The organism is Kribbella pittospori (assembly GCF_004331465.1).
Taxonomy (GTDB): domain Bacteria; phylum Actinomycetota; class Actinomycetes; order Propionibacteriales; family Kribbellaceae; genus Kribbella; species Kribbella pittospori.
In genome coordinates this window covers 1-43,052 of the sequence record NZ_SJKB01000031.1, presented here as the reverse complement: position 1 = coordinate 43,052, position 43,052 = coordinate 1, and the positions used below count along the sequence as shown (strand labels likewise).

43 protein-coding genes, 3 tRNA genes and 1 riboswitch are annotated in these 43,052 nt (G+C 68.4%); of the genes, 18 read left to right on the top strand and 28 right to left on the bottom strand.

Going from position 1 to position 43,052, the window contains the following annotated elements; all coding sequences use genetic code 11:
* Nucleotides 1–386: 386 nt before the first annotated feature.
* The 6 genes from E0H73_RS43650 to E0H73_RS43625 are packed head-to-tail and all read right to left on the bottom strand — an operon-like array spanning nt 387 to nt 6,570.
* Nucleotides 387–1,739: a GH1 family beta-glucosidase gene (locus E0H73_RS43650; RefSeq protein WP_131366893.1), complete on the bottom strand. Its 1,353-nt coding sequence runs from the start codon at nt 1,737–1,739 to the stop codon at nt 387–389.
* Nucleotides 1,736–2,683 carry an aldo/keto reductase gene (locus tag E0H73_RS43645; protein ID WP_131366891.1) on the bottom strand — a complete coding sequence of 316 codons (948 nt, stop codon included), beginning with the start codon at nt 2,681–2,683 and terminating at the stop codon, nt 1,736–1,738. Before E0H73_RS43645 ends, E0H73_RS43650 begins: the two co-directional genes overlap by 4 nt.
* Nucleotides 2,680–3,456 carry a VOC family protein gene (locus E0H73_RS43640; protein ID WP_131366890.1) on the bottom strand — a complete coding sequence of 259 codons (777 nt, stop codon included), beginning with the start codon at nt 3,454–3,456 and terminating at the stop codon, nt 2,680–2,682. Before E0H73_RS43640 ends, E0H73_RS43645 begins: the two co-directional genes overlap by 4 nt.
* Nucleotides 3,457–3,474: 18 nt before the next feature.
* Entirely contained in the window at nt 3,475–4,314 is an 840-nt protein-coding gene (locus E0H73_RS43635) for a carbohydrate ABC transporter permease (RefSeq protein ID WP_131366888.1), read from the bottom strand.
* Nucleotides 4,311–5,264, bottom strand: coding sequence for a carbohydrate ABC transporter permease (locus tag E0H73_RS43630; RefSeq protein ID WP_131366886.1), 954 nt, complete (start codon nt 5,262–5,264; stop codon nt 4,311–4,313). The genes E0H73_RS43635 and E0H73_RS43630 overlap by 4 nt, the downstream gene beginning before the upstream one ends.
* A gap of 4 nt (nt 5,265–5,268) precedes the next feature.
* A complete protein-coding gene (locus E0H73_RS43625) occupies nt 5,269–6,570 on the bottom strand; it encodes an ABC transporter substrate-binding protein (protein WP_131366884.1) in 1,302 nt (433 codons plus the stop codon).
* Between the two features lie 152 nt (nt 6,571–6,722).
* On the opposite strand from E0H73_RS43625, the gene zapE reads away from it, so the two are divergent.
* Genes zapE through E0H73_RS43610 form a run of 3 tightly spaced genes read left to right on the top strand, consistent with a single transcriptional unit; the run spans nt 6,723 to nt 9,263 of the window.
* The gene (gene zapE / locus E0H73_RS43620; protein ID WP_131366882.1) at nt 6,723–7,733 is read left to right on the top strand and encodes a cell division protein ZapE; all 1,011 of its coding nucleotides are present in this window, start codon (nt 6,723–6,725) and stop codon (nt 7,731–7,733) included.
* Nucleotides 7,734–7,745: 12 nt separating this feature from the next.
* Entirely contained in the window at nt 7,746–8,354 is a 609-nt protein-coding gene (locus E0H73_RS43615; RefSeq protein ID WP_131366880.1) for a hypothetical protein, read from the top strand.
* A gap of 30 nt (nt 8,355–8,384) precedes the next feature.
* On the top strand, nt 8,385–9,263 hold the full coding sequence (locus E0H73_RS43610) for a polyphosphate kinase 2 family protein (RefSeq protein WP_131366878.1): 879 nt from the start codon (nt 8,385–8,387) through the stop codon (nt 9,261–9,263).
* A gap of 15 nt (nt 9,264–9,278) precedes the next feature.
* On the opposite strand, the gene E0H73_RS43605 is transcribed toward E0H73_RS43610, so the two are convergent.
* Both E0H73_RS43605 and E0H73_RS43600 read right to left on the bottom strand, forming a co-directional pair.
* Nucleotides 9,279–10,373, bottom strand: a complete 1,095-nt coding sequence (locus E0H73_RS43605) for a Clp protease N-terminal domain-containing protein (protein WP_131366876.1) — start codon at nt 10,371–10,373, stop codon at nt 9,279–9,281.
* Nucleotides 10,373–10,600, bottom strand: a complete 228-nt coding sequence (locus E0H73_RS43600) for a ribbon-helix-helix protein, CopG family (RefSeq protein WP_202867892.1) — start codon at nt 10,598–10,600, stop codon at nt 10,373–10,375. The genes E0H73_RS43605 and E0H73_RS43600 overlap by 1 nt, the downstream gene beginning before the upstream one ends.
* 58 nt (nt 10,601–10,658) lie before the next feature.
* Between E0H73_RS43600 and E0H73_RS43595 the strand changes: the two genes are divergently transcribed.
* Nucleotides 10,659–11,039, top strand: a complete 381-nt coding sequence (locus tag E0H73_RS43595; RefSeq protein ID WP_131366874.1) for a VOC family protein — start codon at nt 10,659–10,661, stop codon at nt 11,037–11,039.
* A 9-nt stretch (nt 11,040–11,048) separates the two neighbouring features.
* Nucleotides 11,049–12,191 carry an N-methyl-L-tryptophan oxidase gene (gene solA / locus E0H73_RS43590; protein ID WP_131366872.1) on the top strand — a complete coding sequence of 381 codons (1,143 nt, stop codon included), beginning with the start codon at nt 11,049–11,051 and terminating at the stop codon, nt 12,189–12,191.
* Between the two features lie 38 nt (nt 12,192–12,229).
* On the opposite strand, the gene E0H73_RS43585 is transcribed toward solA, so the two are convergent.
* The 6 genes from E0H73_RS43585 to E0H73_RS43565 form a co-directional block, all read right to left on the bottom strand.
* A complete protein-coding gene (locus E0H73_RS43585) occupies nt 12,230–13,027 on the bottom strand; it encodes a sirohydrochlorin chelatase (protein ID WP_131366870.1) in 798 nt (265 codons plus the stop codon).
* Nucleotides 13,024–14,328: a sulfate adenylyltransferase subunit 1 gene (locus tag E0H73_RS43580; protein ID WP_131366868.1), complete on the bottom strand. Its 1,305-nt coding sequence runs from the start codon at nt 14,326–14,328 to the stop codon at nt 13,024–13,026. Before E0H73_RS43580 ends, E0H73_RS43585 begins: the two co-directional genes overlap by 4 nt.
* Nucleotides 14,328–15,242: a sulfate adenylyltransferase subunit CysD gene (gene cysD / locus E0H73_RS43575; protein ID WP_238164660.1), complete on the bottom strand. Its 915-nt coding sequence runs from the start codon at nt 15,240–15,242 to the stop codon at nt 14,328–14,330. The genes E0H73_RS43580 and cysD overlap by 1 nt, the downstream gene beginning before the upstream one ends.
* 62 nt (nt 15,243–15,304) lie before the next feature.
* Entirely contained in the window at nt 15,305–15,991 is a 687-nt protein-coding gene (locus tag E0H73_RS43570) for a phosphoadenylyl-sulfate reductase (protein ID WP_131366866.1), read from the bottom strand.
* A complete protein-coding gene (locus E0H73_RS46355) occupies nt 15,988–16,137 on the bottom strand; it encodes a hypothetical protein (RefSeq protein WP_165553756.1) in 150 nt (49 codons plus the stop codon). The genes E0H73_RS43570 and E0H73_RS46355 overlap by 4 nt, the downstream gene beginning before the upstream one ends.
* Nucleotides 16,138–16,210: 73 nt before the next feature.
* Nucleotides 16,211–17,902 carry a nitrite/sulfite reductase gene (locus tag E0H73_RS43565; protein WP_131366864.1) on the bottom strand — a complete coding sequence of 564 codons (1,692 nt, stop codon included), beginning with the start codon at nt 17,900–17,902 and terminating at the stop codon, nt 16,211–16,213.
* A 409-nt stretch (nt 17,903–18,311) separates the two neighbouring features.
* On the opposite strand from E0H73_RS43565, the gene E0H73_RS43560 reads away from it, so the two are divergent.
* The 3 genes from E0H73_RS43560 to E0H73_RS43550 all read left to right on the top strand — a co-directional run bounded on the left by E0H73_RS43560 (nt 18,312) and on the right by E0H73_RS43550 (nt 22,043).
* On the top strand, nt 18,312–18,881 hold the full coding sequence (locus tag E0H73_RS43560; protein ID WP_131366862.1) for an ArsR/SmtB family transcription factor: 570 nt from the start codon (nt 18,312–18,314) through the stop codon (nt 18,879–18,881).
* A complete protein-coding gene (locus tag E0H73_RS43555) occupies nt 18,878–20,092 on the top strand; it encodes an MFS transporter (RefSeq protein WP_131366860.1) in 1,215 nt (404 codons plus the stop codon). Before E0H73_RS43560 ends, E0H73_RS43555 begins: the two co-directional genes overlap by 4 nt.
* A gap of 103 nt (nt 20,093–20,195) precedes the next feature.
* A complete protein-coding gene (locus tag E0H73_RS43550; protein WP_202867890.1) occupies nt 20,196–22,043 on the top strand; it encodes a glycoside hydrolase family 9 protein in 1,848 nt (615 codons plus the stop codon).
* Nucleotides 22,044–22,221: 178 nt separating this feature from the next.
* On the opposite strand, the gene E0H73_RS43545 is transcribed toward E0H73_RS43550, so the two are convergent.
* Nucleotides 22,222–22,851 carry a DedA family protein gene (locus E0H73_RS43545; protein ID WP_131366858.1) on the bottom strand — a complete coding sequence of 210 codons (630 nt, stop codon included), beginning with the start codon at nt 22,849–22,851 and terminating at the stop codon, nt 22,222–22,224.
* A complete protein-coding gene (locus E0H73_RS43540; protein WP_131366856.1) occupies nt 22,848–23,441 on the bottom strand; it encodes a phosphatase PAP2 family protein in 594 nt (197 codons plus the stop codon). Before E0H73_RS43540 ends, E0H73_RS43545 begins: the two co-directional genes overlap by 4 nt.
* An 85-nt stretch (nt 23,442–23,526) precedes the next feature.
* On the opposite strand from E0H73_RS43540, the gene E0H73_RS43535 reads away from it, so the two are divergent.
* Together E0H73_RS43535 and E0H73_RS43530 are read left to right on the top strand one after the other, a co-directional pair.
* The gene (locus E0H73_RS43535) at nt 23,527–23,922 is read left to right on the top strand and encodes a BlaI/MecI/CopY family transcriptional regulator (protein ID WP_131366854.1); all 396 of its coding nucleotides are present in this window, start codon (nt 23,527–23,529) and stop codon (nt 23,920–23,922) included.
* Nucleotides 23,919–24,854 (top strand): M56 family metallopeptidase, encoded by a 936-nt coding sequence (locus tag E0H73_RS43530; protein WP_131366852.1) that lies wholly within the window; start codon nt 23,919–23,921, stop codon nt 24,852–24,854. Before E0H73_RS43535 ends, E0H73_RS43530 begins: the two co-directional genes overlap by 4 nt.
* Nucleotides 24,855–24,874: 20 nt before the next feature.
* Here E0H73_RS43530 and E0H73_RS43525 read toward each other — a convergent pair whose 3' ends face one another.
* Entirely contained in the window at nt 24,875–26,065 is a 1,191-nt protein-coding gene (locus E0H73_RS43525) for an MFS transporter (RefSeq protein WP_238164659.1), read from the bottom strand.
* Complete coding sequence (locus E0H73_RS43520; protein WP_131366850.1) at nt 26,062–26,625, bottom strand: Chromate resistance protein ChrB; 564 nt, start codon at nt 26,623–26,625, stop codon at nt 26,062–26,064. The genes E0H73_RS43525 and E0H73_RS43520 overlap by 4 nt, the downstream gene beginning before the upstream one ends.
* A gap of 217 nt (nt 26,626–26,842) precedes the next feature.
* Here E0H73_RS43520 and E0H73_RS43515 point away from each other — a divergent pair, with 217 nt between their 5' ends.
* A complete protein-coding gene (locus E0H73_RS43515; protein ID WP_131366848.1) occupies nt 26,843–27,631 on the top strand; it encodes a class I SAM-dependent methyltransferase in 789 nt (262 codons plus the stop codon).
* Nucleotides 27,632–27,670: 39 nt separating this feature from the next.
* On the opposite strand, the gene E0H73_RS43510 is transcribed toward E0H73_RS43515, so the two are convergent.
* From E0H73_RS43510 to E0H73_RS43500, 3 genes are all read right to left on the bottom strand, one after another.
* Complete coding sequence (locus tag E0H73_RS43510) at nt 27,671–28,708, bottom strand: CU044_5270 family protein (RefSeq protein ID WP_131366846.1); 1,038 nt, start codon at nt 28,706–28,708, stop codon at nt 27,671–27,673.
* On the bottom strand, nt 28,705–29,295 hold the full coding sequence (locus tag E0H73_RS43505) for an RNA polymerase sigma factor (protein WP_131366844.1): 591 nt from the start codon (nt 29,293–29,295) through the stop codon (nt 28,705–28,707). The genes E0H73_RS43510 and E0H73_RS43505 overlap by 4 nt, the downstream gene beginning before the upstream one ends.
* A 140-nt stretch (nt 29,296–29,435) precedes the next feature.
* Nucleotides 29,436–29,915, bottom strand: a complete 480-nt coding sequence (locus E0H73_RS43500) for a GbsR/MarR family transcriptional regulator (RefSeq protein ID WP_131366842.1) — start codon at nt 29,913–29,915, stop codon at nt 29,436–29,438.
* A gap of 63 nt (nt 29,916–29,978) precedes the next feature.
* Between E0H73_RS43500 and E0H73_RS43495 the strand changes: the two genes are divergently transcribed.
* On the top strand, nt 29,979–31,532 hold the full coding sequence (locus tag E0H73_RS43495) for a DHA2 family efflux MFS transporter permease subunit (protein ID WP_202867888.1): 1,554 nt from the start codon (nt 29,979–29,981) through the stop codon (nt 31,530–31,532).
* Nucleotides 31,533–31,585: 53 nt separating this feature from the next.
* Here E0H73_RS43495 and E0H73_RS43490 read toward each other — a convergent pair whose 3' ends face one another.
* Both E0H73_RS43490 and E0H73_RS43485 read right to left on the bottom strand, forming a co-directional pair.
* Nucleotides 31,586–33,034: a glycine hydroxymethyltransferase gene (locus E0H73_RS43490; RefSeq protein WP_131366840.1), complete on the bottom strand. Its 1,449-nt coding sequence runs from the start codon at nt 33,032–33,034 to the stop codon at nt 31,586–31,588.
* A gap of 28 nt (nt 33,035–33,062) precedes the next feature.
* Nucleotides 33,063–33,144, bottom strand: a riboswitch (ZMP/ZTP riboswitch).
* A gap of 26 nt (nt 33,145–33,170) precedes the next feature.
* Nucleotides 33,171–34,796 (bottom strand): acyl-CoA dehydrogenase family protein, encoded by a 1,626-nt coding sequence (locus E0H73_RS43485; protein ID WP_131366838.1) that lies wholly within the window; start codon nt 34,794–34,796, stop codon nt 33,171–33,173.
* An 87-nt stretch (nt 34,797–34,883) separates the two neighbouring features.
* Here E0H73_RS43485 and E0H73_RS43480 point away from each other — a divergent pair, with 87 nt between their 5' ends.
* The 4 genes from E0H73_RS43480 (at nt 34,884) to E0H73_RS43465 (ending at nt 39,160) form a co-directional block, all read left to right on the top strand.
* Nucleotides 34,884–36,110: a YihY/virulence factor BrkB family protein gene (locus E0H73_RS43480; protein WP_238164658.1), complete on the top strand. Its 1,227-nt coding sequence runs from the start codon at nt 34,884–34,886 to the stop codon at nt 36,108–36,110.
* Nucleotides 36,111–36,257: 147 nt separating this feature from the next.
* Nucleotides 36,258–37,325 carry a ribosome small subunit-dependent GTPase A gene (gene rsgA / locus E0H73_RS43475; protein WP_131366835.1) on the top strand — a complete coding sequence of 356 codons (1,068 nt, stop codon included), beginning with the start codon at nt 36,258–36,260 and terminating at the stop codon, nt 37,323–37,325.
* 70 nt (nt 37,326–37,395) lie between these two features.
* On the top strand, nt 37,396–38,139 hold the full coding sequence (locus E0H73_RS43470) for an SDR family NAD(P)-dependent oxidoreductase (protein ID WP_131366829.1): 744 nt from the start codon (nt 37,396–37,398) through the stop codon (nt 38,137–38,139).
* Between the two features lie 175 nt (nt 38,140–38,314).
* A complete protein-coding gene (locus E0H73_RS43465; protein WP_131366827.1) occupies nt 38,315–39,160 on the top strand; it encodes an EamA family transporter in 846 nt (281 codons plus the stop codon).
* Nucleotides 39,161–39,706: 546 nt separating this feature from the next.
* Here E0H73_RS43465 and E0H73_RS43460 read toward each other — a convergent pair.
* The 4 genes from E0H73_RS43460 to E0H73_RS43445 all read right to left on the bottom strand — a co-directional run bounded on the left by E0H73_RS43460 (nt 39,707) and on the right by E0H73_RS43445 (nt 41,051).
* A tRNA-Val gene (locus tag E0H73_RS43460) sits at nt 39,707–39,778 on the bottom strand.
* Between the two features lie 36 nt (nt 39,779–39,814).
* A tRNA-Cys gene (locus E0H73_RS43455) sits at nt 39,815–39,885 on the bottom strand.
* Nucleotides 39,886–39,917: 32 nt separating this feature from the next.
* Nucleotides 39,918–39,990: transfer RNA gene (locus tag E0H73_RS43450), tRNA-Gly, on the bottom strand.
* A 191-nt stretch (nt 39,991–40,181) separates the two neighbouring features.
* Nucleotides 40,182–41,051 (bottom strand): sigma-70 family RNA polymerase sigma factor, encoded by an 870-nt coding sequence (locus tag E0H73_RS43445; protein ID WP_131366825.1) that lies wholly within the window; start codon nt 41,049–41,051, stop codon nt 40,182–40,184.
* Between the two features lie 91 nt (nt 41,052–41,142).
* Here E0H73_RS43445 and E0H73_RS43440 point away from each other — a divergent pair, with 91 nt between their 5' ends.
* The gene (locus E0H73_RS43440) at nt 41,143–41,586 is read left to right on the top strand and encodes a pyridoxamine 5'-phosphate oxidase family protein (protein ID WP_131366821.1); all 444 of its coding nucleotides are present in this window, start codon (nt 41,143–41,145) and stop codon (nt 41,584–41,586) included.
* A gap of 7 nt (nt 41,587–41,593) precedes the next feature.
* Here the strand turns inward: E0H73_RS43440 and E0H73_RS43435 are convergent, their stop codons facing one another.
* Nucleotides 41,594–42,286: a tetratricopeptide repeat protein gene (locus E0H73_RS43435; RefSeq protein ID WP_165556139.1), complete on the bottom strand. Its 693-nt coding sequence runs from the start codon at nt 42,284–42,286 to the stop codon at nt 41,594–41,596.
* A gap of 403 nt (nt 42,287–42,689) precedes the next feature.
* On the opposite strand from E0H73_RS43435, the gene E0H73_RS43430 reads away from it, so the two are divergent.
* Nucleotides 42,690–42,974, top strand: a complete 285-nt coding sequence (locus E0H73_RS43430; protein ID WP_131366817.1) for a hypothetical protein — start codon at nt 42,690–42,692, stop codon at nt 42,972–42,974.
* Nucleotides 42,975–43,052: the final 78 nt, after the last annotated feature.

Here is a 43,052-nt window from a genome sequence, read left to right as displayed (position 1 = left end):
CCACCGGCTGAACACCCGCCCACGACAGACCCTGGGATGGAAGACTCCAGCCCAAGCCCTCGACGAGGCGCTGCGTGCAACAACTGGTTGAAACCGCCCCCGCCGACCCGGTCGACCCGTGCACAAGGTCGAGACAACCCCCGACCTTGTGCACCAGCCAACCACCAACACCCCGCCGACCCGGTCGACCCGTGCCCAAGGTCGAGACAACCCCCGACCTTGTGCACCAGCCAACCACCACCGAGCCGCGGATGCGGTCGAACCGTGCACAAAGTCGGAGCCCCGCCCACCGGTCGTCCAGTGGACGCCTCTTGCGCCGCGACGGAGCGGGGGGCTGCGAGGTGGCTGTGGTCGGGCGGGGGAGGAGCGGGACGGGCGCCGGTCGGCTAGCTGGCGAGGAACTCCTTCAGCCAGCGGCCGCTCTTCTTCACGATCCGCTGCTGGGTCGCGTAGTCGACGTACACGATGCCGAAGCGGCGGCTGTAGCCCCAGGCCCACTCGAAGTTGTCCATCAGCGACCAGGCGAAGTACCCCTTGAGCGGGAAGCCCTCCGAGACCAGGTCCCGGCAGACCGCGATGTGCTGCTCGAGGTACTCCTGCCGCTCGTCGTCCTCGACGGTCCCGTCCGCGGTCACCTCATCGAGGTACGCCGCTCCGTTCTCGGTCACGTACAACGGGAGCTCGGGCGCGAGCTTGTTGATCGTGACCAGGATGTCGCGCAGCCCGGTCGCCTGGATCGGCCAGCCCATCTGCGTGCGCGGCAGACCGGTGTCAACGGCAACGACGTTCTCGCTGCCCGGCTGCGTGCTCGGCTGACCGGGAGAGGAGATCGGGCCCTCGGGCGCGGCCACGGTGGTCGGGCAGTAGTAGTTCACGCCGATGAAGTCCAGCGGCGCACCGATCAGCCGGAGGTCGGCCTCCTGCTCGGCGAACCAGTCGGTCAGCCCGGTGTCCTCGAGTACGTCGGCCGGGTACTTCGCGGCCAGCAACGGATCCAGGAACATCCGGTTCCGCAGCCCGTCGATCCGCCGCGCCGCGTCCAGGTCCGCCGCCGAGTCCGAGGCCGCGTGGATCGGCGCCGGGTTGAGCGCGATGCCGTACGTGCCCTCGTCCGACCGGATCGCGTCGAGCGCGAGCCCATGTCCGAGTAGCAGGTGGTGCACTGCCTTGAGCGCGTCGGTGCCCTCGGTGCGGCCCGGCGCGTGCTCGCCGTTCCCGTAGCCGAGGAAGGCCGAACACCACGGCTCGTTCAGTGTCATCCAGTGCTTGATCACGTCCGACAACCCGGCGTGCGTGATCGCCGCGTAGTCGCGGAAGCGCTCGGCCGTGTCCCGCACGAGCCAGCCGCCCGCGTCCTCGAGCGGCTGCGGCAGGTCCCAGTGATACAGCGTCGCGTACGGCGTGACGCCGTTCTCCAGGCAGGCCTCAGCAAGCCGGCGGTAGAACGCCAGGCCGGCGGGATTGGTCAGGCCCGAGCCGGCCGGGATGATCCGCGACCAGGAGATCGAGAACCGGTACGAGGTCAGACCGAGGCCGGCGAGCAGTCGGATGTCCTCGGCGAACAGGCGGTAGTGGTCGTCGGCGACGTCGCCGTTCGTGCCGTCGGCGATGCGGCCGGGCGTGTGCGCGAAGGTGTCCCAGATGCTCGGGCCGCGTCCGTTGGTGGCGACCGCGCCCTCGACCTGGTACGACGCTGTCGCCGCGCCCCAGGCGAAGCCGGGTGGGAAGCCGTTGGTCACGTTGTCTCCTTTGGGCCTTCGAGCCAGTACTGCGGGTTGGGCAGCAGGGTACCTAACCGGTTAAGTAGCTCGTCGGGCAGGTCGGTTTCGAGCGCGGCGACCAGCGCGTCGACGCGGGCCGGCTTGGTGATGCCGACCACGGTCCCGGAGATGTCCGGGTTGTCCACCGAGTGCCGCAGCGCCGCGGTGGCGAGGTCGGTGCCGTACTCCCGGCACGCCTTGTCCATCGCCGCGACAGCCTCGAGTACGGCGGCCGGTGCGTCGCGGTACCCGTACTTCGTGGCGCCCGCGGGGTTGGCGAGGATGCCACCGCCGTAGATGGCCGCGTTGATCACCGCGATGCCCTCGGCGAGTGCCCGTCGGAACAGGGCGCCGGCCGAGTGGTCGACCAGGCTCCAGCGGTTGTGCACGAGCAGCACCTCGAATCCGCCGAGGTCGAGGTAGCGCCCGAGCTCGGCGGTGTTGCCGCCGGCCAGCCCGACGTGCCCGATCTCGCCGTCCGCCTTGAGCTGCATCAACGTGTCGACGGCGTCGCGCATCGAGTCGAAGTCGTGGAACTCCGGGTCGTGCAGGTGCACCAGCGGGAGCTCGTCGAGGCCGAGCCGCTCCTTGCTCTCGGCAACACTCGCCCGGACCCGCGCGCCGGAGTAGTCCTTGCCCCGGGCATCGACCTTGGTCGCGACCAGGAAGCCTTCGGGCAGGCCGCCGTACTCCTTGATGGCCTGACCGATGCGCAGCTCGCTCTCGCCGTCGCTGTACCCGTTCGAGGTGTCGATCCAGGTGAGCGGGCCGTCGAAGACTCGGAGTACGAGGTCGACGGCCTCCTGGCGGGTCACGTCGTACCCGAACACCTCGGGCATGCCCCCGAGCCCACTGCCGCCGGCGCAGACGGCGGACACGGTCAGGCCGGTGGAACCGAGGGGACGCAGCCAGTTGTCTGTCATACCTCGGAGCCTACGGCGAACGCGAACCCGTCGCGATCGACGTACACCTTGGTTCCGTCCGGAGCGTTCTCCGCGGGGAGGTCCGGCGGGTCGCCCGCGAGCTCGGCGTACGCGAACCCGGCGACGTCGAGTTGAGGTACTCGGGAGCTCTTCTCGACGTCGTAGGTGAAGACCTCGAGGACCGTGTCCCCACCCTTCAGGTAGCCGATGTGGAAGCCGCGCTTGTCGTGCGGCTGCTCGATCGTGCCGATGAAGGAGAAGCCGTAGTTGTCGCGGTAGAACTCGCTGGTCTTGTCCCGGTCCTCGATGGTGACCGCGACGTGGTCGAACCGCGGCCGCTGCGGTACGCCGAGCGCCCGCTCCCGCGCCACTCCGTCGGCGTCGAGGACTGCGGCGTACTGCAGGTCGCCCTGGATCATCTCCAGCAGCGTGCCGTCCGGATCGTAGAAGAAGCAGATCCGGACCTTGCCCTCGGCGTCGAGCGGGTCGAGCTTGAACTCCACCCCGGCCGCCTTGAGTACGCCGGCCCGCTCGTCCAGCCGGTCGACCTTGAAGCCGATGTGCCGGAAGCCCTTCTGCAGATCGTCCGGTGACCAGGTGGTCTGATCCCGGCCGTTGCCCACGGCCCGCAGTTCGATCGTCGCCGTCACGGCGTCCAGGACGGCACGCTCCGCGGTCGGCTCGCCCACCACCGGCAGCTCAAGGAACTTCGTGTAGTACTCGACCGAGCGCTGTACGTCCGTGCAGTTGACCACGACGTTCTTGATCGGCATAAGGCCTCTTTCTGTCTGCTAGTTCTTGACGGCGCCGAGCATCATCCCGGCGACGAACTGCCGCTGCATCCGGACGTACACGACGATGACCGGTACGACGGACAGCGTGAGGCCGGCGGTGAGGGCCGGCCAGTTGGTGGAGTACTGGCCCATCAGGGTGAACAGCACCGGCTGCAGGGGGAGTGAGTCGGTGTTGCGCAGCACCGTGTTGGCGATCAGGAACTCGTTCCAGGTGGACAGGAACTGGAAGATCACCACAGTCGCGATCCCGGGCCGGGTGAGCGGCAGGATGACTCGGCGGAAGATGGTGAACTCGCTACCGCCGTCGACCCGGGCCGCCTCGATCAGCTCGTCCGGCAACGTCTGGAAGAACGCCCGCATCAGGAACATCGCGAACGGCGCCGAGCCGGAGATGTACAGCACCAGCAAGCCGACCTGCGAATCCAGCAGGCCGAGCGACTTCAGCTCCAGGTAGAGCGGGATGATCAGCGCCGTCGACGGCATCATCAGCGTGGTCAGCAGCAGCACGAACAGCGTGTTGCGGAACGGGAACTCGAGCTTGGCGAACGCATAGCCGCTCAGCGTGGCGAAGACGAGGACGCCGATCACGGTGACCGAGGTGATCCAGACGCTGTTCCAGAAGTGCAGCGGGAACTCGATCGAGGTCCAGGCCTCTTTGTACGCCGACCCCGTGAACGACCGCGGGATGATCGGCCCGTTGAAGATCGTGTTCTGCTCCCGCAGCGAGGTGAGCAGCATCCAGACGAACGGGAACGCCATCAGCACACAGAACGGCAGCAGGACGAAGGTGGCGAACGACTTGCCCAACCACGGCCTTCGCGCGTTGGAGGCGCTCATCGGTCCGCCCTCCGCGTCAGCCAGAGCTGGGCGATGACGGCCAGCGTGCAGAGCACCATCGTCACGACGCTGAAGGCGCTGGCGTAGCCGAGCTGCGGGATCGAGCCCGAGGTGGACCCGAACGCGAGCGAGTACAGGTAGGTGCCGAGCACCTCACTGGCATGGTTCGGACCACCGCCGGTCATCACGAAGATCACGTCGAACGCCTTGAAGCCGTTCAGCAGGCCGAGGCTGACGATCAGGCCGGTGACGACCCGCAGGCTCGGGACGGTGATGTGGCGGAACTGCTGGACGGTGTTGGCGCCGTCCATGGCCGCCGCCTCGTAGAGGTTCGGGTCGATGCTCTGCAGGCCGGCGTAGTAGATCAGCATGTTGAAGCCGATGCCGCCCCAGACCGTGACCACGATGATCGCCGGCAGCACGGTCTTCTGATCGGCCAGCCAGGCATGCTGCAGGCTGTCCAGGCCGATGGCCCCGAGCAACCGGTTCAGCGTGCCGATGTTCGGGTCGTAGATCAGCCGCCACAACACCGCCGACACCACGAACGAGACGATGCCGGGGATGAACAGGATCGTCCGGACCAGCACCCCGACCTTCGACCAGACCGCGTTGACCAGCACGGCCGTGACCAGGCCGATGAAGGTCAGCAGCACGGTCGTGACGGCGGTCAGCACCAGCGTGATGATCATCGCCCGGCGCGCGACCGGGTCCGACAGCATCCGGCTGTAGTTGTCGAAGTTCACGAACCGCGGCGCACCGAAGCCTCCCCACGAGGTGAGGCTCAGGTACGCCGTGTAGAGGATCGGCCAGAGCACGAAGCCCAGGAACAGCACGAACGTCGGCCCGATGAACACGTACCCCGCGACCCGCTGCGACCTGCGGAGCGGAGAACCGAACTTGTGCGAAGCGACCGTCGCGGTCCGGCTCGCCTTGTAGGTTGCCGTCGCCATCCGATCAGCCGCCCTTGGCGTTCAGCACGGCCTGCTGCATCTCCTTCGCGACCGCTGCCGGATCGCCGGAGCCGTCGAAGATCTTCGCGAGTGGATCGCCGGCCGCGACAGAACCCGGACCGAACGGGATGTGCGGGCAGCCGTCGCCGTCGAGCAGCCACGACGTCATCTGCTTCATGATCGGCAACTCGATCCGGGTCGCCGCGCTCTTGGTGGCCGGCATCGAGTTGGACTCGTTCATGGTGGGGGAGTACTCGTCCGCGGAGTACAGGAACTTGAGGAACTCCAGCGCGGCGTCCTTGTTCTTGCTGGTCTCCGAGACCGCCCAGCCGGCGCCGGCCTGGTTCGCCGTCCAGTGCCGCTTGCCGGCCGCGATCGCCGGCGTCTTCATCACCTTGTACTTCTTCACGAAGGCCGGCGGCGCGTCCGTGGTCAGGCCCTGTGGCGTCCAGGAGCCGTTGAACAGCATCGCGGACTTCCCGGTGTAGAAGATCACCGGTGCCTGCTCGCCGCTGGTGCCGGTGGTGCCGGGCTGGAAGACGCCGGCCTTGACGATCTTCTTGTTCAGCTCGATCGCCTGCACCACCTTCGGGTCCTCGTACGTCGCCCCGTCCTTCAATTGGTCGAGCTTGAGGTAGAAGGTCGGGTCGTCGGCGACCTGGGTGATGAGTGGCAGGAAGAAGTCCAGCGAACTCGTCGTCGGGTTGCAGCTGAGCGCGACCGGATGCTTGCCGATGGCCCGGATCTTGGCCGCCGCGGCGATCAGGTCGTCCCAGGTCTCGATCTCGTCCTCGCCGACACCGGCCTGCTTGAGCAGGTCCGGGTTGTAGAAGATCCCGAACGTCTGCGCCATCCAGCCGACCGCGTACTGCTTGCCGTCCAGGGTGTACTCCTGGTTGGCCGAGTCGAAGAAGTCCTTCAGGAAGTCGTCACCGAGATCCTTCTTCAGGTCGGCGGAGACGCCGCCGGTCCCGTAGGTGAGCGCCCGCGTGTGCGGCGCGAAGATCTCCGGGACGTCGCCGCCGGCCACTGCCGCCTGCAGGGCGGGCAGGTACTGGTCCGGGGTGCCGAAGATCCGGTTCTCGATCTTGATGTTGCTGTGTGCCGCCTCGAACTTCTCGATCAGCTTGGGGAACTGCTTCTCCTGGTCGTTGTACCAGGACCACATCCGCACGACCGCCTTGCCGCCGCTGGTCGTCCCGCCGCCGCTGTCACTGCCACCGCAGGCCGCGAGCGCGGACCCCAGTCCGAGTGCGCCCACCGCCCCCTTGAGTACTGTCCGCCGCCGTACGTGCCGTTCGCCCATCGCCGACTCCTAGTCGCTCACCTCACGAACCTCACATCAACTTCCTAACTGAAAGTAAGAAAGCGGTCAAGGTCGCAGCCAGGTTTCCGCCCTTTCCATCCGCAGGAGAACGGATGGTCATCCGCAGAACGGATAACCCCTAAGGTTGAGACATGGTGATCCGGCTGAGTGAGCGGTGGCCGGAGGTCAGTTCCGATCGGCTGCTGTCCGAGTGCGTGCCGCCGCCGCGTTTCGCCGAGGTCCGCTTCGCGACGTACCGGCCGGATCCGGACGAACCCTCACAAGCCGAAGCGCTGAGCGTGCTCACCGAGCGCGCCGTGCAGTTGGCCCAACCGCGGCAAGCGCCAAGCTTCTGGTCGCGTCTGCGCGGACGTGGTGCCACACCCATGGGCAAGCCGGGCGTCTACCTGGACGGCGGCTTCGGCGTCGGGAAGACGCACTTGCTCGCGTCGCTGTGGCACGAGGCGGCCGGGCCGAAGATGTACTGCACCTTCGTCGAGCTCACCAACTTGGTCGGCGCTCTCGGTCTGCGCGCTGCCGTCGACGCCCTGTCGTCGTATCGGCTGATCTGTATCGATGAGTTCGAGCTGGACGATCCTGGCGACACCATGCTGATCTCGCGTCTGCTGGGTCAGCTGGTGGCGGCGGGAGTCGAGCTGGCCGCGACCTCGAACACGTTGCCGGACAAGCTGGGCGAGGGCCGGTTCCAGGCGATCGACTTCCTCCGCGAGATCCAGGCTCTCGCCGCCCACTTCGACGTACGGCGGATCGACGGGCCGGACTACCGCCATCGTGGGCTGCCGGTCGCGCCGGAGCCGCGGCCGGATGAGCAGGTCGAGAAGATCGCGGCCGAGCGGCCGGGTGCGTCGTGCGACCACTTCGTCGACCTGCACCGCCACCTGGCCGAGCTGCACCCGAGCAAGTACGGCGCTCTGCTCGACGGCGTGGAGACCGTCGCGGTCACCGACATCCGGCCACTGACCGACGAGAACGTCGCGCTGCGGCTCGTGGTCCTGGCCGACCGCATGTACGACCGGGATCTGCCGCTGCTGGCCGGCGGCGTACCGCTCGATCAGCTGTTCTCCGCCGAGATGCTCAAGGGCGGCTACCGGAAGAAGTACCTGCGCGCCCTGTCGCGATTGATCGCACTGTCCCGGGCATGATTCCCTGAGTACATGAGCGGTCACGCACGGCGACGGATTGCGCCGCTGGCCTGCCTCCTCGCCGCCGTCGGTCTGTTGTTCGCCGGGCGGTTCGTCCAGTTCGACGACGTCTCCGGGTTCGGGAGCGAGCGCTGGATCTTCCCGCTCGGCATCCTCGCGCTGATCCTGGCAGTCGTTGCCGTCGTCATCGCCTGGGCGGACCCGCGGGCCCGGCTCTGGCTGGGGATCGCGCTCGCGATTCTGCTGGCTCTCCTGGTCTGGCAGCACGCCGCGAACGACGGATTCCGGTTCATCTGGACATCGGACGAGGGAGAGCTCGCAGAACTGGAGGTCGTTCTCGCCCTGGTTGCGGTTGTGCTGATGACGACGGCCGGTGCGGCTCTGGGCGGTGGCCGATGGCTTGTCCGCGTAGCGGCGTACCTGTGCGGGTCGGTCGCGCTGGTGTTCGTCGCCTTCCTGGCCGGCCTGACCTACTACGACGCGACCGCGTGCAAGAGCAGCGACGGGGACTGCCTCGCCCCGCTCGGCGGCATGGTCTGGGGGCTGGTCGCCATCCCCGTGTGCCTCGTCGCGATTGTGGTCATTGAGGTTGTGCTGTGGCGTCGTACCAAAAGCGGCTGAAGTCGGGGGTGGATGAGGCAGGATGGGCTGATGGCGAAGGAGAAGAAGAGCCAGAACGCTGAGAAGGCGGAAGCTGGGGGACTGGCCGCGCAACTGCGGGTACCGTCGGGTCCGGTCGACCTGTCGAAGTACGACACGCGCGCGACAACCGGGTTCGACGGCTCCAAGAAGGACGGCAAGCTCGCGCTGGAGGCCCTCGGAGCCGAAATCTCGGACTGGCAGGAGAAGCTGTTCGCCGAGGGGCGCAAGGACGGGCAGCGCAGCATTCTGCTGGTGCTGCAGGGGATGGACACGTCCGGCAAGGGCGGCGTGATCCGGCACGGTGCGGGCCTGATGGATCCGCAGGGCCTGAAGATCACCTCGTTCAAGGCGCCGACGCCGGCCGAGAAGCGGCGCGGCTTCCTGTGGCGGATCAAGCAGGCGCTGCCGGACCCCGGTCTGATCGGCATCTTCGACCGGTCGCACTACGAGGACGTGCTGATCGCCAGGGTCCGCAACCTGGTCACCCCGAACGTGTGGAACCGGCGCTACGAGCAGATCAACGACTTCGAGGCCGAGCTGGACGCGAACGGCGTGACGCTGCTGAAGTGCTACCTGCACATCTCCGCCGACGAGCAGAGGGAACGGCTGCAGGCGCGGCTGGACGACCCGACCAAGCACTGGAAGTACAACCCGGGCGACGTCGACGAGCGCAAGCTGTGGCCCGACTACATGGAGGCCTACCACGCGGCACTGGAGCGCTGTAACAGCGCCGAGGCGCCGTGGTACGTGATCCCCAGCGACCGCAAGTGGTACCGCAACTGGGCCGTCACCACGATCCTCCTGGAGACGTTGAAGTCGCTCGACCCGCAGTGGCCGCAGGCCGACTACGACGTGGCGGTCGAGAAGAAGCGCCTCGCCGCGACCTGAACCCTGTCGGCCGCCTCAGCTGTCGGGATCGATGTCGTGTTTGCGGAGCAGGTCGCGTAGCCGCGCGACCTGCTCGTGCAGGCGCTCGTTCTCGTCCAGTACGGCGTTGAGCTCGGCGATCAGGTGATGCCGTCGGCCGAAGGAGGCCCAGTTCGATGCCGTGTCGTCGGTGAGCATGTCGGTGACCACCGCCTCGGTCCGGTGGCGGCGGTCGATCCACTGCTCGATCCGCTCGCGGAGCTCGTCGAGCGTGCCGCCGAGCCTCGTCAGGACTTGCGCGGCGACGCCTTCGCCGTCGCGGATCAGGGCGAGCAGCAGGTGCTCCGGACCGAGCTGCTCGGCTCCCAGCCGGCGCGACTCCTTGTACGCCTGCTCGAGCGCGTGCTTGGCCCGGGGGGTGAACGGGATGTGTCCGCCCGCGGCCTTGTGCTCGCCGCGCCCGATGATCTCCAGCACCAGGTCGCGCACGGCCGGGGCCGCGATGCCCTTGTCCGACAGGATCTTCGCCACCCCACCCTGACTCGCCTCGATCAGTCCGAGGAGGAGGTGCTCCGTCCCGATGAAGGTGTGGTCGAATCTCCGCGCCTCCTCCTGCGCCTCCACCACGGCCCGCCGTGCCTCGGCGTCGAAGTGCTCGAACATGTGTTCTCCCATCCCTTGCCAGTCGGTGTGTAGTGCCGGGATCTCGTCCTCCAGCAGCAGATCGAGCCGGAGATGCTCGTGCAGTTCGGCGGCGGTCATCCCGAGGTGCTCGAGCCGGTCCTGGATGAAGCCGGCGACCTCGTGCCGGTTGGTCTCGTCGGCCGCGATCCGGTCCAGTAGGTCGTCAAGTTCGTCCACCGGCTCCAGCCGCAGATCGGCCTGGTTGAGCGTGACGAACTGCAGCACCACCGCGACAGTGACCGTCCGGTTCGCTCCGCTGAACGCACGCGCCCGGATCAGCCCAGACAGCAGGACACCGGCCGCCTCGGCCAGCCCACTGGTACGGCGTACGTCGGACAGCGCGCGTTCGACCGCGTCCAGGTCGGTCCGGCGTACGGCGTCCTCGGAGTCGCACCGGAGCACCCGGGCGGCCACCGCCAGGACGTCGTACACGCCGAGGTAGCGCATCAGTCGTCTCCGCGGAGCCGGCGTAGCGACTGCTCGTGCCGCGCGAGGTTCTCCTCCAGCAACTGGCTGAAGCGGCTGTCCTCGCGCCGCTGGTCGACCAGCGCGGCGATCGCTTCGCGCGCCACGTCGGACACCGACCGGCCCTCAACCGAGGCCACCGTCTGCAGCCGCTCCGCCAACTCCGGATCCAGCCGCAACAGGATGTTCTTCGTCGCATCCTTCGTCATAGCTATCAAGATATCACGCTATCTTCGGCCCGCAAGATCTCGTGAAAGGATCGGCGGCATGTTCAGGGCACCCCAGATCACGTTCTACTCCGAGCAGCTCCCGGTGCTGCGCGACTTCTACCTCGGCCTCGGCTTCGCGCAACGCTTCCAGCACCCGCCCGAGGGCGATCCGATCCATGTCGAGCTGGTCCTCGAGGGCTTCAACCTCGGGATCGCCGACGTCGCCTCCGCACGCAAGGACCACGGCCTCTCACCAGATCTGACCGGCCGGGCCGCCGAGCTCGTGCTCTGGTGCGAGGACACCGATGGCGAGTTCGCCCGCCTGACCGCGGCCGGCTGCGCGTCGCTGTCCGCGCCACACGACTGGCTCGCCAGCCTGCGGATCGCGTGGATCGCGGATCCGGACGGAAATCCGATTCAACTGGTGCAGAGCCGGTAACGGTCGAGCATGGAGAGTTTGCGGGCGGACGTCGTCGTTGTCGGGTTGGGTGCGTTCGGGTCGGCGGCGCTGTGGCGGCTGGCCGCGCGTGGAGTGAACGTCGTGGGGATCGAGCGGCAGGCGATCGGGCACGCGTTCGGCTCGTCGCACGGGACCACACGGTTGTTCCGGGTCGCGTGCCTGGAGCACCCGGCGCTGACCCCGATCGCGCGGAAGTCGCTGGAGCTGTGGACCGAATTGGGGGAGCGGACCGGGCAGGTGTACGTCCGCCAGACCGGCTCGCTTAACGTCGGTGGTCCCAACAGCAGTCCGGTCAGTGGCGCGCGCCGAGCCGCAACCGAGTCGGGCGCACAGGCCACGGAGCTCTCGCACGACGAGCTGCGCTCGCGCTTCCCGCAGTACGGCGGACTGGCTGCCGACGAGGTCGCGGTCTGGGACCCGGACGCGGGGATCTGCTACGCCGAGCCGACCGTCCGCGCGCAGGTCGCCGAGGCGCAGCGACTGGGCGCGACGGTGTATCCGCACACGATGGTGACGGCGATCGAGCCCGGATCCGACGGCGTGGTGGTCCGGACGCCGACGGTCGAGTTCAGGGCGGAGCAGGTCGTCGTCTGCACTGGCGCCTGGCTGGGCAAGCTCGTGCCGGCGCTGCCGCTGTCACCGCGACGTACGCCGCTGTTCTGGTTCCGGCCGCAAGACCCCGAGTCGGAGGCGTTCCGGCTCGAGGCGTTCCCGTCGTTCATCTGGGAGTTCGCCGACGGGCGCGGACTGTGGGGTCACGGGTCCGACGAGGACTTCGGTGTGAAGGTCGGCCTGCATGGCGGTCGTGAGCGGGAGAACGGGTTCGACGCGGACGAGCTCGATCGCTACATCCATCCTCTCGACGACATCGCCGAGCTTGCATCGGTGGTCGGCCGGGCGTTCCCGGGGCTGGATCCCGCGCCGGTGAAGGCGATCCCGTGCATGGTCACCGATTCGCCGGACGGCCAGTTCCTGATCGGGCGGTACGACGAGCGTGTCGTCGTCGCCGGCGGGGACAGCGGGCACGGGTTCAAGCACTGCGCGGGACTCGGCGAAGTGCTCGCCCAACTCACGACGAAGGAGACGCCGTACGCCGACGTCTCCTTCATCGATCCGCTGCGCTTCGGCTGAGATCCAGAGCGCTGCGGTTGATCAGGCGCTGCAGTTGATCAGGCGGTGCGGACGAGCTCCGGGCGGCTGATCACTGTTGGGCGCGCGACCGGGGCCAGGGTCAGCAGGTCCAGACCCGCCACGCCGTAGCGCAGCAGCACGAGCCGGGCGACCTCAGCACTCACACCCAGCGGCCGCGAGACCGCGACAGCACCGGCACGGCGAGCAGTCGACTCGGCCTGATCCGGCAGGACGCCGGGCGCGAGGAACAGCGAACCGACAGCCACGTGCCGACGACCCTCGAGCCGCCACTGCAGCACGGCCTCGGCCGGCGACGGCGTGGCGGCAGCGGTGAAGGCTGCGGTGACCGGCAGCTTGTGCCGCTGACCCCAGAGCCGCGCCAGGCGGGTGACACTCGCGTTCGCCTGCGAGTCGCTCGATCCGGCGCAGGCCAGCACGAGCGCGTCCAGCTCTCGCACCCGGCCGTCCTTGAGCTCGGCGCGCATCCGCCGATCCAGTACGTCGAGCAGCGACTCGTCGTACCCGAGCACGTCGGAAGCGATGATGCGCAGGTCGGGGAACCGGCTGCGCGCCTCGTCGACGACGGCCGGCACGTCCACCCGGGCGTGGTACGCCGACGACAGCAGCAGCGGCAGGACGACGACCTCTTCGACACCCTCGGCGGCGAGCTTGCCGATCACCTGGTACGGCGTGGGCGGGCAGTGGTCGAGGAAGGAGGCTTCGATCCGCAGGTCGTCGCGCAGGTCACGCAGGCACTTCACGAGGCCGTGGACGGTGGCGGCCGAACGCGGATCGCGGCTGCCGTGGGCGAGGATCACGAGCGCTGGAGCAGTCACAGCAGTTCCCCTTCTTCGTCGTCGATCATGCCGGCCGCGAGCGTCCACCCGTCGTGGGCGTCGATCAGCAGGAACGATCCGGTGATGGCGTTGCTGGAGTACGGATCGGCGGCCAGCGGTGCGGCGACCTTGAGCTGCACCTTGCCGATGTCGTTGAGGCCCAGCTCGGTGGCATCGATGACGCCGAGCGAGTCGAGGTCCAGCGCCCCGTTGATCTTGGTGACGATCGCCTGGGCGGTCGTGGTGGTGTGCTTGATCAGCACCCGGGCGCCCGCAGCGAGCGGGCGGTCGGACAGCCAGCACACCGTCGCGGCCACCTCCCGGCGGGTGCCGGGGGAGGCCTCCGCGGCCACGATCACCGAGCCGCGGGCGACGTCGATGTCGTCGGCCAGCCGCACGGTGACGGCCTCACCGGCGACCGCGGACGGCCGCTCGGCCACCGCGGTGCTGGTGGCCGTGACCACGGGCCGGTCGATGCCGGCGATCGACGTACGGCGACCGGCCGGCAGCACGATCACCGGGTCGCCGACCGCAACGGTGCCGGAGGCAACGGTGCCGGTGTAGCCGCGGTAGTCGCGGTACTCGTCGTCGGTCTGCGGCCGGATCACGTACTGCACCGGGAATCGCAGCGGCTGGTCGGAGGAGTCGATCCGGCCGTTCGCGTTCTCGAGGTACTCCAGCAGCGTCGGACCGTCGTACCAGCTGGTCTCGGTCGAGTGGTCGACCACGTTGTCCCCGACCAGCGCGGACACCGGGATGGCCTGGACGTCGGCGATCCCGAGCTGGTCGGCGAGCTGCGCGACGTCCTTCGCGATCCCCTTGAACACGGCCTCGTCGTACCCGACCAGGTCGATCTTGTTCACCGCGAGAACGACGTGCGGCACCCGGAGCAGTCCGGCGACGGCCAGGTGCCGGCGGGTCTGCTCGAGTACGCCGTGCCGCGCGTCGACCAGGATGATCACCACATCCGCGGTGGACGCGCCGGTCACGGTGTTGCGCGTGTACTGAACATGCCCGGGGCAGTCGGCCAGGATGAACTTGCGCTTCTCGGTCGCGAAGTACCGGTAGGCGACGTCGATCGTGATGCCCTGCTCGCGTTCGGCCCGCAGGCCGTCAGTGAGCAGCGCGAAGTCAAAATCAGTGCCGTCGCCGCGGGCCCCTGGTCGCTGCGCTGTGACCGTCTGCACGTGGGCGATCTGGTCGGCCAGGATCGCCTTGCAGTCGTGCAGCAGGCGGCCGACCAGCGTGGACTTGCCGTCGTCGACCGAGCCGGCCGTGGCCAGGCGGAGGAGCGTGGTCATCAGAAGTACCCCTCTCGCTTGCGGTCTTCCATCGCGGCCTCGCTGACCCGATCGTCGGCGCGGGTTGCGCCGCGCTCGGTCAGCTCACTGGCCGCGACCTCGACGACGACCTCAGCCGCGGACGACGCCGTACTCGCGACGGCGCCGGTGCAGGACATGTCGCCGACGGTCCGATAGCGGACCGTGCGGCGCTCGACGGTCTCGTCCTCACGCGGCTGCGAATAGGGGCCGACGGCAAGCAACATGCCGTCGCGCTCGAACACGTCCCGCTGGTGCGCGTAGTAGATCTCCGGCAGCGGGATCTGCTCGCGCTCGATGTAGTTCCAGACGTCCAGCTCGGTCCAGTTCGACAGCGGGAACACCCGGACGTGCTCACCCGGGCGGTGCTTGCCGTTGTAGAGCGACCACAGCTCGGGTCGCTGGTTGCGCGGGTCCCACTGGCCGAACTCGTCGCGCAGGCTGAAGATCCGCTCCTTCGCCCGGGCCCGCTCCTCGTCCCGCCGGCCGCCGCCGAAGACCGCATCGAACTTGTGCCCGTTGATTGCGTCCAGCAACGGAATCGTCTGGAGTGGGTTCCGGGTCCCGTCCGAGCGCTCCCGCAGCCTGCCGTCGGCGATGTAGTCCTCGACGCTGGCCACCTCGAGCCGCAGCCCGAGCGACTCGACCGTGGCGTCGCGGAACGCGAGTACCTCGGGGAAGTTGTGGCCGGTGTCGACGTGCAGCAGCGCGAACGGGACGCCGGCCGGCGCGAACGCCTTCCGGGCCAGGTGCAGCATCACGATCGAGTCCTTGCCACCGGAGAACAGGATCACCGGCCGCTCGAACTCCGCCGCCACCTCACGGAACACGAACAGAGACTCGCTCTCGAGAGCATCCAGCTCGGTGACCGTCTGAGTGGCGCTCGTGGTGGTCACAATGGCCTCCGGGGCGTCAATCGACTGCGGCGGTGAGGCGGGATATGCCTTCAATACAGTGGTCATGTGTGGAGCCCGCATTCGATCTTGCCCTGGCCGGCCCAGCGGCCGCTGCGAGGATCCTCGCCGGGCGCGACTCGCTGGGTGCAGGGCTCGCAGCCGATCGACGGGTAGCCGTCGTACTGCAGGAGGTTGACCAGTACGCCGTTGTCGCTGATGTAGCTGTCCAGGTCTTCCTGGGTCCACGGGGCGATCGGGTTGAGCTTCACCATGTCGCGCTTCTCGTCGTACTCGACGATCTGGGTGTTGGCCCGGGTCGGCGCCTCTTCCCGCCGTACGCCGGTCACCCAGGCCTTGTAGCCGGACAGGTACCGGTTCAGCGGCTCGACCTTGCGGAGCGCGCAGCACTGGTCGGGATTGCGGTCGTGCAGCTTCTCGCCGTACTCCGCGTCCTGCTCCGCGACGGTCTGCTTCGGGAGCGCGTTGATCAGGTTGATCGGCAGCGTCGCCGCGACCGCGTCCCGGGTCCCGATCGTCTCGGCGAAGTGGTAGCCGGTGTCGAGGAACAGTACGTCGACACCGGGAGCCGCCTCGGCCGCCAGGTGGGGGAGTGCTCCGTCGGCCATCGAGGCGGTCACCACGAGCTCGTCACCGAAGGTCTCCCGCGCCCAGGCCAGCACCTCGACCGCCGAAGCGTCGGCCAGTCGTTCGTTCGCCTCCTCGGCGAGCGTCTTCAGATCTGTACTCATTCCACCGCCACCCGCAGTCCGATCATCTTCAGCTGGAACACCCGTGCACACGGCCGGCACTCCCAGGCGCCATGCCCGTCCTCCGCCGGCCGGAGGTCCTCATCTCCGCAGTACGGGCAATACAGCGGTGCAGCTCTCTCGCTCATCGCCGTCCTCGCTTCGCTGCGGCGACGATGAGCGATTCACTGCTCTGCTTGATGGTGAACTCGCTTCGCTCCTTCACTGGAGTGCCTCCTCGTCCGCTCGGGTGGCCCACTGGGCGAAGCGCTCGCCTTCGTTGCGCTCCTTCAGGTAGTTCTGCGTGACCCGCTCGACGTAGTCGGCCAGATCCGCCGAGGTGACCTTGTGGCCGCGGAGCTTGCGGCCGAAGCCGGCGTCCAGTCCGAGGCCGCCGCCCAGGTGGACCTGATACCCCGGTACTTGGTTGCCTTCGGCATCGCGGACCAGTTGGCCCTTCAGACCGATGTCGGCGACCTGGATCCGGGCGCAGGAGTTCGGGCAGCCGTTGACGTTCACGGTGATCGGTACGTCGAGCTCCGGGATCCGCTCCTCCAGCTCGTCGATCAGCTGGGCGGCGCGGGCCTTGGTCTCGACGATCGCCAGCTTGCAGAACTCGATCCCGGTGCAGGCCATCGTGTTCCGCCGCCAGGCCGAAGGGTTGGCCTGGAAGCCGAGCGCGTCCAGCGCGGCGACGAGCGAGTCGACCTGCGACTCCTCGACGTCGAGCACGAGCAGCTTCTGCTGGGCCGTGGTTCGGATCCGGTTCGACCCGTGCGCCGCGACCACGTCGGCGACCTTGGCCAGCGACGTACCGGAGACCCGGCCGACGATCGGCGCGACGCCGACGAAGTACTTGCCGTCGTTCTGCTTGTGTACGCCGACGTGGTCGCCCTGGACGGCGGGGATCTCGGGCGCGGGTCCGTCGATCAGCTTGCGCTTGAGGTACTTCTCCTCGAGCACCTCGCGGAACTTCTCGACACCCCAGTCGGCGACGAGGAACTTCAGCCGGGCCCGGTTGCGTAGCCTGCGATAGCCGTAGTCGCGGAAGATGCTGGTGACACCCCACCAAGCCTCGGCGACCTCTTCACTCGGGATCCAGGTGCCGAGCCGCTGCGCGAGCATCGGGTTCGTCGACAACCCACCGCCGACCCACAGGTCGAAGCCCGGCCCGTGCTCGGGGTGGACGACACCGACGAACGCGATGTCGTTGACCTCGGGTACGACGTCGTGCGACGGGTGGCCGGTCAGCGCGGTCTTGAACTTGCGCGGCAGGTTGGAGAACTCCGAGGAGCCGATGTACTTGTCGACGATCTCGTCGATGGCCGGCGTCGGGTCGATGATCTCGTCGGCCGCGATCCCGGCGACCGGGCTGGCGATGACAACGCGCGGTACGTCGCCGCAGGCCTCGGTCGTGTACAGGCCGACCGACTCGAGCTTCTGCCAGATCGCCGGCACGTCCTCGATCCGGATCCAGTGCAGCTGGATGTTCTGCCGGTCGGTGATGTCGGCCGAGTCGCGCGCGTAGTCAGTCGAGACCTCGGCGATCACCTTGAGCTGCTCGGTGCTGAGCTGGCCGCCCTCGACCCGGACCCGCATCATGAAGTAGCGGTCGTCCAGCTCCTCCGGCTCCAGCGTCGCGGTCTTGCCGCCGTCGATCCCGGGCTTGCGCTGGGTGTACAGCCCCCACCAGCGGAAGCGTCCGCGCAGGTCGGCGGGGTCGATCGAGTCGAAGCCGGTGTGCGCGTAGATGTTCTCGATCCGGGCCCGGACGTTGAGTCCGTCGTCGTTCTTCTTGTTCTCCTCGTTCTTGTTCAGCGGCTCGCGGTAGCCGAGGGCCCACTGACCTTCGCCCTTGCCCTTGCGCGGGCGGGCCGGTTTGCGGGGAGCGGGAGCAGAGGTGACGCCAGTCATCGGGAACGTGTCCTAGTCCTCGTGACAGGTGCGTCCGCAGGCGGCGAGATCGAAGCGTCGTCGGTTCGATGCGTTCCGCGCGGTGCGCACCCAGCGGTGATCGGGGGTGATCAGGGGCCGTCATCGGGCCCGGCGGGGTCGCTGTCAGAACATCGAAGGACAACAGATGGCGCTGCGCATCCGCCCGAGGTCGACATGAATGCGACCTACGAGGTGGGTGGACCGGGCAGCGAGCATGTCCACAAGAGTCAGCTCCAGCGGCTGACAAATCAACCCACAATCCCACATCCTGAGCGCCGGTCTCACGATACGGCTATGTCTACCAGTCTGCTGGAGATTGTTTTCGGCTCTGGGTTCGTTCCACAAGAACTCTTGCACAAGAATTCTTGTGGAAGCTATCGTGCTGCCCATGACGCCCGCCAATCGACGGTCGGTGACCCCGTCCGTGCTCGCCGCGATCCACCATCCGCTCCGCCGCCGGATGCTCGACCTGATCCATCTCGACGGCCCCGCGACCGCCTCCCGGCTGGCCGCGGCCACCGGTGAACTGGTCGGCAACATCAGCCATCACCTGAAGGTTCTGAGCGCGGCCGGGGTGATCGTCGAGGCCCCCGAGCTGGCCAAGAACCGGCGGGAACGGTGGTGGAAGCTCGGCGACACGTCGTCGTACTCGTGGTCCATCGCGGATGCCCAGGGCGACCCGGCCGGCGAGTTGGTCGCGGCCACGGCCGAGGATCAGAACCTCGCGCATCACGTCGGCAAAGTGCGGCAGTGGTTCGACATCAGGTACGAGTTCGAGGAGCCCTGGGTGCGGGCGGCGTACGCAACCGAGAGATGGCTCACATTGACGCCCGATCGGCTGAACGAGCTCAGCGAGCGGATCGAGGATCTCGTCCGCGAGTACTACGACGAACCGTCCGAGGGGGAGGACGCCCACCGGGTCTTCTTCTTCGCGCACGCGGTGCCGGCCCGGCCATGAGCGAGACACAGCCCAGCACCGCCGCCGCGGTGTTCCCGCCGCTGCGCCGCGACATCCGCGTCCACGCGTGGATCTTCTCCGCCGCCGTCTCGAAGATCGGCGACATGGCCTGGTACGTCGGCCTCGCCTGGAGCGCCGCCCAGATCACGACCCCGGCCGGAGCCGGGCTGGTGATGGGTATCGGTGCCGTGCCGCGGGCGCTCGTGCTGCTGTTCGGTGGTGCCCTCGCCGATCGCCTCGACGGACGCCGGGTGATGATCCTGTCGAACCTGGGCCGGATCGCCGTGCTGATCGCGAGCGCCGTGGTCGCGTCGATGTGGGGGCTGTCGCTGCCGCTGCTGCTCACGATCGCGGTGGTGTTCGGCGTGGTCGACGCGATCTATACACCGGCCGCCGGGACGCTGCCGCGCCGGATGGTGCAGCCGGACGACCAGGTGAAGCTCGCCGCCGGCAATCAGTTGGCGGTCCGGCTCGCGATCTTCGTCGGCGCCCCGCTCGGTGGTCTGCTGGTCGCGAACGGCGGGCTGGCCACGGTCATGATCGTCGACGCGGTGTCGTTCGCCGTGATCGCCTGTGCCCTGGCGTTCCTGGTGAAGCCGCGACTGCCGCAACCGGCGTCCACCGGTACGTCGATTCGCGCCGACCTGAAGGAGGGCTTCGGCTACCTCCGCCGCGACGCCCGGGCGCGAACGCTGGTGATCGCGTTCTCGGGGCTGAACCTGTGCGTGGGCCCGGTGCTGGCGGTCGGTCTGGTCCAGCGGGTCCATCTGTCCGGGTGGGGATCGGCCGCGCTCGGTTGGTTCGAGGCTTGTTCGGGGCTCGCAGCCGCCGGCGGTGCGATCGTCGCGATGCGCTGGAAGCCGGCCAACCTCGCTCGCAGCGGCCTGATCGCGCTGATCTTCCAGGCCGCCGGGTGCGTGATGATCGGCGTGATGCCGCGGTACGGCATCTTGCTGGCCATGGTCATGATCGGTGCCACGGCCGGCATCGCCTCGGCACAGTTGTCGGCCGCGTTCCAGTTGTCGGTCGACGCGTCGTACCTCGGCCGCAGCTTCAGCATCGTGCTGCTGTCCGACGAAGCGCTGATGCCGGTCGCGATGGTCGCCTTCGGTGCGTTCATCACGCTGGCCGGGATCTCGGTGGCCTGTGCGGTGATCGGATCGGCCTTCGCTGCGCTGATGGTTTGGGCGGTCGCTCGAGTCGGGCGCTGAGGTCTGTACTCCGGCGGGGGACTGCGCTACGTTCCGACAAAATCAACAGGAAACTTTCCTATTGGTGGGGCGGACGGTGCAGTTCCGGTGGGAGGAGTCGCTCGTGAGGTCGTTGCGCCGGGTGGGGGCGATCGTCATGGCTGCCGGATTGGTGGTGGGGCCGGTGAGTGCGGCGTCTGCTGCCGCGGCCGGGGGCGTGGTGCGGGTGAGTCAGCTCGGGTACGGCGCCTTCGACGGCAAGGCGGCGTACGTGATGACGCGGGACGCGGCGGCCGGGAAGAAGTTCCAGGTGATCGACCGGTACGGGCATCGGGTGCTGACGGGGCGCGTCGACGGTGACACGGGGGAGTGGAATGCGACGTACCAGCACGTGTACCAACTGGACCTGACCGCGTTGAAGGTGCCGGGGACGTATCGGGTCGAGGTGCCCGGGGTGGCGTCGTCGGCGGCGTTCGAGATCCGGGCGAATCGCGATCGGATGCTGACCGGGGCCAAGGACAAGGCGGTCACGTTCTTCACCGAGCAGCGTGACGGTGCGAACGTCGTACCCGGTTCGCTCGATCGGCAGCCGGCGCATTTGAACGACCGGGCTGCGCAGGTCTACGACTGGCCGGTCTTCGTCGATCCCGACACCGATCAAACTGTCGGCGAGCTGCAGCGGATCGGCGGGCCGGTCGACGTCGAGGGCGGTTGGTACGACGCCGGCGACTACCTGAAGTTCACGCACATCGCGGCGTACTCGGAGTCGTTGCTGTGGGCATCGACCCGGGATTCGCGGAAGCCGGACAAGCAGGTGCTCGCCGAGGCGCGGCACGGTTTGGACTGGCTGGACAAGATGTGGGACGAGCGGACGAAGACGCTCTACATCCAGGTCGGAATCGGCACCGGCAATGTCGAGGAGACCTTCATCGGCGACCACGACATCTGGCGCCTACCCGAGGTAGACGATCATTTGGCGGATCCGTCCGAGCGGTTCCTGCGCAACCGGCCGGTGTTCCGGGCCGCGGCGCCTGGGGAGCCGATCAGTCCGAACCTGGCGGGCCGGACTGCTGCGGCGTTCGCTCTCGCTGCGCAGGTTGAGGCGCGGGCGAATCCGGCCAAGGCTCGTCGTCATCTCGAGACTGCGGCGCAGATCTTCGCTCAGGCTCAGACGAAGAACGTCGGGCAGTTGGTCACGTCGCTGCCGTTCGCGTTCTACCCGGAGTCGGCGTGGCGGGACGACCTCGAGCTTGGTGCGACCGAGCTGGCGCTCGCCGCGCAGCGCCTCCGCGATCCGCGGGCACACGGTTGGCTGCAGCAGGCTGGGTACTGGGCTGGGCAGTACATCGAGCATGACGCCGGCGGGGACACGCTCAACCTGTACGACGTGAGCGCGCTGGCACATGCGGATCTGATACGGGCCAACCGGTCGGATCGTGCGTTGGTGAAGAAGCTGGCTGGTGATCTGCGTGCGCAGTTGGAGATCGGGGCGGAGCGCGCGTCCGCGGATCCGTTCCGCGCCGGAGCGCAGTACGACAACTTCGACGCCGTACCGCATGCGTTCGGGCTGGCGTCGACCGCGCATCTGTATCGGCAGGTGACGGGGGATCGGCGGTACGACGACTTCGGCACGCAGCAACTGGACTGGAACTTCGGCGCCAACGCTTGGGGTGTGTCATTCATGGTCGGTGTCGGGACGAACGCCGAACGATGCCCGCACCACCAGATCGCGAACATCCTCGGGCGCGAGCTCACCGGTGCTGTTGTGAATGGGCCGAACTCGGAGGAGTTGTTCGAGGAAGGCCTCGGCGATCACTTGGACGGCATGAACCCGTGCCCGGCCGACGGTGTCGATCAGTACGCCCAGTTCACCGGCCACGGTTCCCGGTACGTCGACGACGTCCGCTCCTGGCAAGCCTCCGAACCAGCCGACGACTTCGCAGCCATCGCTGTCTACGCCTTGACCACGTAGTCCCGTCCCCTCCCCGCACCGGCGAGCGCGCGAACCCTGCCCGCGCGCTCGCCGGTGCACCCCTCCCGTGGGTTTTCCTCTCGCGCCGCTACGCGCGCTCCTTCCGTCGCGTGCTCGCCGGTGCTCCCACCCGCCCCGTTCCTTGCCCGCGCCGGACTCCTGTGTCGGCTGGGCGGCTTCATGGTTGCCGGACGGATTGTTCTGTGCGCCGGGTGGAGTGGCGGCGGATCCGCCAGATGGCTACAACGATGACGAGGACCGCGAGGACGATGAGGGCGGTCACGCGGCCGAAGGTCTTTTCGATGGTGGCGTAGGAGTTGCCCGCGAAATAACCGAGCAGCACGACGGCGATGCCCCAGACGAGGCCACCGGCGGCATTGAAGGCCAGGAACTTCGGGTAGCGCATACCCGCGGTACCGGCCAGCGCGGGCATGGTCGCGCGGAAGAACGCGACGAACCGGCCCAGGAACACGGCGGTGCCGCCGCGGCGCGCGAGTTGCTCGCGCGCGGCGTCGATCCCTTCGCCGCGCTTCGTCAGGACGCGGCTGCGAAGGATCCGCGGGCCCAGCTGGCGCCCGACCTCGTAGCCGACGCTGTCGCCGAGGATCGCCGCACCGGCCACGACGGCCAGCATCACCGGCAGGGATGCGTTGGCTCCGCTGGCGGCGACGCCGCCGAGCACGGCCGCGGTCTCGCCGGACAGGACAAATCCGACGAACAGGGCGTCTTCGGCGAAGACGAGCAGGCCGACCAGTCCGTACACGGGCAAGCCGTGCAGGCTGAGGAGCCAGTCGGTCAGCCGGGTCATGACAGGTGCGGGTGGCTCGCGGTCACGACGACGGGACGCAGCCGGGTGCCAGCCAGTACGCCGAGTAGATGCGCGAGCCCTCGACGGACCAGCAGCCAGGTGAGGACGGCGACGAGCCCTCCGAGGACGAGACCGGCGGCCACATCTGCCGGGTAGTGCGCAGCGATGTAGACACGGGTGAAGGCCATCAGGACGGCAGCGAACGCGGCGATGACGGCGAGGCGGCGGTTGACGATCCACAGACCGACGGCGACGGCGCCGGCCATGGTGGCGTGATCGGAGGGGAACGACGGATCGGGGCTGCGGTTGGCCAGCACCAGGATGTGGTGCAGCGTCGTGTACGGGCGAGCTTCGTTGACGGCATGCACGATGGGTTGGTTGATCGCCAGCGCAAGCAGGGTCGCCCCGCCCGCTGCGATGGCCGCGGCGACCCGTGTCACGTCTGCGGTCCGGCGGGCGATCCACCAGCCGGCCACGAGTAGAGCGCCGAACAGTACAACGCCGTACGCCGCGTAGAACCGCGCGGGCGCATGGAGCCACGGTGTGGCCTGCGCGAAGGCGTTGATCTGCTCGAACAGCCAGTGGTTCACTCCGGCATCCCATCCACTACTACAATTAACGTAGTAACAGATACTACTACGATCTTTGTAGTAGTCGTGTGGAGAGGTGTGCTGAGTGGCTTCTCGAGGGCAGAGCCGTGGTCGTGGTGATCTGGAACAGCAGGTGTTCGCGGCCCTCGCCGCTGGTGGCGGCCCGATGACGACCTCCGAGGTGCGGGATGCTCTCGGCGGGCAGTTGGCCTACACGACGGTGATGACGGTGCTGGCGCGGATGCAGGCCAAGGGCCTGGCGACCAGGACCCGGGCCGGCCGGTCGTATGCCTACAGTGCGGTCGTGGACGCGGCCGAGGTGACGGCGCACCAGATCCACCGGCTGCTGGATTCCCGCGGCGACCGGGCAGCGGTCCTGACCCGGTTCGCCGGCGGACTGTCGGCCGAGGAGTCCGCGTTGCTGCTGGAACTGCTTGCCGACTCCGACTCCGACTCCGAGGCGGAGGCGGAGAGGCCATGACCACAGCCGCGGTGATCGGGATCGTGGTGATCGTGGCGTACGCCGTGGTCGCCCCGGCGCTGTCGCGTGGTCTCGCGCCGTCGGTCGCAACCCGTGTCCTCGTTCCGGCCGGTGTGTTCACGGCCGCGAGTGGGGTGTTCATTCTGGCTGTGCTGGCGTTCACCTGGATCGGCCAGTTTCCGCTGGTCGCACAGGAGGGCGCGTGGTCGGCGGCGAAGTTGCGCAGTACGAGCCCGGTTCCGGCCTGGCCGGCCGTCGTGTGCGGCGTCCTGGTGGCGCTCACGACGATCTCGGCGGCATGGACCGCGGTCCGCCGGGCCCGTGCTCTGATCGAGGTGCACCGCGTGTGCCGGGATCTGACCGCCGTCGGTGGGCTCGTCGTGCTGGATGATGAGCGGCCGCAGGCGTTCACCACGCCGCAGCCGGCCGCTCGGGTCGTTGTCACCAGCGGCTTGCTACGAGCGCTGGGCGATCGCGAACGACAGGTACTGCTTGCCCACGAGGCGTCGCATCTGGCGCACCGTCACGTCTGGTGGAACCTGGCCGCCGACCTTGCCGCCGCGGTGAACCCGCTGCTGCGGCCGACCGCCCGGGCCTTGGCAACGACCGTGGAACGATGGGCCGACGAGGACGCGGCGCTGGCGGTCGGTGATCGGCGCCTGGTCGCGGCGACGCTGATCCGTGTAGCGCAGTTGCAGACCGGAGTCGCCGCGGGGTTCTCCCCGCCAGGTGTCGTTCCTTCGGTAGCGGGTGGTGATGTCGCGGTGCGGGTCCGCGCGCTGCTGGCGCCGCCTCCGCGCCGCCGGCCGCTGATGGTCGCTGCCGTCGTCACGGCGCTGCTGATCAGTGCCCTGCCGGCCGCTGCGGTCCAGCACAGCGGCGAGACCCTGTTCGAGCACGCCGAGCAGCCGGCCATCGGACGTCACACCTGATCGCCCGCTGTGGCTCGGGTTCAGGCTCGGGCCTGGCCTGTGCGTCGTGCGCGCGCTGCGGCCATGCCGACCAGCGGCCCGACGGCTAGGACTGCCGCGAGTACGCCGTACCCGTAGCCGAGCGTGGCTGCGGTCGCGACGGCTCCGACCAGCAACGGCCCGCCGGCGTCACCGAGTTCACGGCCGAGCTCAGCGGTGCCCATCGTCTGGCCGAGCCGCTCGGGTGGGGTCGAGGCTGCCAGCGCGGCGAAGCCCAGCGGAGTGATCAGCCCGGTCCCGGCTCCGATCAGGACTGCCGACACCAGGACGCCCGCAAGCCCGCCGAACGTCGCGGCGCCGAGGCCTGCTGCCGCGAGCAGTAACCCGGTCGCGATGCCGGACCGGGCGGTGAGCCGTCCCGAATCGAGGGCGCGCCCGGCGCGGGGCTGGACGATGGCGCCGGTCGCGGCCAGCACCGAGACCGCCGCACCGGTAGCGACCGTGCCCAGCCCGGCCGCTGCCCCGGTGACGGGAAGAAACCCGACCCCGACGGACAGCGCGGCGGTGGCACCGGCCAGGGCGGCCGTAGGTCGCAGGAACAGTGGATCGGTGACGCGGCGGGCGAGGTCGAGGACGGTCTGCCGGGCCCGCGGCAGCGGCGGTACGACAGGAACGACCAGGACCGCCCACACCGCGACGACCGAGCCGAGGATCGCCATCACGGTGAACAGCAGCCGGAACCCGCCGAGCCAGACAAGACCGCCGCCCAGCAGCGGGCCGAGGGTGTAGCCGATGCTCTTGTAGAAGCCGTACCTGCCGAACGCGCGGCCGTGCTTGGCCGCCGGGTTCAGCCTGGCCACCAGTGCGGAGGCAGCCGGGGAGAACGCCGACGCCGCGGCGCCTTGGCCCAGCCGGGCCGCCCACAACCAGCCGGGACTGTCGGCCACTGCGTACGCCGCGGACGCGAGAGCGAACCCGACCAGGCCCGCGAGGAGGACTGGACGCGCGCCGATCCGGTCGGCGATCGTGCCGAAGACCGGCTTGAGCAGTACCTCGGCACCGTCGTACAAGGCCAGCAGCAGCCCGAGCGTGAGCAGCGACTTCACCGCGTCGTCGGAGAACCCGCCGAGATTCGCGGCGATCGCGTGCGCGCCGAACGCGGTGGTGAAGCCGGCCGCGTACAGCGGCCACATCCTCCGCCCAGGCTGTGCTCGGTCGGTGGGCGCCGTCACAGCCCGTCTCCCGGCGCCTGGTGCAACGCGCGGAAGACCTGTTCGGCGAAGTCCTCGCACGCCGCCACGCACTCCTTCAGGCGCCGCGATGCCTGGGCGGCCTCCGGCGTACCGAAGACGTCGCGGGCGGTCAGGTCACGATGCCAGCGCCGCAAGCGTTCCAGGCTCTGTTCCTCTTCCTCGAGCTCGGCCAGCGTGAACTTCTCGATCCGGATCTCCTTGGCCAGCTCCGCCTCGAACTTCCCGCAATCGGCCAGGAACTCGACCCAGTCCGCCTGCCTGGCCGCGTTGAACAACTCCTGGAACCGCGCGGCGTCGGCCGGGCTCCGACCAGTCGCCTCCAGGATTGTCGCCTCACCCTCGGCTCGCTCGACCAGCTCGACCGTCCGCCCCACTCCGACAGCGAAGGCCGGCAAGTCGGGCACGGCCCACACCCCTTGTCCCAGGGAGAGTGCGCCGGACTTGCGCAGTTCCCGCCACACCGCGACTCGATGCCGCGACGGCTCCGCCGGCACCCGCACCACAACGACCAACCACCGCACCGCAGCCGGATTCGCCACAGCGATGACTGTAGCGCGCGTTACAGACAGCTGTGGCAGGGTGTGAAGTCGTGAACGACGGTATGGCCGCAAGATGGCTTTGATCGGCCGGACCTACGATGACCTCGCGGGTTCGCGGCGCTTGACCTGTTAGAGGATTGGATTTGGATCGTGTTGGCCAGCGGCATCGAACTGTTGGTACCGCTGGTGTCCGCTTGGCTGTAGCAGGGAGTTGAACGTGCAGGACATTGTCGACCCCGGTGCCCACAACCGGGCAGCCTGGGACAAGTATGTCCAGGAGGGCAACGAGTGGTCGACGCCGGTGAGTGCCGAGGATGTCGAGCGCGCTCGCAGGGGCGACTGGTCGATTGTTCTCATCGGGCGTGAGCCAGTCGACCGCTCCTGGCTGCCGACGGAACTGACCGGCAAGGACGTGTTGTGCCTGGCCTCCGGCGGTGGCCAGCAGGGTCCGATCCTCGCCGCCGCAGGGGCGCGGGTCACCGTGTTCGACAACTCGCCTCGCCAGCTCGGCCAGGACCAGATGGTCGCGGCGCGCGACGGACTCGAGTTGCGCACCGTCCTGGGTGACATGCGCGACCTCAGCGCCTTCGGCGACGCATCATTCGACGTTGTGTTCCACCCGGTCTCGAACTTGTTTGCACCCGACTTGGCGCCGGTGTGGCGTGAGTGCTTCCGCGTCCTGCGACCGGGCGGAACTCTGCTCGCGGGCTTCCTCAACCCTGATGTGTACTTGTTCGACCACGAGGCCCTCGACGAGCGCGGCGAGCTGATCGTCGTGCACACGCTGCCCTACAGCGATGTCACGCAGTACTCCGCCGAGGAACGCGCCACGAAGTTCGGCGCGGATGCCGCTCTCGAATACAGCCACACGCTCACCGGCCAGATCGGCGGGCAACTCGCCGCGGGGTTCGTCCTCACCGGTTTCGCCGAAGCACCGCACCAATCCAACGCATCCGCCCACTACATGTCGCACTATTTCGCGACGCTGGCGATCAAGCCACGCTGACCCACCCGCGCCGCCGGCAACCTACGCGGGCAGCGAGGTCTACAGGTAGAGGTTGTAGCCAATTACTGCTGGGATGCGGACGTTGAGCCGGCCGGCGGTTTTTGTCAGGACTTCTTCGTCGGCCCAGAGGCGGCCTGTCTTTGGGTCGAAGATCAGGACCTGCCGGTTCGGTAGGCCGCCGTAGCTGCTGTCGACCGCGAACGCCGTACCCTTGCGGCCGGCGCGGTCAGTCATTGTGCCCAGCGATACCGCGTTGCTGCGGTCGGCGAGAATCTTGAGCACGGCCGCGCGGACCGCGGGGGTTGGCGTCGTCTCGCGGTACAGGTCTGTGACTGCGCCGACCAGCTGGCCGGGTCCGTTGGCGTCGATGTCGTGGCCGATCTTCAGCACCGCCAGAAGCCGGGCCGGGTCGCTCGGCAGCGGGTAGCGGTACATCGGCTGGTACTTCCCGGGCGGCCACGACTGCTCACCTTTCACCGTGCCGGGCCCGCCTACCGAGCCCTTGTGAGACGCCGGATCCGGGTCGTACGGTTGCCCGACCCTGACGACCAGGCGCCCGGACAGATCGCTCTTCCACGTCAGGCTCACGTCCTCCGGAACGATCGCCGACGTCACCCGCTCCTTGCTGTCGACGGCCGTCGACAAGTTCCACATCTGCGCCCGGATCGTGTGCGACCCCGCGTCGCCAGGCAGCGTCGTGTCGGCGGCCGCCTTCGCCGCGAGGGCCAGCAGCGCCCCCTTGCCCGGCCGGCCCTGCGCGAGCTCGGCATCCAGCAACGGCGGAGTCGCCGCCATCGCAACCCCACCCGACCCGAACGGGTCGACAACCACTACCCCTGCGCCCGCGACCGCCACAGCCCCGGCCGCGCCGATCAGGACCGCACGCCGCCGTACCTTTCCATGACGGGCAGGTACGTCGGCCGCCCGTACGCCGTTGACCGGAGCAACATGCTCCTCCGCGGCCAGCCGGGTCGCGATCCGCTGCAGTCCCGCCAGCTCGCGACCCGTCAACGGGCCATCGGGGATCCCGGACGCCGGGTCGACGCGCTTCAGTGTGTCGAGGTCGTTGGTGTTCATGAACGTTCTCCCTGCGTCTTGGACTCAGCTGTTCGCACGACCGTGGAACCAGACCGTTCCTGAGGGCGCTGAGTGCGGTCGTCGTACTGCGCCTGTGCCGTCTTCAACCGAGCTCTCGCACGGTGCAGCCGCACTGCCGCGGCAGCCCTGGAGCAACCCAGTGCAGTGGCGAGATCGGCGCCCCGCAGTTCCTCCCAGCCGGCCAGCATCAGCACTTCTTGGTCGGCCGCGCTCAGTGTCCGCAGCGCAGCCAACGTCCCGGCCAGTTCGTCAGACCACTCAAGCCGCTCGTCCGCGGCCGGTCCGGTCCGAGTCACCAGGTCGTTGCCGGCGCGTTGGTACGCCGCAGCCGACCGCTGCCGACTGCGCCGCCGATCGGCCAGCACGTTCGCCGCGACCCGATACAGCCACGGCAACGGCCGGTCCTGCGGGAGGTCGGTACGCCGCCTCAACGCCGTCAGGAACACATCCGCAGTCACATCATGCGCCTCGTCGGCATCCCCGATCCGGCGTACGACGTACCGCAGGATCGCGCGGTAGTGCTCCGCATAAAGCTGCTCAAGATCGGCCCCATCAGGCTCGGTCATCCGTTCCACACCCGTCTATTGCCGATCACAACAAACGATTACAGACCAACCCACGAACCTGCACCAAACGGACAAACGGCGGAGCGCCGCACAAGCAAGGGACGGGGGAGCGCCGACGAGCACGTGATGTAGGAGCACACTTAGCCGGAGCGTCGGGGGTGTTCGGCGCGCCAGTTTTTGATCATTTGGTCCATGTCGGCGTGGATGAAGGCGAAGAAGTCCGCGGCTTCGGAGAGACGCCGCCCGACCGGGTTGTCCGGGCCGAACAGATCCGCGCCGGACCGGCTGCTCGACTCCCATTCGCTCAGCGCCAGATTCCGCCGTTCGAGGATCGCCGCGAACACGTCGTCGCGGATCCGGTAGTGGTCCTTGCGGGAGCCGGGCTGCCGCTCGCGGGTGATGAAGGAGACCTGGATCAGCTGCCGAACAGCCCCGGACACCGCGGGCTGACTGATCTTCAGCGACTCGGCCAGCTCAGCCGCCGTCATCGTCCCGGTCGGGCTGACCAGCATCCGGCCCATCACCCGGGCCGACATGGTCGGGACGCCACTGTTCGCCAGGATGCCGGCGAAGCGCTCGACGAACTGGCTGACCTCTTCGGGAGTGGGTTCGGGCGCCATGGTTGAAGACTACAGTAATTTGATCTATCGCAACTATCACAAATATCTGATAATTTGCGAAGCATGACCACACCCTCCGTTGCCGAAGGGCCGACGCTCACCGGCGCCCGCCGCTTCGGAGTTCTCTTCGCACTCTGCCTGGCCGTGCTCGTACTCGGCCTGGACACGACCGTGCTGAACGTCGCGCTGCCGACCCTGGCCGCCGACCTCGACGCGTCGACCAGTCAGCTGCAGTGGATGGCGAACAGCTACAACCTGGTTCTCGCCGCGCTGCTGCTGCCGGCCGGTCTACTCGGCGACCGCTTCGGGCGCCGCAAGATCATCGCGATCGCGTTGACACTGTTCGGCGCGGCGTCGCTCGCCTGTGCGCTGTCCGACTCGGCCGGCCAGCTGATCGGCGCGCGGGCCTTCCTCGGCGTCGGCGCCGCGATGATCGTCCCGGTCGCGCTGTCGCTGATCACCGTGCTGTTCCCCACCGAGGTGGAGCGCAAGAAGGCGATCGGCTTCTTCGTCGTGGCGAACAGCATCGGTATGCCGCTCGGCCCGATCGTCGGCGGCCTCCTGCTCGACCACGCCGGCTGGCAGTGGATCTTCTACCTGAACGTGCCGATCGCACTGATCGCCGCGATCGCGGTGAGCCTGCTGGTCCCGGAGACCCGCAGCTCCCGCCGGCCGTCCATCGACTGGCTAGGCATCCTGCTCTCCAGCGCCGGCCTGGCTTCTCTCGTGTACGGCGTGACGAAGGCCGGCGAGACCTCGTGGACCGACGGGACCACAGTGCTCTTCCTGGCACTGGCTGTCGTACTCCTGACAGTCTTCCTGCTCTGGCAGCGGCGGAACTCCGACCCGCTGATCGAACTGCGGTTGTTCGGCGAGAAGGTGTTCACCGGTGGGGCGGTGCTGCTCACCGTCGCGGTGTTCGCGATCTTCGGGTTGCTGTTCACGATGCCCCAGTACTTCCAGGGCATCAACGGATCCGATGCGCTGCACACCGGCCTCAAGCTGCTGCCGTTCATCGGTGGGATGACGGTCGGCGCGAAGCTGGCCGAGCCGGTCGAGGCGAAGGTCGGCACCCGGCTCGTGGTGATGGTCGGCTTCCTGGTGATGGCCGCCGGGTTCCTGCTCGGAGCCTTCACCGATCTCGGCACCGGTTACGGCTACACCTCGATCTGGTTCGTGGTGGTCGGATTCGGCCTCGGCTGTTCGATGCCGCAGGCAATGAACGCCGCGCTGGGTGTGCTCGACCCGGAGCGAGCCGGCACCGGATCCGCTCTGCTGCAGGCGTTCCGGCAGGTCGGTGGCACCGTCGGCGTCGCAGTCCTCGGCACGGTCCTGAACTCGGTCTATCGGCACAACGTGGACACGACCGGCCTGCCGGCGCAGGCGGCCGATGCGGTTGAGAAGGGCCTTGGCGGCGGACTCGCAGTCGCCGACAAGATCGGGTCGGCGGACCTGCTCGGCGACGTACGTGACGCGTTCATGACCAGCCTCAACACGACCATGTGGGTCTCTGCCGGCATCGCCGTCGCAGGCGCCGTACTGGCTGCCGTACTGATGCCGAAGCAGGCCACCAAGGCTTCGCAGGAGGCGCTGATGGGGATCAAGCAGGACGCCTGATACAGCAGCGCGGCGCCTGCTCCCGAGGGGAGAGCAGGCGCCGCGCGATGGGCTCAGTTGAGCTCGAGGCCCGGGTACAGCGGGTGCTTGTCGAGCATCTCGGCCGAAGCAGCCTTGACCTTGTCGGCGACGCCGTCGGCCAGCACGTACTTCGCCTTGGACGGTGCACCGGCGGACGTCGTGGTCGGCGTGGTCGAGGACAGTACGTCGACCATCAGCTCGGCGACCCGGTCGAACTCGTCGGCCCCGAAGCCGCGCGTGGTCAGCGCCGGCGTACCGATCCGGACACCCGAGGTGTACCAGGCGCCGTTCGGGTCGCGCGGTACGGCGTTCCGGTTCGTCACGATGCCCGCGTCGAGCAGCGCGGACTCGGCCTGCCGCCCGGTGATCCCGTACGACGAGACGTCGAGCAGAGCCAGGTGATTCTCGGTGCCATCGGTGACGAGCTTGACGCCACGCTTCATCAGCCCCTCCGCGAGCACGACCGCGTTGTCGGCAACCGCCTGCGCGTACTCCTGGAACGACGGCTGCCGGGCCTCGGCCAGCGCGACCGCCTTCGCCGCCATCGTCTGACCGAGCGGACCGCCCAGAACCATCGGGCAGCCGCGATCGACGGCGTCGGCGTACTCGGGCTGGCACAGCACCATGCCGCCACGCGGGCCGCGCAGCGACTTGTGCGTGGTCGTCGTGGTGACGTGAGCGTGCGGGATCGGGTCGAAGTCGTCGGTGAAGACGTTGCCCGCGACCAGGCCGGCGAAGTGCGCCATGTCGACCATCAGCGTCGCGCCGACCTCGTCGGCGATCTCGCGCATCTTCGCGAAGTTCACCTTCCGCGGGTACGCCGAGTAGCCGGCGATCAGGATCAGCGGTTTGAACTCCCGCGCCTTCCGGGCGACCTCGTCGTAGTCGAGCAGCCCGGTCTCCGGGTCGGTGCCGTACGAGCTCTGGTGGAACATCTTGCCGGAGATGTTCGGCCGGAAGCCGTGGGTCAGGTGGCCGCCCGCGTCCAGCGACATACCGAGCATCTTCTGGTCACCGAAGGCCCGGCGGAGCTTGGACCAGTCCTCCTCGGACAGGTCGTTGACGTGCTTCGCGCCCGCCTCGGCCAGCGCCGGGGACTCGATCCGCTGGGCCAGGATCGCCCAGAAGGCGACCAGGTTCGCGTCGATGCCGGAGTGCGGCTGGACGTAGGCGTGCGGGGCGTTGAACAGCGCCGTGGCGTGATCGGCCGCGACCTGCTCGACGGTGTCGATGTTCTGGCAGCCGGCGTAGAAGCGATGCCCGATGGTGCCCTCGGCGTACTTGTCCGAGAGCCAGTTGCCCATCGTCAGCAAGGTGGCGGGGGAGGCGTAGTTCTCGCTCGCGATCAGCTTCAGCGACGAGCGCTGGTCGGCCAGTTCGGCCTTGATCGCGCCGGCCACGGTAGGTTCGACCGCGGCGATCACCTGGAGCGCGTTGTTGTACGCGGCCGACGCCGCGGCAGCATCGAAGGGTTGAGTCATCGTTGTCTCTCCTGCGGTTGCAGTGGGTCGTAGGCACCCAGGCGCACGGTGCCGACAGTCTTCGCTCCCCGGTGGTTCTCCACCTCAGCGCGCCAGTCGCGACGCGGCCACCTTATCGTGCGGCCGCGGGTCAGAGTCAGAGGCTGCGGTCGGTGATCAGGCCGAACGGCGTGGTCCGCGGGAGGGTGCCGAAGACACCGCCCCAGTCGTTCGCCAGCCGGGACGCGACGAAGGCGTCCGCGACCGCCGGAGTCGAGTGCCGGACGAGCAGGGACGCCTGTAGGCACAGCGCCATCCGCGCGGCCAACCGACGGGCTCCCGCCTCGGCGCCTTCCGCATCAGCAAGCGCTTGCAGTACGTCGTTCACCGCCGTGTCCAGACGCTCGTCCGCACCCCGCGCCGCGCCGACTTCCAGCAACCACGCCTCGAGTGACTCGGGCCTCCTGAGGGCTCGAAGTACGTCGAGCGCGTTCACGTTCCCCGATCCCTCCCAGATCGAGTTCAGCGGCGACTCCCGGAACAACAGAGGCATCCCGGACTCCTCGACGAACCCGTTCCCGCCGAGACACTCGAGCGCCTCGGCGGCCATGAACGGCGTCCGCTTGCTCACCCAGAACTTCGCCAGCGGCAGCCCGATCCGCCGGAACGCGGCCTCCTGCTCGTTGCCGTTGATCGACGCGTCGACGGCAGCCGCAAGCCGCATCCCGAGCGCGGTCGCCGCCTCACTCTCCAGCGCCAGGTCGGCCAGCACGTTCTGCATCGCGGGCTTGTCGGCGAGCAGATCACCGAACGCAGAACGGTGGCGGGTGTGCCAGAGCGCCTCCACCAGCGCGCGCCGTTGGAGAGCGGCCGAGCCGAGCACGCAGTCCAGCCGAGTGGCGGCGACCATCTCGATGATCGTGCGGACCCCGGCCCCCTCGTCGCCGAGGCGGTAGCCGACCGTGCCGTGGAACTCGACCTCGCTGGACGCGTTCGACCGGTTCCCGAGCTTGTCCTTCAGCCGCTGCAGGGCAAACGCGTTCCGGTTGCCGTCGGCAAGCACGCGCGGCACGACGAAGCAGCTCAGCCCGTCCGGCGCCTGCGCCAGCACCAGGAACACGTCGACCTGCGGCGCCGAGCAGAACCACTTGTGCCCGTTCAGCTGATATTCGCCGTCGTCACCGGCCGGCGTCGCGGTGGTCAGGTTCGCCCGGACGTCCGAGCCGCCCTGCTTCTCGGTCATGCCCATCCCCGCGAGTGCGCCGTTCTTGGTGGCCGCAGGCAACCGGCGTACGTCGTACTCGGTGGAGGCCAGCTGTGGGACCCACTCCTTGGCGAGCCCTTCGTCGGCCCTGAGCGCGGGGACGGCGGCGTACGTCATTGAGATCGGGCAGCCGTGGCCGGGCTCGACCTGGGACCAGACGTAGAAGCCGGCCGCGCGGGTCAGGTGCGGCGAGGGCTGGTCGCTCGTCCACGGCGCGGCCTGCAGCCCGAAGCCGACGGCGCGCTCCATCAGCCAGTGCCAGGACGGGTGGAACTCGACCTCGTCGATCCGGTTCCCGTACCTGTCGTGGGTGCGCAGGACCGGTGGGTTCTGGTTCGCCGGGAGCGCCTGTGCGAGGGCCTCTTCGGAGCCCGCGAGCTCGCCGATCCGGGTCAGTCCGGGATCGTCCGCGAGGTCGGCGTACGGACGCAGAGCGTCACCGAGGGCCGTGTCCCGGGTGAAGAAGTTCACCCCCTGGAGTGGGGGAGCCTGATTCGTTACCGCGAATGGGTCCGCCATGTCAGTACGGTAAGCGGTATGGCACGTTCAGGGGCAAGACCCGCGGGTGGGAGCTCCCTCTCATTGGCATGGGTCCGCAAGATCCCCGTGACGACCTGGAAGCTGCTCACCCAGACTGTCGGTGTCTGTCTGCGCTACCGGGTCACCGGTCTCGCGGCCGAAGGGGCGTTCTTCGCGATCCTCTCGCTGCCGCCGCTGATTTTCGGGCTGGCCGGAAGTCTCGGTTACATCGCCAGCAAGTACTTCGAGGTCGAGACGATCGACGACATCAAGGCGCAGATCGTCGAACTGGCGGCCCGGGCGCTGACCGCCGACTCCGTTCAAGGCGTGATCGTGCCGACCCTGGACCAGGTCCTGAACGGCGGCCGTCCGGACGTCATCTCGATCGGTTTCGTGCTCGCGCTGTGGTCCGGCAGCCGCGCGCTGAACGTGTTCGTCGACACCATCACGATCATGTACGGGATGGGCGGCAAGCGCGGCATCGTCCGGACCCGGGCGCTGTCGTTCTCGCTGTACTGCGCCGCCCTCGTGATCGGCGTGATCGTCCTCCCGCTGGTGCTGGCCGGACCGGACGCCGTACAGGCCCTGCTGCCGCACCGCCTCGACTTCCTGAACCAGCTCTACTGGCCCGTCGTCACGATCCTGTCCGCGGGCTTCTTGAACACCCTGTACCACCTGTCCGTGCCGGTGCGGACACCTTGGGTCTCCGACCTGCCCGGGTCGTTCCTGGCGCTCTCGATCTGGATCCTGGGCAGCTTCGTACTGCGCTGGATCCTGCAGAGCACGGTCGGCGGTACGTCGATCTACGGTCCGCTGGCGGCGCCGATCGCCGTACTGATGTGGCTCTACATGACCGCCATCGCGGTGCTGATCGGTGCGGCGCTGAACGCTGTCGTCGACCGGCTGTGGCCGCACAAGGTCCGGGTGACGGAGACGGCGAAGGAGACCCTGGAAGAGGTCGAGCCGGTGATGAAGGCGGAGTCGGAGCCGCATCACGACAGCCCGCTGACCCCGGTCGAGCAAGAGCGGCCGGAGATCGAGGTCGCGCGGAAGGTCGAAGGGCTCGGCGTACCGGCGGCGGATCAGCCGCCCAAGACCCCGCCGTCGGACCGTCCACCTCTGGACAGACCGCGGACGGACCGGCCGCCCAAGGCTCCGGGGGTCGAGCCGGGACCGAAGACCGAGGTGGCCGAGCCGGCCCCCGCACCGGCACCGCAGCGCAAGCCCGAGCCGACCTCTGCGCCGGCTCCGCAACGCAAGCCTGAGCCGGTCGGAAAACCCGGTGCACAAACTGACACCGACGACCTACGCTGACGCCATCAGCCGGTCCTGGACCAGGACCGCAGGACTTGGAAGGGAGGCCCCCGCCATGAGCTTGGATCAGGCCCATCGGGCCGATGTCTCCCACCCCGTCCGTCCGCTGAGCTGACCTCGCGGCCGGACCCTCCGAAAGGTTCGCCGATGTCAGCCACACTGCAGGCCCTGGGACTCGACAGCTCCACGGCCGACTACCTGAGCTCTGTCCCGGCCGAGCTCGTGCCGGGTCGCGTCGCCCGGGTCGACAAGGGCATGGCGACGGTACTCACCGAGGACGGCCCGGTCCGCGCGACGTGGTCCAGTGCGCTTCTCGCCGCGATGGCCCATGACCCCCAGGCCGGCCCATGTACAGGGGATTGGGCCGTACTGCGGTACTGGCCGGACGACCGGATCACGGTCGAGTCCCTGGCCCCACGGCGTACGGCGATCGTGCGCGCGGAAGTCGGCGGTTCGTCCAGAGGCCAGGTGCTCGCGGCCAACGTCGATGTGATCGCGATCGTCGTCGGCCTGGTACCGGAACCGAACATCGTCCGGATCGAGCGCTTCCTCGCGCTGGCGTGGGAGAGCGGTGCGCGGCCGGTCGTCGTACTGACCAAGTCGGATCTTGTCGGCGATGCCGACGCCCTTGCTGAGGACGTGGCGCGCGCTGCGCCGGGTGCCGACGTACTGGTGTGCAGTGCAGCGACTGGTCAGGGCCTGGAGTCGGTACAGGCGCTGCTGGATGGTGACGCCACTGTGGCGCTGCTCGGCTCGAGTGGTGCGGGGAAGTCGTCGCTGGTGAACGCGCTGGCCGGTGTCGAATTGCTGGACGTGCAGGACATCCGTGAAGACGGCAAGGGCCGGCATACGTCGGTCCGGCGTGAACTGATCGTGTTGCCGAATGGCGGCGTGGTGATTGACACGCCTGGGCTGCGGGGGATCGGTCTGCAGGAGTCCGGTGAGGGACTGGCTGCGGCGTTCCCGGACATCACGGCGCTGGCTGAGCAGTGCAAGTTCAAGGACTGCGCGCATGACACGGAGCCCGGGTGCGCCGTACGGGCCGCGCTGGAGGACGGCACGCTGCCGATCCGACGCTTCGAGAGCTGGACGAAGCTGCAGCGCGAGGCCGCGTTCATGGCCCGCCGCAACAACCTCCGCCTCCGCGCCGAAGCCAAGAAGCAATGGGCCCGCCAGTCCAAGGCCTACCGCCGCGACGTGAACCCGCGCCAGTAGCTGGGTGCTCCCGACGCTCTTCCTGCCCCAGCCACCCACCGGCGGTCAGGTGGAGTGAAAGGATCGGGGCATGTGTCGTTCTGTGTTGGTGACGGGGGCTTCGCGGGGGATCGGGGCGGCGACGGCGCAGGCCTTTGCGGCCGCGGGGGACCGGGTGGCGGTGCATTACGGTGCCTCGGCCGATGCTGCCGAGGCTGTGCTGAAGTCGCTGCCGGGATCGGGACATGTGCTCGCCCATGCCGATCTGGCTGACCCCGCCGCGATCCAGACGATGGTCGACGACGCCGCGGCTGCCTTGGGCGGGATCGACGTACTCGTGAACAACGCCGGCGTCTACCACCCGCACCGCATCCGCGAGGCGACGTACGCCGAATGGCAGCAGGCGTGGGCCGACACCATCGCGGTGAATCTCGTCGGCCCCTCGAACGTCACGTGGTGCGCGGTCCGGCACATGGGCCGCGGCGGCCGGATCGTCAACGTCTCCTCCCGCGGCGCGTTCAGGGGTGAGCCGAACCAGCCCGCGTACGGCGCCTCGAAGGCCGGCATCGTGTCCTTCACCCAGTCGCTCGCCCGCGCACTCGGCCCGGAAGGCATCGCCGTGACAGCGATCGCGCCCGGCTGGACGACCACCGACATGGCCGCCGTACACCTGACCGGCGATGGCTACGACCGCCGCCGCATGGAGAGCCCTCTGGAACGCGTCGCCGACCCATCGGAAGTCGCGGCGGCGATCCTCTACCTGGCGTCCCCGGAGGCCGAGTTCGCCACTGGCACAGTCCTCGACTTCAACGGCGGCTCCCAGCTGCGGATGTAATTCGCTCGGCCGGCGCACGCTTTCGGGCTAGGGTCCTGCCCGTGCATCGCATCATCACCCCGCCGACCGCCGCTTAGGCGGACGGTCACTCGGTCAACGCCCAGGTTCTGACCTGGGCTTCTTCGGGCTGTTCGCAGACGACCCACCTCTCCCGCGAACCTCCCGGAGTACTTCGATGCTGCACCGACCCACGAAGACGCGCGCCCTCGCTTACGTAGCCCTGGCCGGCCTGGCCTGGGGCACAGGCGGCCCCACCGGCGCCCTACTGTTCCAATCCAGCGGCCTGACGTCCACCGCCATCTCCTTCTGGCGCCTAGCCACCGGCGCCGTCTGGCTCCTCCTGGCCAACCGCTTCTTCAGCAGAACCCCGATCCGCGCCACCTTCATGGCCGCCCCACGCCGCTACATCCTCACCGGCCTGGGCCTGACCGCCTGCCAACTCGGCTACTTCGCCGCCATACCCCGAGTAGGCGTGGCAGTAGCCACCGTCATCTCCCTAGGCGCAGGCCCTCTCTTCATAGCCCTGGCAACCCGAGAACGCATCACGCCGGCCCTCCTCCTGGCAGTCCTAGGCCTGACCCTCCTGGTAGCAGCCCCAGGCACCGCCATCACCACGTCCCTCCCCGGCATCCTCCTGTCCCTCCTCTCAGCAGCCGGCTACGCCACCACCACCCTCCTCAACCGCGACAACCCAGCGCCCACCACCACAGCCCTCCTAGGCTTCACCACCGCGGCCCTGACACTCCTACCCCTAGCCCTCCTAGAAGGCCTGACCCCACACGCCGCAAGCTGGCCAACCCTCGCGTACTTCGGCCTGATCCCCACCGCCCTCGCCTACACCCTCTTCTACGCGAGCCTCCGAACCCTGAGCCCTTCAACAGCAGCCGTCCTGGCCCTACTGGAACCCCTAACAGCCACAGCCCTAGCCGTACTGCTCTTCCACGAACACCCCACCCCGCTCACCCTCACAGGCGCCGCCCTCCTACTAACAGCAGTAGCCCTAAAGGCCCTGCGCTCCTAACCCACCCGCCGCCCGGGCACAGTCCGGAGCCTCGAGGTGCTAGACCCGGGAGGTGGACATTTGGACAGGAGGTGTCAGGTCGCTCGCAGTACACCCGAGCCTGAAACACCCGCGCGTACGGCGTATCACCGGTGCACTACCTGTCCAACTGCACACCAACGACGCTCCAGCAGCGAGCACCCCGAGCCGGCAACTGTGCCCGCGGCGCCCCGCCACAGACCGGAACCATCAACGCGTCGCCCAACCCCAGCCGGCAACTGTGAACGCGGCGGCCAGCCCGAGCCGGCAACTGTGAACGCGGCGGCCAGCCCGAGCCGGCAACTGTGAACGCGGCGGCCAGCCCGAGCCGGCAACTGTGAACGCGGCGGCCAGCCCCAGCCGGCAACTGTGAACGCGGCGCCCAGCCCCAGCAGCCGAGCGAAGCGAAGGCGCAAAGGGGGTGCGGGTGGCGGAGCCCCCGCTCGCGGCGAGCGCAGCGCTGCCGCACAAATGACGAAGGCGACGCGGTCCGCGCACTCCGCGGACACACGTCGCCTATCGGCTTCGTGGACGATACTGGGATCGAACCAGTGACCTCTTCCGTGTCAGGGAAGCGCGCTACCGCTGCGCCAATCGTCCAAAACCGTAACTACAACTCTAGCTTGAGGGGTTGCGAGGTGGAGACGGGATTCGAACCCGTGTACACGGCTTTGCAGGCCGTTGCCTCGCCTCTCGGCCACTCCACCAGGAAGAAAGCTGGCCTGCCGAACCCTCTCCGAGCGGACGACCGGGTTCGAACCGGCGACCTCAACCTTGGCAAGGTTGCGCTCTACCAACTGAGCTACGTCCGCATCGCTCCGGCGGGGTGTTGCTGCTCGGTGCGAGAGCAGAACAGTAGCGCACTTTCGGCGTACGCAAAAACCAGATTCCGGGGTGTCGCGATGTGGACGCCCGGAGCGTGGATTGCACCCCTCCCGTCACACCAGTCCCACGTGTCGACGAGCGCTCCACGACGCCGTCGTACCCCGGGATCCGTGCCGCGTCAGCCGTTGGCCGGCGCGAGGTCGACGTCGCGCAGGTAGTCGGGATTGCCAAGCAGTTCGATCCCGGTGATCCGGCCGTCGGCGACCGTGAACGAGAACACGACGACCGGTTCGCCATGCAGCCGCCACACCGCTCCGGCCTTCCCATCGACCAGTGTGAGTACGGCGGCCTGCGCACGCCCGGAGAACGTCTCCGCGACGGCTGCGGCACCCCGCACCATCGCGCCCGCACCGCGTGCCACGACCGTTTCGTCGGCACGCAGTACGACCTCCGGGTCGAGCAGCTCGAGCAGCGCGTCGAAGTCACCACCACGTGACGCGGCGAGGAATGCTTCGACGATCTCCTTCTGTCGGCTGGCGTCCGCTCCTGCGGGTTCCGGCGTACCTTGCACCCGCCGCCGCGCCCGGCTCGCCAACTGCCGCGCGGCCTCCGGCGACTTGCCCACGATCGGCGCGATGTCGTCGTACGGCACCGCGAACATGTCGTGCAGCACGAACGACAGCCGCTCGGCCGGCGTCAATGTCTCGAGTACGACGAGCAACGCGAGCCCGACCGAGTCCGCTTGGACGGCTTCGAGCTCAGGATCCGGTACGTCGTCGTCCGTGAGCGCAGGGGAGTGATCGCCGACCGTCTGCTCGGGCCGCCCGCGACGGGTCCGCAGCATGTCGAGACAGATGCGCCCGACAACGGTCGTGAGCCAGCCGCCGAGGTTGTCGATCGCGTCGGCGTCGGAGCGGCTCAGCCGGATCCACGTCTCCTGCACCGCGTCCTCGGCCTCGACGCGCGATCCGAGGATCCGGTACGCGACCACGCGCAAGTGTTCCCGGTTCTCCTCGAACCGCTCCGCCAGCCAGTCGTGTTCGCTCATGTCCCTCTCCACCTGTCACACTCCGGTCCGACCACCGTCAATGGGTGTGACGCGAAAACCCGACCACATGTGACACCGTCAGGAGTTCATCATGGCTGCTCCCAGGCCTCTCGCCGTACGCAAGCAAGACACGCTGCACCGGCTGGAGCACGACGTAGACGCCTGGGTAGCCACCGCGTCACCGGACGGCACGCCCTACCTGATGCCTTTGTCCTTCCTCTGGGACGGCCGGACCCTCCTGCTGTCCACCGCTGTCAACAACCCCACCGCCCGCAACCTCCGCGCCAACCCCCACCTTCTCCTGACGGTCGGCACCACGCGAGACCTCATTCACATCACCGCCAGCGCCGAACAGCTCGCCGACATCCCACCTGCCGACGCAGAAGCCTTTGCCACCAAGGCCGGCTTCGACCCCCGCGAGGCCTCTACCCCCTACCCCTTCTTCCGCGTAACCCCCATCACCATCCAGGCCTGGCGCGAAGCCAACGAACTCAAGGACCGCGTCCTCATGCAGTCCGGCACCTGGCTCGTCTAGTCCGCCGTCACCAAACGAAGGTGAGCTCCGCCAGAGTGATGCCGGGCCGATCGGCGAGCCAGATCTCGAGGCAATCCCTCAGCTCCGCCTCGGATCCCGCCAGCCCGATCACAGCCGCGTCGCTGGAAGCCGGCGGATGATCGTGCGCCACCTCAGGCGTGCCGTGCGAACAGTCGGAGCACATCAGCCGAATCCCGGACCACTCCTCCATGCCGAGTCCGCGAGATCCAACGAGGTCCTCGAGCTCGCTCAGGTCGTCGGGCCCCGCGCCGAGCACCTGCGCCTGCCAAGTCTCCAGACCTGACTCGTCGAGCCGCGCGAGTTCGTCGAACACGGCGACCTCCTGGTCGCCCCGCCGCCGGTATCCCTTCGGCTCACCGTCGTGCAGTACGACGTCCCGGAACCGGTGACCGGACTCCGGCAGCGGAACACTCGCGATGACCGCATGCGCCGGGCTCCGTCGCCAGCACCACACGACCTCGGTGTCGCCAATCCCCACCGGCACCTGATGCTTCAGGGTCGGCCGATCAGGATTCAGCCGAACCGGCGTCAGCCCGAAGTTGCCGTCGATCGGCTCGGCCCCCTGCTCGATGCCTTCGATCCCATACGCCGCCCAAGCCCGCCGAGCGGCCGCCCAATCACCCACCGCCGTCGCGGCAATCCCCAAATTCCAAGCCGCCGGATTCACCCCGTCGTACACACGAGCGTCCTTAGCGGTGAACAACTCCACAGCCCGCGCATTCCGCTCCGCCGACTCAGCCCACTCCCCACGAGCCTTCGAATACAACCCCGCCTCGAACCAAGCCCCAAACTCCTCCGGCGCAACCTCCACCATCTCCCGAGCCAACCGCCCCCCCCCCACAAAATCCCCCACCCGATCAGCCTCCACCCACGCATCCCAAACCCCCCGAACACCCCGCCGCCTACCACGCCCGAAAAGACCCATCCGCACATTCTGCCGACCGAAGGCTCACCCCGGTCCCCAGGCGAGCGCGAAGACTCAGCTCCAGCGGGGAGACGCCCGAACTGCGTTGTCCGAGGTAGGTGCCCAGGTCAACTTCTGAGGCCGACGCGAGCCCTGCAGTGCGCACTAGGGTTGGCCGATGAGTATCTTCCGCCGCCAGGCCGACCCCACAGAGGCCGTACTTCGACGCCTGTCCAGGACCATGCGGTGGTTCCGGCCGCCCCTCGCCGACGCTCCCACGCAGCTCGCGCAGCTGGCGCACCTTGCCCAACATCGGCTGTGTCCGGCGATTGACCAGGGCGACGCAGCTCCGGCGGTGACAGCGCTCGCCATCGCCGAAGAGGCTCTGGCGGCTGCCGATCTCGACCACGAGCCCGGCGCCAAGCTCGACGAGGCGCTCACACTAGCCCCGGTCTTTCAGTAAGCCGTTGGTCCGTGGCACGGACGGGCCGAAGGTTGCGGGTGGTCGGTGGGCGTGAGGGATCGGCCGGCTTGCCGGCTG

What these genes read in the sequence shown, in the direction of transcription:
- E0H73_RS43570 (WP_131366866.1), bottom strand. Translation starts at nt 15,991, where the DNA reads ATGAGTACAGATCTGAAGACGCTCGCCGAGGAGGCGAACGAACGACTG.
- E0H73_RS43510 (WP_131366846.1), bottom strand. Translation starts at nt 28,708, where the DNA reads ATGAACACCAACGACCTCGACACACTGAAGCGCGTCGACCCGGCGTCC.
- E0H73_RS43545 (WP_131366858.1), bottom strand. Translation starts at nt 22,851, where the DNA reads ATGACCCGGCTGACCGACTGGCTCCTCAGCCTGCACGGCTTGCCCGTG.
- E0H73_RS43595 (WP_131366874.1), top strand. Translation starts at nt 10,659, where the DNA reads ATGTTCAGGGCACCCCAGATCACGTTCTACTCCGAGCAGCTCCCGGTG.
- E0H73_RS43470 (WP_131366829.1), top strand. Translation starts at nt 37,396, where the DNA reads ATGTGTCGTTCTGTGTTGGTGACGGGGGCTTCGCGGGGGATCGGGGCG.
- E0H73_RS43430 (WP_131366817.1), top strand. Translation starts at nt 42,690, where the DNA reads ATGAGTATCTTCCGCCGCCAGGCCGACCCCACAGAGGCCGTACTTCGA.
- E0H73_RS43445 (WP_131366825.1), bottom strand. Translation starts at nt 41,051, where the DNA reads ATGAGCGAACACGACTGGCTGGCGGAGCGGTTCGAGGAGAACCGGGAA.
- E0H73_RS43490 (WP_131366840.1), bottom strand. Translation starts at nt 33,034, where the DNA reads ATGACTCAACCCTTCGATGCTGCCGCGGCGTCGGCCGCGTACAACAAC.
- E0H73_RS43610 (WP_131366878.1), top strand. Translation starts at nt 8,385, where the DNA reads ATGGCGAAGGAGAAGAAGAGCCAGAACGCTGAGAAGGCGGAAGCTGGG.
- rsgA (WP_131366835.1), top strand. Translation starts at nt 36,258, where the DNA reads ATGTCAGCCACACTGCAGGCCCTGGGACTCGACAGCTCCACGGCCGAC.
- E0H73_RS43465 (WP_131366827.1), top strand. Translation starts at nt 38,315, where the DNA reads ATGCTGCACCGACCCACGAAGACGCGCGCCCTCGCTTACGTAGCCCTG.
- E0H73_RS43625 (WP_131366884.1), bottom strand. Translation starts at nt 6,570, where the DNA reads ATGGGCGAACGGCACGTACGGCGGCGGACAGTACTCAAGGGGGCGGTG.
- E0H73_RS43640 (WP_131366890.1), bottom strand. Translation starts at nt 3,456, where the DNA reads ATGCCGATCAAGAACGTCGTGGTCAACTGCACGGACGTACAGCGCTCG.
- E0H73_RS43565 (WP_131366864.1), bottom strand. Translation starts at nt 17,902, where the DNA reads ATGACTGGCGTCACCTCTGCTCCCGCTCCCCGCAAACCGGCCCGCCCG.
- E0H73_RS43555 (WP_131366860.1), top strand. Translation starts at nt 18,878, where the DNA reads ATGAGCGAGACACAGCCCAGCACCGCCGCCGCGGTGTTCCCGCCGCTG.
- E0H73_RS43605 (WP_131366876.1), bottom strand. Translation starts at nt 10,373, where the DNA reads ATGCGCTACCTCGGCGTGTACGACGTCCTGGCGGTGGCCGCCCGGGTG.
- solA (WP_131366872.1), top strand. Translation starts at nt 11,049, where the DNA reads ATGGAGAGTTTGCGGGCGGACGTCGTCGTTGTCGGGTTGGGTGCGTTC.
- E0H73_RS43485 (WP_131366838.1), bottom strand. Translation starts at nt 34,796, where the DNA reads ATGGCGGACCCATTCGCGGTAACGAATCAGGCTCCCCCACTCCAGGGG.
- E0H73_RS43600 (WP_202867892.1), bottom strand. Translation starts at nt 10,600, where the DNA reads ATGACGAAGGATGCGACGAAGAACATCCTGTTGCGGCTGGATCCGGAG.
- E0H73_RS43635 (WP_131366888.1), bottom strand. Translation starts at nt 4,314, where the DNA reads ATGAGCGCCTCCAACGCGCGAAGGCCGTGGTTGGGCAAGTCGTTCGCC.
- E0H73_RS43645 (WP_131366891.1), bottom strand. Translation starts at nt 2,683, where the DNA reads ATGACAGACAACTGGCTGCGTCCCCTCGGTTCCACCGGCCTGACCGTG.
- zapE (WP_131366882.1), top strand. Translation starts at nt 6,723, where the DNA reads ATGGTGATCCGGCTGAGTGAGCGGTGGCCGGAGGTCAGTTCCGATCGG.
- E0H73_RS43615 (WP_131366880.1), top strand. Translation starts at nt 7,746, where the DNA reads ATGAGCGGTCACGCACGGCGACGGATTGCGCCGCTGGCCTGCCTCCTC.
- E0H73_RS43440 (WP_131366821.1), top strand. Translation starts at nt 41,143, where the DNA reads ATGGCTGCTCCCAGGCCTCTCGCCGTACGCAAGCAAGACACGCTGCAC.
- E0H73_RS43530 (WP_131366852.1), top strand. Translation starts at nt 23,919, where the DNA reads ATGACCACAGCCGCGGTGATCGGGATCGTGGTGATCGTGGCGTACGCC.
- E0H73_RS43500 (WP_131366842.1), bottom strand. Translation starts at nt 29,915, where the DNA reads ATGGCGCCCGAACCCACTCCCGAAGAGGTCAGCCAGTTCGTCGAGCGC.
- E0H73_RS43560 (WP_131366862.1), top strand. Translation starts at nt 18,312, where the DNA reads ATGACGCCCGCCAATCGACGGTCGGTGACCCCGTCCGTGCTCGCCGCG.
- E0H73_RS46355 (WP_165553756.1), bottom strand. Translation starts at nt 16,137, where the DNA reads ATGAGCGAGAGAGCTGCACCGCTGTATTGCCCGTACTGCGGAGATGAG.
- E0H73_RS43580 (WP_131366868.1), bottom strand. Translation starts at nt 14,328, where the DNA reads ATGACCACGCTCCTCCGCCTGGCCACGGCCGGCTCGGTCGACGACGGC.
- E0H73_RS43495 (WP_202867888.1), top strand. Translation starts at nt 29,979, where the DNA reads ATGACCACACCCTCCGTTGCCGAAGGGCCGACGCTCACCGGCGCCCGC.
- E0H73_RS43505 (WP_131366844.1), bottom strand. Translation starts at nt 29,295, where the DNA reads ATGACCGAGCCTGATGGGGCCGATCTTGAGCAGCTTTATGCGGAGCAC.
- E0H73_RS43630 (WP_131366886.1), bottom strand. Translation starts at nt 5,264, where the DNA reads ATGGCGACGGCAACCTACAAGGCGAGCCGGACCGCGACGGTCGCTTCG.